This window comes from Methylobacterium sp. CM6257, assembly GCF_054611515.1.
In genome coordinates this window covers 3,017,844-3,073,371 of sequence record NZ_CM137735.1, presented here as the reverse complement: position 1 = coordinate 3,073,371, position 55,528 = coordinate 3,017,844, and the positions used below count along the sequence as shown (strand labels likewise).

The following is a 55,528-nucleotide window of genomic DNA, read 5'->3' as shown; positions in this document are numbered from 1 at the left end:
TCCGGCAACATGCGTTGCGTGACCGTGTTGCGCGTCTTGTTCCAACCCTATCGAGCTACGGCCGAGTTGATGCGCTGGGGCTTTTGAGTGACCGGTTTGCCAGAGATGGACGGCCTGCTCCTCCTGCGTCCCGAAAGACCTCACCGCCGGAACGCCATGAACGGAACGGGGACCAATCCTGCAAGGAGCTTTGTGGTTACGGCCGTGTGTCTACATGCCGAGGATCGGTTATTTGCAGCAGTCACAGAAAATGGAAATCACGACTTGAAATATATGGCAGGACACGCATAACTATTCACGTCATGTTTATCTCAGTCCGCTTTCTGAATCAGAGGGCCGGCCGCCTCGTCGCAGGCCACTAAGCCCCCGAAGCCGGCGAACGCCATGCGTTCAGCCGCTCGGGGCATGTCCCTCGGCCCTCCCGTCCCGTTAGCAAACGAGAGCCGTTCGCCGTGGCGAGAAACCACGGCGCGCGCCGGCGCAGCTGCGGCTTCCCGGCGGCCGCGCACGCGCATGGCCCTCCCGATAGCTCACTGAGAGATCCCACACATGAACGCGCCTGCCGTACACGACCCGACACGGGCTCTTCCCACGCCAGAGCCAAGCTCGGCGACGTCGCCGATGGCCAATAGAGGCTCGCCCTCGGAGCCGCCCAGCATGAAGGATGCGGCTTGGCAGGCGAGACCGTCCGGGTGGAGGCCGGAGACACCGAACATCGACAGGATGGAGTTGCGCCGCGTCGTCATCGAGATCCTGGGCTGAGCGTCGCTCGGCCGTCCTCGCATCAGGGGAGAAAGTTCATTGCGCATCTTGGTGGCTCTCGACTTCACGACGCGTTCGCACAGGGGATTGCGGCGTGCCGGCCTCCTTGCGGGTCCGGTCCGGGGCAACGTCATGCTGATGCACGTCGTCGATGGGCTCGGGGACGGGCAAGTCGCGCAGGATCGCCGCGAAGCCCAGCGCATGATCCTCGAACAGATCGCCGTCGTGCCGGAACTCTTCCGGACCACGTGCGAGCCGATCGTGATCGGCGGACAGGCCCCCGAGGCGATTCTCAATGTCGCGAGCGTCTGGGAGGTCGACCTCGTCGTCGTAGGCTCTCAACCGGTGCTGCAGGGTCGCACCTCGGGAAGGACCGTCAGGAGCCTCATTCGCGAGAGCCCGTGCCCCGTCCTGGTCGTCAGGCAGGCCGCTGAAGGTCCTTACGAGCGGATCCTGGCGCCTGTCGACTTCACCCGCACCTGCACGCAGGCGTTGCGAAGCGCGCAATGGCTTGGGCTGATCAGCGATGCCGAGGTCACGGTCGTCCACGCGTTCGAAGCGCTGGCGAAGACGAAGCTGTCGGCGATCGGAGTGGCCGATAGCCACATCGAGGGATACGTCGAGAACTGGCGCGCGTGGTGCGCCCAGGAACTGGACGACGTCCTGGAGGCCAATGGTTTGACAGGTCGGAATTGGGCGCGGCTGGTCGAGGAAGGGAACCCCCGTGAGGTGATCCACCGCAGCGCGATCCTGACATGCTCGGACCTCCTGCTCATGGGTACGCACGAACGCACGGGCATCGGCAGGATCTTGCGAGGCAGCGTCACCGAGGATCTTCTCTTCGCGCCCGGTCCGGACCTGCTGGTCGTCCCAACGAGCGGTTCGAGATCCGCTCGTCCGGCGTGGCTCTCGGCCCAGGCCGCTCAGAAGCCGGGCGGGCGGCCCATTCCCTGGCTCGCACCCACCTAGACCGCGCCTTTGGCGCGGTCCCATCGCACGTCCTTCAGATCATCCAGAGGTCGGCATGACCCCTTCCCGCATCGGTGTGCCCGTCGTCGTGCAAAGCTCCAGCGTCGCTCTGGGCGACGCATTGCGGCAACGCGCACATAACGGCATCGAACGGATCGCCTCGAAGTATATCGGTCGATTGAACGCAGCGACGATTTACTTCAGCCGTGACGGGAGGGGATACCGCTGCACGGTCAACATCGACATGGGCCCCAGGCGGGTGATCACGGGTGCGTCCCGTGGCACGTCCTGCCGCGACGTCCTCGAACAGGCGCTGCGGAGGGCGGCGACGCGACTGATGCGAGTGAAGCATTCCCTTCGGAGCGACAGTTTTTCCCGGATCGGTCGTCCGCCGGCATTCGCCCAGGCGCCGTTCCGTAACGCGGGCATTCCGCGGCGCGGGCGCCGAGCCGCGAACGCACAGCCCGAACTGGCAGGTCCTCATGGCCTCGAATGGACTGATTAGGGGGCTCGGGGTGGAGCGTCGTCACCAAGCGGGAGACGTCCCGTGAGGATAATCGCGGCGCGGGCCACGGCACTCGTCGTCATGGTGCTCGTCCTGGGTACGGCGCGCATGTTGGATGACGTGGGCATCCCCCGGACGATCTTGGGTTTCCTGGTGGCTGCGATGGCCGCCACGACGGTGCTGCTGCTCGCTCGCCGGTAACCGTCGGCACGGCCCGCCCCCGCATGTTTGAGGCTGGTCCGATCCGAATTCCTCGGCCGATATGGTCCGACATTGGAAAATTCAACGACATGCACAAGTCGGACGCCGAGCAAAGCTATTAATTCCTTATCGAAGCAGTCGTCGATTACGCCATCTACATGCTCGACCTCGATGGGCGGATCACAAGTTGGAATGCCGGCGCCCAGCGTCTGACGGGCTTCGTCGACGAGGAGATTGTTGGAACCCATTTCTCCCGGTTCTACACCGAGGAAGGGCAGCTGACCGGGCTACCGATGCGCGCGCTCGAGGAGGCGTCCCGCAAGGGGCGCTTCGAGCAGGAGGGATGGCGGGTCCGCAAAGGTGGAAGCCGATTCTGGGCGCACGTCATCATCAGCCCCCTGCGCGACGGCAGCGGCACCCAGATCGGGTTTGCCAAGATCACCCGTGACATCACCCGCCAGCGCGCCCTGCTGCTACAGGCCCACAGAATGGAGGCGGTCGGCCAACTGACCGCGGGCTTGGTCCACGATTTCAACAACCTGCTCGCCGTCCTGCTGGCGAGCCTCCATAAGCTCAAGCCAAGCGTGCAGGACGAGCGGAACGCGGTAGCGCTCCTGGACACGGCTGTTCAAGTCGCGCAGCGGGGTGCCGCGCTGACCCGACGCATGCTGAGCTTCGCGCGTCAGCGGGAACATCAGGTGGACTGCATCGATGTCACGGTGCTGATTCACGGACTGATCCCGATGCTCAAGCAAGCGGCTGGGTCATCTGTCCGCGTCGACGCGCAGTTTCCCTCTGCCATCGCACCCGTGCTGGCAGACGCCTCACTTCTTGAGCTTGCGCTCCTCAACCTCGTCGTCAACGCACGCGATGCAATGCCGCCGGTCGGGGGATCGGTAGTCATCTCGGCACGCGAGGAGGAGGCGCATGACTCCGACGCGGCTTTGCCGCCAGGTCCGTATGTCTGCTTGACCGTGACGGACGATGGACTCGGTATGGAGGAGGCAACTCTCGCGCGCGTCATGGAGCCGCTCTTCACCACCAAAACGGAGGGAAAGGGGACTGGCCTAGGTCTGCCGATGATCCGCGATTTTGCCGAGCAATCCGGCGGCCGCGTCGACCTCCGAAGCCGCCTCGGAGGTGGTACCATTGCGGAGATCCGACTTCCCGCCCAGGTCTTGACCTCCCCGGTGCGGAACAGCGCGGGCTACGCTGTTGATCGGAATGGAGGCTAGACGCGGATCTAGCTCGTCAGTCACTGTTGCCGTTCGCAATTGAGCTCCAAGCCCGCACCCCGATACACATCCGTGAACCATGTGCGGAATGGGCAGTACAGCCGCGCGTGTCGAACGGCTGCTTCCAAGCGCCGGACAGGCTGCTCTTCAAGACGAAGTTGAGCCCGAAGAAACCTGTCCGCTCTTCCGGCTGCTCCTCTCCGAAGCGGACCTGCCGCTTTCGGCCAGATCCGGCCGGCAACTTTGCACCCATTACAGCCGAATCGGTCCCACTCGCGCCCCCCCAAAAGCAGACGCGGAGATTTGAGTCGCTCACCGCGTCTCTGCGCTTGCCGAATTTGCGCTCGCCCTAGAGTAGAGCGACCACGGCCCCTCAAGACGAGCGTCGGCGCAGAATGCATCGACCGCCTGGGTTTTCCGCCTCTTCGCGACCGATGACGGATCTGCAATGAGGGAACATGCCCCTGGATCGGATGGCGATTGGATCGTCCCTCACCATATTGAGGGCATGGCTATGCCGCGCGCTGATCGTCGGAGCCTCGCGTGGGCTCGGTCTCGGCCTCGTCGCCCGGTTCCTCGAACGGGGGTGGGACATGACCGCCACCGTGCGCAGACCGTCCGAAGCTTCCGCGGACCTTGGCCATGCAGGCTCCTGCGCATCGAGATCAGGATCGATATCGACGAGGACGGCGCCGTCGCCACCCTGAGAACGTCCCTGGCTGACATACCTGCCTTCGACCTCGCGTTCGTCGTGGCCGGAGTGGCGACAGAGGCCGGCATTCCCGCAGGCCAGATACCCCGTGAGATCGCCGCCGCTGTCCTTCGGACGAATGCTCTGAGCCCGATCCGCTTCGCCGAGGCATCTCACAGGGGCGTTTTCGAGGATGACCTGGCCGTCCCGATGACGTCGAAGCTGAGCTCCGTCTCCCTGGATCGCAGCGGCGGCTGGGGCAGCTATCAGGCGAGCAAGGCCGCCCCGAACACCCTGGCGTGCTCCTTCGCGGGCCAACATTCCGGCGTGAAATGGGGCGTTCTGCTCATGCATCCCGGGAGGAGTCCGGACGGATCTCGGCGCCCCTCTCGCGACGCTCAATGTCGGCACCAGCGCGGGGGGATGGTCGCCGTGATCGAAGCGCATCGCGGCCACCGCGGATGTGCCTTTCTCGATTATACCGGGGCGACAGTGTCTTGGTAGCCGAACAGTGGGCGTTCATGTGACCTCCGCCCTCGTCACCTTCGCTTTCTCTGCCAGGTCGAACTGAGACCACCGTTTCATCGTCTCGCGCTTTGCGTGCATAATGCCGCAGCGCCATACCGATGGCACTGTCCGTGCTTGGCCGCGGCGCGGGGGATCGCTGGGATCGGCATCGCATGGCTGCCACGGATCACGCCGTCGCCTGGACGCAATTGTTCGGAGCGCTCGATCGCGCAGGAGTGGCGCTGCATCTCCAGATCCGCCGGGCGATCGTCGTCGCCATCGAGCGGCGGGTCCTGACGCCGGAGGCGCGGCTGCCGTCCTCCCGCCAGTTGGCGGGCCTGCTCGGCGTGGCGCGCAACACCGTCGTGGCTGCCTATCAGCAGCTGATCGACGAGGGGTTCCTCGTCTCGCATGAGCGCAGCGGTATCTTCCTCGCGCCCGGAACGGAGGCCCGCGAGGAAAGCCCTCCGCGCCCGAAGCCCTCTCTCGACTGGTCGGGGCGCCTCGCCATCCGGCCGTCGCTGCTGCCGCAGATCACGAAACCCCGTGACTGGCTGGACTATCCCTACCCCTTCGTCTTCGGCCAGTTCGACCCTTCCTTGTTCCCGGCCAACGACTGGCGCGAGAGCGTGCGCGCCGCCTCCAGCGTCGCGGAGATCAACGGCTGGGCCGGCGACCTCATCGACGAGGACGATGCCGACCTCGTGGAACAGCTGCGGCTTCAGGTGCTGCCGCGCCGGGGCATCTTCGCGGGGGCCGACGAGGTGATGATCACCATCGGCTCGCAACAGGCACTCTCCCTCCTGACTCGGCTTCTCGTGGGGCACGACACCCCTGCAGGGATCGAGGATCCCTGCTACCCCGACACCCGCAATATGCTCGGGCTTGCGACCTCCGACCTTACCCCGCTCACCGTCGACCGGCACGGGGTGGTGCCGGACGCGGCCTTCACCGGGCGAGACATCGTCTTCGTGACGGTGGGGCACCATTGCCCGACCACGGCGGTGATGCCGCTGGAGCGGCGCCGCGCCCTGCTCGACGCCGCCCAGCGTTACGACGTCCTGCTCGTCGAGGACGATTACGAAGCCGACCTCGCGGTGGAGGGAGAGATCCCCTCGCTCAAGAGCCTCGATGCGGACGGGCGGGTGATCTATGTCGGCAGCTTCTCGAAGGTGCTCGCGCCAGGCCTGCGCATCGGCTACGTCGTCGCGCCCCGCGCGGTGATCGCGGAATTGCGGGTGCTGCGGCGGCTGATGCTGCGCCACCCGCCCTCGAACAACCAGCGCGCCACCGCGATGTTCATCGCCCTGGGGCATTACCGCTCGCATCTGCGCCGCACCGCTGCCGCCCTCGAGGAGCGCGCCGCCTGTATCGGCGGCCTCCTGCCGCGGCTGCTGCCCGGCTGCCGCTGGCGCCGTGACCCCGGCGCGACGAGCTTCTGGATCGAGGGGCCGCCGGGCCTCGACGCGCGGGACCTTACCGAGCGGGCGCGGGAGTGCGGCGTCCTCATCGAGCCGGGCGACATCTTCTTCGCAGATCCTTCGGCTGGGCGCGCCTGTTTCCGGCTCGGCTTCACCTCGATCCGCACCGACCGAATCGAAGCGGGCCTCACGATCCTGTCGGACCTCGTGGGGCCCGCCGTCGCCCGCCTCTCGCGTGACGTGCCCGAGCGCGTCTGAAGGGGAACTGGACGCCTCGATGGCGAGCCTCTGGATCTCACGGAACGCCCGGCCGTCAGCCTAGACCCGTCTGGCCGATGCCTGTGGGCGAGGAACCAGACCGATGACCGAAGCCACCACCGAAGCGGGCCGCCGGGCCTTGCTGGAGCGCCTGTTCGCAGCCTTCAACCGCCACGACGCGGACGGAGTCATGGCCTGCTTCACCCCCGGCGTGGTGTTCGACACCGCCGCCGGGCCGGACCGTCACGGGCGGCGGCTCACCGGCCAGGAGGCCGTCCGCGCAGCCTTCGTCGGCGTCTGGACCGACATGCCGGACGTCGCCTGGACGGTCGCGGATCACACGATCGCCGGGGATCGCGCCACGTCCGAATGGCTGTTCACGGGCACGAGGCCGGATGGCGGGCGAGTTGAAGTCGACGGCGTCGACCTGTTCACCTTCGAAGGCGGCCTGATAGCCCGCAAGAGCGCGTTCCGGAAGGACCGCCCGGTCCAGACGGCCTGAGAGAGGAGAGCGGCCGTGACGCTGATCGCCGATCCGCAGTTGCGCCCGACCGGCGCGCCCTACGATCCGACCTACGATCCCCTCACCCACGCGACGCCGGGCACCGACCGGAACTATGCCCCGACCTATTGGGTCGCGACGGCCGGTCCTCCGCCCGCCGATGACGGCCCGATCACCGGCGACACGGATGCCGACGTGGTCATCGTCGGCTCCGGCTTCACCGGCCTGTCCTGCGCCCTGAGCCTCGCCCGCGACCACAGGATCAAGGCCACGGTGCTGGAGGCCAACCGGGTGGCCTGGGGATGCAGCACCCGCAACGGCGGCCAGGGCCAGACCGCCTCCGGGCGCCTCAGCCGCTCGCAATGGATCGCACGCTACGGGCGCGAGACTGCCCTGAAGCTCCATGCCGAGATCATGGAGGGGTTCGACTACTTCACGGATCTCGTGCGCGAATTCGACCCCGACCCGCAGGCCGGCGGCCACCTCTACGTGGCGCACCGCCCCCGCACCTACGAGAAGCTCGCGGCGGAATCGGCGCTCACCAACGAAGTGTTCGGTTACCGGACGCGGATGATGGGGCCCGACGAGCTGAAGCGCGACTGGCTCGACGAGGCTGGGGCAGTGGGTGCCCTGCACGAGCCCCTGGGTATCGGCATCCATCCGGCGAAATTTGCCTTCGGCTATCTCCGGGCCGCCCGCGCGGCCGGGGCAAAGGTCCATCCGTCGAGCCCGGTGCTCGGGATCGAGCGCGACGGCGCGGGGTTCCGGGTGCGCACGCCCTACGGCACGGTGCGGGCGCGGGCGGTGGCCATCGCCACAGGGGGCTACACCAGCCAGGGCCTGCACCCGCGCCTGCGCAGCCGGATCATGCCGATCCTCTCGAACTCCCTCGTCACCCGACCGCTCACCCCGGAGGAGGTGGCGGCTACGTTCCGCACCACCACCTTCGTCACCGACACCCGCACCCTGCGCTTCTACTATCGCCGCCTCCCGGACGACCGGGTCCAGATCGGTAGCCGCAGCGCGATCACCGGGGCGGACGCCACCCATCCCCGGCACCTGCAATTGCTGATCGACGGCCTGCACGCGAAGTTTCCGGTGCTGGAGGGGATCCGCGTCGATTACTCGTGGTGGGGCTGGGTCGATGTCAGCCACGACATGATGCCCCGGATCGTCCAACCGGAGCCCACTGAACCTCTGTTCTACAGTCTCGGCTACGGCGGCAACGGCGTCTCCTTCTCGGCCCAGGCCGGGCGGCGCCTCGCAGGGCTGGTGGCCGGACGCAAGCCCGCCGACCTGCCGATCTACGGAGGCCCTCTCCCGGGCCATCCCTTCGCCCCCTTCCGTCGGATCGGCCAGCGGATGCTCTACCGCTGGTACCACCACCGCGATGAGGCGGCGTGAGGAGCGCCACCCGTCCCTCACCCCGCCCCCTCCGTCATTGCGAGCGTAGCGAAGCAATCCAGGGATGCGGGCCGTTTCCGAACGTGGCGCTACCTTGGATTGCTTCACTGCGCCCGCGACGACGAATAACGCGGGCTCACGCGGCCTGCGCCGTGTCGAAATCCGGCGGCGTGATCTCTCCCACCCGGTGGCAGGCTACGGCATGGCCTAGGCCGATGGGAAGCAGGGCCGGGTCCTCGGCGCGGCAGCGATCCACCGCGAAGGGGCAACGGCCGGCGAAGCGGCAGCCGGCGGGGGGATCGATGGGGCTCGGCGGCTCGCCACGGACAAGGTAGCGGCTCTTGAGAGCGTCGCGAGCCGGGCCGGCCGGCACGGCGGCTGAGATCAGCGACCAGCTGTAGGGGTGACTCGGGGTGGAGAAGAACGCCGCCGTGGGCGCCTGCTCGACGATCCGGCCGAGATACATCACCGCCACCTCGTCGCAGAGGTGCTGCACCACCCCGAGGTCGTGCGAGATGAAGATGTAGGCGAGACCCCGTTCCGCCTGGAGCCGGTCCAGCAGGTTGAGGATCTGCGCCTGAATCGCGACGTCGAGGGCCGAGACCGCCTCGTCGCAGACGATGATGTCGGGCCGCGTCGCCAGCGCCCGCGCGATACAGAGGCGCTGGCGCTGGCCGCCGGAGAACTGGTGGGGAAACAGGCTCCTCGCCTCCGGCGGCAGGCCGACGCTGGCGAACAGGTCATCGAGGCGAGAGGCTGCCTCCCGACGTGAGAGCCCTTCCAGCAGGCGCAGGGGCTCGGCGACGAGGTCCCCGGCGCTGCGGCGGGGATCGAGGGAGGCGAAGGGGTCCTGGAATACCATCTGGATGTGGCGCCGCGCCTCCCGCAGGCGGGCGCCGCGGACGGCGAGAATGTCCTGCCCGTTCAGCACCACCCGGCCGGATGTGGACGTGACGAGGCGCATCACCCCCTGCGCTGTGGTGGACTTGCCCGAGCCCGACTCGCCGACGATACCGAAGCTCGCGCCCCGTCGCACGGAGAAGCTGACGCCGTCCACGGCATGGACCACGGATCCGCTGCGGCCCGGAAGGGGGAAATAAACCTTGAGATCCTCGACGCGGAGGATCTCGGCTTGAGCCGCCAGCGCGGGGGAATGGGCGTTCATGCGGCTCGGGTCTCCGGGTGCCAGCAGGCGACCGCCCGCGAGGGTCCGTGAGCGGCTAGGGCCGGCTGCGGCCGGTCGAGGCAGGTGGCGTCGGCGCGGTGGCAGCGATCGGCGAAGGCGCAGATCGCCGGGCGCCGTCCCAGCGGAGGGACGAGGCCGGGGATCTCACGCAGGGCCTCCTGCGGGGCCGCCGCAGCGGCACCGAGGCGAAGATGCGGGGTGCAGCCCATCAGCCCCCGCGTGTAGGGGTGCTCGGCCGCCGTCATGACCGCGCGGGTCGCCCCCTGCTCGACGCAGCGCCCGGCATAGAGGACCGCCACCTCGTCGGCGATGTCCGCCACCGCGCCGAGGTCGTGGGTGATGAGCACGATGGCCGTGCCCATCTCGTCCTGAAGCGCCTTCAGGAGGTCGAAGACCTGGGCCTGGACCGTCACGTCGAGCGCCGTGGTCGGCTCGTCGGCGATGAGGAGCTTCGGGCGGCAGGCGAGCGCCATGGCAATCATCACCCGCTGGCGCATGCCGCCGGACAATTCGTGCGGATAGGCGTGCAGGCGCCGCTCAGCCGCCGGGATCTGCACCGCCTTGAGCATCGCCAGCGCCCGGTCGAGGGCATCGCGGCGGCCGAGGCGCTGGTGCAGCTGCAGGGCCTCGCAGATCTGGTCAGCCACCGTGTAGACCGGGTTCAGGGCCGTCATCGGCTCCTGGAAGACCATCGACATCGCGGAGCCCCGCAGCGCCCGCAGGCGGGCGGGCACGGCCTGCGCCACGTCCTCCCCCGCGAGCAGGATGCGCCCGCCCGTCAGCGCGAATCCCTCCGGCAGCAGGCCGAGGATGGCAAGCGCCGTCATGCTCTTGCCGCAGCCGGATTCGCCTACCAGCGCGACGGTCCGCCCCGCCTCCACGGAGAAGCTCAGGCGTTCGAGTACGGGCACGGCGCCGCCGGGCCGGGTCAGGGCGACGGTGAGATCCTCCACCGCGAGGACGGGAGCCGGCTTGCCCATATCCATGGTCAGCTCCGCTTGCGCAGGCGCGGGTTCACCGCGTCGTTGAAGGCATCGCCCACGAGGCTCACGCCCAGGACCGCGAGGAAGATCGCCGCGCCCGGCAGCAGCACCGTCCACCACGCGTCGAGGGCGTAGGCGCGGTTCTGGCCGATCATCAGGCCCCAGCTCATCACGTTGGGATCGCCGAGGCCGAGGAAGCTCAAGGCGCCTTCGAACAGCACGGCCGTGCCGATGGCGAGCGTCGCCGAGACGACGATGGGCGGGGCGGCATTGGGCAGGATCACCCGGCCGATCAGGTAGCCCGGCCCCGCCCCGGCGGCGCGGGCCGCCCTCACGAAGTCGAGGCCGCGCAGGCGCAGGAACTCCGCGCGGGTGAGGCGTGCGGTCGGCGGCCAGGAGACGATCCCGATGGCGACGGTCGTCACCGCGATCTTTTGGCCGAACAAGGTGACGAGCACCATCGCGAAGAGCAGCGTCGGCAGCACCTGAAAGAACTCGGTGAGCTTCATCAGCCCGGCATCGACGGCGCCGCCGAAGAAGCCGGAGAGGGCCCCGAAGGCGACCCCGATCACCACGGTCATCAGCGCCGAGGACAGGCCGACGAGGAGCGTCGCGCGCCCGCCCTGGAGGAGCCCGGCGAGGATGTCCTGCCCGAGATAGTCCGTGCCCAGGATCGGATCGCCCCCCGGAGGCTGGAACGGCGCGCCGACGATCTCGAAGGGATCGACCCCGTAGAGGCTGGGCCCGGCGAGCGCCGCGAAGACCAGGGCGAGGAGGATCGCGAGGCCGACGATCCCGGACGGGTTGCGCAGGAAAAGCCGCAGGGCGGCGAGGCCCGGCGAGGCCGCCTTCCGGGAGACGGGCAGGGCGGCTGGCATGGGGCGGGCCGGCTCCACGGCGAGCGAGGCGCTCATGCGGCCCTCCCGGCGCGAATGCGCGGATCGATCAGGCGGTAGATCAAGTCGGTGACGAGGTTGGCGGCGATCACCAGCATCGCCGAGCAGAACAGGATGCCGAGCAGGGTCGGGTAGTCCCGCCGCAGGATCGATTCGAAGGTGAGCCGCCCGAGGCCAGGCCACGCGAACACCGTCTCCACGAGGATCGCCCCGGCGAAGAGTTGCCCGAACTGAAGCCCTACCATCGTCACGAGGGGGATGAGCGCGTTGCGCAGGGCGTGCTTGCCCATCACCATCCGCTCGGGCAGGCCCTTTGCCCGGGCGGTGCGGATGTAATCCGCCTGCAGCGCGTCGATCATGCTCGTGCGCATCAGGCGGCTGTACTGGGCGACGTAGACGATCCCGAGAGTGAGGGCCGGGAGGACGAGGTGGCGGCCGACATCGAGGATGGCGGCAAGGCCCGTGGCGGGGTTCGCCACGTCGCTCATCCCGGCGACCGGCAGGACCGGCCAGACGGAGGCGAAGAGCACGAGGAGCATCAGCCCGGTCCAGAACACCGGCGCGGCGTTGCCCGCGATGGCCACGAAGGAGACGGCGTGGCTCAACAGGCCGTGGGGTTTTCGCGCGCTGAGGATGCCGAGGCCCGCCCCGACGAGAACGGCGAAGCCGAGGGAGGTCAGGACCAGCAGGGCGGTGGCCGGGAGCCGCCCAAGGATCAGCCGCGAGACCGGCTCGTTGAAATAGAAGGAATAACCGAGGTCGCCCCGCGCCACCCTGCCGACATAGGTCGCGAGCTGTTCTGGGACGCTGCGGTCGAGGCCGTAGCGTGTTCGGACCTCGGCCATAATCTCCGGCGAGGCCCCGCCCATCTCCCCGGCGATGACCTGGGCCGGATCGCCGGGCGCCGCCTGGATCAGCAGGAAGTTCAGCACCACCACCGCAAGCAGCAGGCCGACGACGTTGAGCGAGGTCGCGCCGAGGCGGCGGAGCGCCATCATCGCGAGGCGCCCGCGTCCGCCGCCGTGCCCGCCCAGGCGACCTCATCGAGGGGCGAGAGCGAGCCCCAGATCGACAGGGGCAGCCCCGTGAGGCGCTTGTCGAACACCGCCTTATAGGGGGTCAGGTTGATGTATGCGATCGGCGCCTCGGCGACGACGATCTTCTGGAACTCGCCGTAGAGCGCCTTGCGCTTGGTCGGGTCGGCCTCGATTGCGGCCGCGTTGAGCAGGTCATCGACCTTGGAATTCTTGTACTGCTGCGTATTCGACCAGATCACGCCCTCGCGGATGTCGGTGGAGAGGTAGGTCCGCGCCACACCGATCACCGGGTCACCCCAGTTGAAGACATTGTCCATGGTCAGGTCGAAATCGAAGTTCGAGACGCGCTGCGCCCAGGTCGGGAAGTCCGGGGCGGCGCGGACCTGAAGGGCGATCCCGATGCGCTTCAGGGCCGCGCGCAGGTATTCGGCGACGTTGCGCTGCTGGTCGTTGTCGTTAGGGATGTAATCGATGGTGAGTTGCATCCGCGTGCCGTCGCCGCCCTTCTTCAGGCCGGCCTCGTCCAGCAGCGCATCCGCCTTCGCGACGTCGAGCTTGTAGGCCTGCACTGCGGGCTCGAAGAACGGCGAGCCGGGCACGATGGGACCAGTATCGGGCTTCGCCGCGCCGCCCAGAAGCTTGCCGGTGACAAAGTCGCGGTTGACCGCGTAGGCGATGGCTTGGCGCACCCGCACGTCGTCGAGGGGCTTCTTCCCGCAATTGAAGGCCAGCCAGTTGATCGGGCCGATGCCCTCGAACCCGCGATCGGTGACGGTGAGGTTCGGCGCTTTCGACAGCCGCTCGATGTCCCGCACCGAGGAGAGGAACGGCAGCATGCCGATCTCCCGCCGCTCAGTGGCGATGACGAGGCTGTTCTGGTCCGGGAGGATCCGGTAGACGAGCCGCGCGAGCCGGGGCCGCCCTTCGAGGAAGAACTTGTCGAAGCGTTCGAGCTGGACGGCCTCGCCCTGCTTGTAATCCACGAACTTGAACGGGCCGGAGCCGATAGGCTTGAGGTTGGCCGGGTGGCTCCTGATGTCCTGCCCGTCGCCGTAGATGTGCTTGGGCAGGATCGGCATCAGGCCGGGCGACATGGCGAGCAGCAGCGCTGGGTGCGGGCGCGAGAGCTTGATCACCACGGTGTGGGGGTCGGGGGTCTCCACCGCCGAGACCGGCTCGAGCATGGTCTGGAACGGGTGGTTCGCCTTGATCACACCGATGGAGAAGGCGACGTCCTGTGAGGTCAGCGGCCGGCCGTCGTGGAAGACAGCATTCGTTACGAGTTTGAGCGTGACACTCAGGTTGTCAGGGGCTATCTCCCAGGATTTTGCAAGATACGGCAGTGGGTTCCACTTATCGTCGTAGCGCAGAGGGCTCGCGAAGAGCTGCGTGGAGACCATCCCCGTGGCGATGCCGGATTGCACGGCGCCGTTGAAGTGGCGCGGCACTTGGTTCGTGCCGATCACCAGGGGGGTATCGCCCCCCTCCGCATGCCCTTGCGGTATGCCGAGCAGGGGGACGGCAAGCGCCGAGAGGCCGGTGCCGAGGAGCGTGCGTTTGGTCAGGCGCATCGGTGGACGTCTCCCTGAAGGATGGGCGGCTCGGCCCGAAGCAAGGCGCGATCGAGGATAGAGGCGAAGGCATCCCCGGGGTCGGGATGCCCGGTCGCGATCCCGACGAGTTCGATCCCGCCATTTGACTGCGCCGGCAGCGGCGTGAGGCTCCAGCGGCGTCCGACCATCTGCAGAAGCTGCAACCCCGGCCCGTCGCCGAGGTGGAGGCTGCCCTTCAGCCGCAGGAGCGAAGGGGGGAGGGCGGCCAGCGCACGGGACAAGCTCTCCCGGTCGAAGGCCCCGGCTCGGCGGTAGAGGAAGCGGGCGAAGGCGGTCTCGTGCACGGCCTGCGCGATGGGGAAGCGGGCGCGCGCGGCATCCCGCGACGACACCGTATCAAGGACGAGGACCGCCTCCGGCAGGGCGGCGTCGACCGTCTCCACCACCGACACGCCGGGGCGCAGGGAGGCCAGGACTTCCCGCGCCGAGGACATGGCCGAAGGATCGACGAGATCACACTTGTTCAGCACGAGCAGATCCGCCGCGCGGATCTGGCGGGCGACCGTGTCGCCGAGGCGTGGGTCGGCGGCAAGCGCGGGAAGGCGCTCGGCATCGGCCAGCACGATCACGCCCTGGAGGACGAGGCCAGGCTCCACCAGGGCGATCTCCGCGATAGCGCCGGGATCGCCGACGCCACTCGCCTCGATCACCATGTGGTCGAAGGGCCCCGGCTCGGCGAGCACCCGCATCAGCGTGTCGAGGAAGCCGTCCGCGAGGCTGCAGCAGACGCAGCCGTTCGTGAGCCGCAGGGTCTTCCCGTCATGATCGGCCACGAGGCCCGCATCGACGTTGATGGCGCCGAAATCGTTGACAAGGACGGCGTAACGGCCCCTCGCGCCGGTGAGCAGCCGGTTGAGCAACGTGGTCTTGCCGGCCCCGAGGAAGCCGCCGAGCACGGTCAGCGGGCAGCGCGTGGCCGGGGCGGGCAGCCGGTGCTTCATGCCGGTGGGACCTCAAACACCCGGCCCCCGAGGATCGTGGCGTGGACGGCGATGTCCCGGAGATGTTCCGGCGGCGTCTCCAGGGGATCGGCGTCGAGCACCGCGAAATCCGCGAACTTGCCCGCCTCGATGGAGCCCACCAAGTGGTCCATGCGCAGGGTGTAGGCGGCTCCGAGCGTGACCGCGTGCAGCGCCTGCGGCACGGTCAGCCGTTCCTCCGGCCCGAGTAGGCGGCCCGAGGACGAGAGGCGGTTCACCGCGCACCAGGCGGTGAAGAGCGGCCCCAGCGGCGTGACCGGCGCGTCCGAATGGATCGAGAACGGGATGCCGAGCCGCGCCGCGCTGCCAGCCGCATTGAGCCGGGCCGCCCGTTCCGGCCCCATGGTCAGGTCGTGATGGGCATCGCCCCAATAGTAGAGGTGGTTCGAGAACAGGTTGAGGCACAGGCCGAGCGCCTTGACCCGGCGCAACTGCGCTTCGGTGGCCATCTGGCAGTGCTGGAGGGTGTGGCGGTGGTCCGGGCGCGGATGGGCGATCTGCGCCTTCTCGACGGCGTCGAGGGCCGCATCGGTGGCCTCGTTGCCGTTGGTGTGGATGTGCAGCTGGATGCCGGCTGCGTGGTAGGCCCCCACGATCCGGTCGAGATCCTCGGGCGCCACATACCAGAGGCCGTTCGGGGCGCCGTTGTGGTAGCCCGGTGGCAGAAGCCGGGCGGTGAAGCCCTGGATCGAGCCGTCCACGATGATCTTGACGATCCCGAAGCGCAGCTGATCGGTGTTCGCCTCTCGGAGTCGGGCGATCTTGGCGATCCCCTCCTCTGGCGGGCAGGAGACAGAGGCGAGGGCCGGCACGATCCGTACCGGCAGATCCTCGCCGCAGGCGCTCCGGTAGACCGCAACGGAAGCGTCGGTCAGCTCGTTGTGCAGATCGGCGATGGTGGTGATGCCCTGAAGCTGCGCAGCCGCGCCGAAGCGGGCCACGTCGCCCGCGTCGAGCGCCCCGCTCATCGGATTGTAGCCGAGGCCTCGGAACAGGCGCAGCCGCGCGGCGATGCCTTGCAGCTCGCCCGACGGCGTGCCGTCCGGCAGCTTCGGGACACCGTCGATCATCGTCCCGGCATCGAAGCCCGCCATCTCCAGGAGCAGGCTGTTGACGTTGGTGATGTGCAGGCTGGCGTGGTGGACCATCACCGGCCGCGTGGTCGAGACCCGGTCGAGGTCGTGGCGTGTCAGCCTCGCTCCCCGAAGATGCAGCGGGTCGAACCCCCAGCCGTAGAGCAGCTTGTCCGGATCCGCGATCGCCGCCGAGGCCTCCGCGAGGCGCGCGGTAACGGCCTTAATGGTCCGTAGGCCGAGGACGTGGCGCCCATCCGGGCTGCGCCGGTCGCCCGCGCCGACATAGGTCTGCTGCCACAGCGTGCCTTCCATCACGTGGGCATGGCCCTCGACGAAGCCGGGCAGCATGATCTTGTCGGCGAACCTGCGATCGAGCGTCCCGCCGAGTTCCGCGACCTCTCCGGCATCGCCCACCATGAGCACCCGGCCGCCCCGCACCGCCACGTGAGTGGCGACGGGCCGCGCGGGATTCATCGTGTGGATCCCCCGAACCTCGAAGATCGTGATGTCGGTCGGCATTGCGTTCCCCGTCGGTTCCGCAACGATGCCGGTCGTTCGGTCTCCCCCGCTAGCGCCAGATGCTGGGGATAAGGGGAGCCAGGATCGGGCGGTGGCGCGGGAAGGCCAACGCCAGGCCGCTCAGCGGGCGATGGGTCGTGGATCGGGAGGTCCTGAAACTGAGGCTGCTCCTGTGGGCGTCATCGACGCCGAGCGGCACGAGCTCGACGGGGAACGAGCCGGAAAGCGGCTGGCCACCGTCAGCGATCTTACCGCCGCATCAGCCTTGAAGGTGTGTCTGCTTTTCCGGCAGCCCTCCTTCAAGACAGACCGGCGGCTTTCGGCCAACATCGGTTGCTCGGCTGGGTGGAATGGGACTGCCTGGAACCGGACCTTCCCAGAGCCCGCTTCGGGTTCGGAGTTCGCCACAGCCTCGCGGCTCCGCGCCACAAGGCGATCCTCGTCAGAGATGCCGTGAGGGGTCGAAGCCGCCCGCAGCACGGATATGCGCTGGCGTCGATTTGGAGAGTCCGCACCTTCAGCCTCCTGCTCGCACTGAGGCGCAGAGCGCTCCTGCGCCCCGCCATGGGGGATCCCCGAAGAAGGAGGTGGGGTTTTAGGGAGAGGCGGAGCGCATCACCGCAAGCCTGAACCTGGCTTGTTCAAGGTATCGCTGGAGCGTGCCGACCACCGGCAAAGAAGCGGCGCGCCACCCTACCGGACCGCGAACGCGATGCGACGGGCTCTGTGGGCGGATTGCGCAACGCGAGGGAATGCGGAGTGGGATCATCATGCCTACCGCCCTGACTGACGAAACCATCGAGGTCGTGAAAGCGACGGTGCCGGCTCTTGAAGCGCACGGCCGAGATATCACAGACCGCATGTACGCGCGGCTGTTTCGTACACCGGAGATCCGTGACCTGTTCAACCAGTCACATCACGGCGAAACCGGATCGCAGTCGAGGGCCCTGGCTGCTGCGATCATCGCCTACGCGCGCAACATCGAGAACCTCGGCGTGCTCGCCTCGCGTGTGGAGCGCATCACGCAAAAGCATATCGGTCTGCAGATCCTGCCGCGCCACTATCCCTTCGTGGCCGACGCTTTGCTCGGTGCCATCAAGGATGTGCTCGGCGACGCAGCCACGGACCCGATCCTTGCTGCGTGGGGCGAGGCCTACTGGTTCCTGGCCGATTTGCTGATGGCGCGCGAGGCGGACCTGTATGCCCAAGTTGCTGCTGCACCGGGCGGCTGGAGCGGCTGGCGAGATTTTGTCGTGGCGAGCACGAAGCAGGAAAGCGAAATCATCCGCTCGTTCGTGCTGTTGCCGATGGATGGTGGACCTGTATTGCAGCACCGCCCAGGCCAGTACCTAACGTTCACTCTGAACCTGCCAGACGTCGGTGAGATCAAGCGCAACTACTCGATCTCCTCCGGCCCTGAGGACCGCACCTACCGGATCACGGTCAAGCGCGAGGCGTGGCCTGGACTTCCGCCTGGGATTGCCTCCAACTGGCTGCACGATCAGGCGAGAGACGGCACCGTGCTGAAGGTAGCGCCTCCAGCCGGTGACTTCTACCTGGACGAGAGTGGCATTGGCCCGGTCGTCCTGCTCAGCGGCGGGGTCGGGCTGACTCCGATGGTCAGCATGCTCGAAGCCATCGTACGCTCCGGTAGCGGCCGACCGACCTGGTTCGTGCACGGTGCGGAGAACGGTCGCGTCCATGCCATGCGCGAACATGTACGAGCCCTTGCGGGGGGAGCTCAGGGCGTCACCCTGCGGACCTTTTACAACAAGCCTGAGAGCGCGGACGTACAGGGCCGTGATTGTGATGAGCCGGGGTTCATCACGGCGGACTGGTTGGCACAGAACACCCCTATGAAGGAGGCGGTCTACTACCTCTGCGGGCCCCGGCCGTTCTTGCGGGCACTGGTTGGCAGTTTGGCGCGAACGGGCGTGCCGCTTGGTCGGATCCGCTACGAGTTCTTCGGACCGGCAGATGAACTGTTGGCAGCTTGAGGGCGAGGGATGGGTCCAGTTGGCTCGAGCTATGTGGGCGCCGGTCTCAGGCGCACGTGGGGCGACAGCCGCGATCAGAGATATACGAGCCAACTCTGGACGACACCGCGCGCAGAAAACGGGGATGCCCAGCGTGCCTTATTAATCCAGGAACATCATCGACCAACAATCAGGCCGACACAAAGGACATCGCGCAAGGCGGCATCATTGTTTTCGGCACAATGCGATCCCCATGGGCTGAGTATGAGCTGTCTGTTTAGCGTCGAATTCGGGAGCGATCGCCACTTTTTTCTCCAGTCCGCCCGCTGCCGGCGATGAGCTTGCCCGATGTCCCGTTCCTGGCTGGCCTGGACCCGGCTGCGGCAGCCGCGATCCGCCAGCGCATGGTTCCCGTCGCCGTTCCTGGCGGCCGAGCTCTGTTCGAGGAGGGTGAGGAAGGCGACGCTCTCTACACACTCGTGACCGGGTGTGTCGGTATCTCAACCCGCGATCCGCGCACGGGCGCATTACGGCGGATTGTGCGGCTTCGACCGCCGGACACGGTGGGCGAAATGGCCCTTCTCTCGCCGGCTCCGCGGTCGGCCACCGCGACGGCGTTGCGCGATTCACATCTGCTGCGGCTGACCCGCGAGGCATTCCAAGAGGTCGTCGAGCGCCATCCCGGGATGTTGCTCTACTTCGCTGATCTTCTCGCCAGACGTTTACGCAGGGCTGGACACGGCCGGCCCCGGCGCCCAGCACCCCGAACGATCGCGGTGCTCCCGGTAACACAGGGACAAGCGGCGGTCCCGTTGGCGTACCGGCTTGCTCAGGCTTTCAACGAGACCCTTCCTGGCCGCACTGGCTGCCTCGCGGAGTGGCCACAGGGGGCAGATGAAGTATGGTTCCACGCCTTCGAGATGGCGCACGCGCGCACGATCTTAGTCGCGCCCGAACTGGATGGTCCCTGGTGCCAAGTCTGCCTGCACCATGCCGACCATGTCCTCCTAGTGGCCCAACCAGGCGCGGCGCCTCTACCCGGCGTTGCGGAATGCCTCGCTTCTATCCCGGCGGACTGGATACGGATTGATCTGGTGGTCCGTGAGGAGCCCGGGATTCACCTACCTCGGCTGGTGCACCCCGAACTCCGCGCACTGCCGATCTCCATGCAGATCCACGTCCGCGAGGGCAACGCCGCCGATCATGACCGGCTCGCACGGCTCGCCAGCGGCTTCGCGCGCGGCCTGGTGCTCGGCGGCGGCGGCGCTCGCGGCCTCGCCCATCTCGGGGTGCTCCAGGCCTTGGACGAAGCCGGGCTGACGGTCGATTTCGTCGGCGGCACGAGCATGGGAGCGATCATCGCGGCGAGCTTCGCGACAGGCACGAGCTTGGACCGTATCCGCAGCTGGGCCGCGGAAGACTTCTCCGGCCGGAACCCTCTGAACGATTACACTCTGCCTTACGTCGCTCTTACCCGGGGAGCCAAGGTCGATGCTGCGCTGGCTCGTCGCTTCGGGAATGTGCGCATCGAGCAGCTGTGGCTGCCCTTCTTCTGCGTATCCTCGAACCTCAGCACTGGCGAGGTCATGGTCCATGACAAGGGCAGCCTCGCGGAGGCATTGCGCGCCAGCATCGCGGTTCCCGGCCTCTTGCCACCTGTCAGCACGAACGAGGGCGTTCTGGTCGACGGTGGAATGATGAACAACCTGCCCGCCGACGTGATGGCGGATTTGGAGCGCGGGACCGTCCTCGCCATCGACGTCGGGAGTGACCTCGCATTTCGCGAGACGCCGAGGCGAAGTTGGCGGGGGCACCTGTTACGCAAGTGGCTCGGTATCTCCGAGACGATGCCGGCGATGGCTCCGTTGCTCCTGCGCGCAGCGACTGTCTCCGGCGACGCCCAGACGATGAGAGCCGTCAGCCGGGCCACTGCGGTGCTCAAGCCGCCCCTGGCCGGCATCGACCTGCGGGCGTGGGGGGCCCTCGAGGCGGCCTCTGAACTCGGCTATCACTACGCCCGCAAGGCGATTGCGGAGGGGCGGCTGAGACGATGGTGGGGCGAACCGGAGGGCAGTTCCAGCGTGCCGCCAGGGGGAACTTTGTAGGAACGAAAGCTGCATATCCGCCTTCGGTGAATCCCTGACTGCAGCGCATAGCAGCAGCGCCAAGCCTCGCCCGCATGCCCCGCCGGATCGTGAGCGAACCCGTCGCCTCGCTCCGTCGCAGTCATTGCGGCCGCCTGCTGCACCCGGCTGCCTTCGCCAGCGGTAGTGAATTGGGTGACCATCCCGCGAGGCATGTGGATCGGCGCCGAAAGGGGTCCACCCGCCTGCCAAATCTGGGTGTTGAGGGCGTTCAGGATCATGGTCCGGCATCGGAGCAGAGGCGGCAAATTCGCAGAAGCCCAGTGCGCCGAGAACGGCCTGTCCTGAGTGCCGGGCCACGATGGCAGCGAAGGCGAACTGCCGGATGAACGCTCGGTGGATTGAGGGAAAGCCACGGCAGAAAGTGACGTCTCGCGTCACGCGGCCTCGGGTAGCGCCTCCGTGCTTGGCAAGTCGGGCGCGTAAGCCGGCGCCTTCGGAAACGTGCTCTGGCGCAGACCCGCCAATGCGAGCAGGGCCCCTCTGCGCCCATCGCCTCCGACGGTCTTGCCAAGAAGACTGAGGGCGCTGTCGATCCGTTGCCGTAGCTCCAGAGGCGGCGGAGCCTCCGGAGCGCGATAGTATCGCGACACATCGTCGAGCACCGCATCGACCGCCTCGACGCAGCGAGCAGGCAGAGCGTGCCGAGTTCGACGCAAGGTGACGAGGTTGATACCCGTCCTCAGCTCCGCCAGATTGTCGAGGCGTCGCACGGCACTGCCCGGCGCAGCGGCGACCAAGCGCGGGACGAGCAGGCACAGGCGATCAAGCATCAGGGTTGCAGCGTTGGCACGGTCGCGGCACGGTCGCCACTGCCGCGGTGCTGCGCGACCTCCGCCAGCGCCGCACGTCCAGACTGCAGGAGACGCATCGCGCCCTGCTCGGCACCGACCGAGCGCACGAGCCGCGTCACCAGAGCTGCGACCCAGAGGCCGGCAACGAGCGCGACGGCGGTGTTCGCGAAGGCCGAGAAGTCGTCCGAGTAGCTTCTCTGAAGCGCGAGCAGTAGGGCGCCATTCCTGGCAAGTGCCACGCCCGCGCCTGCGGCCCCGGGCCTGGCCATCATCAGGCCGCAGAGCAGCAGAGGCACGCCGAGAGCGACGGCGAGCGTTTCGAAATCCTGGACGCGTGGCAGAATGCCGAATTGCAAGACGCCCGCACCGACGACTGCGACGATTGACCAGCGGGCTAAGGACAGAATGGCGGGCGCGGGATCGTCCTGCGTGGCGAAGAGGCAGCAGACCATCACGGCCATCAGGGTTGCGGTCGCACCATCCGGCCAAGCCGTCGCAATCCAGACGGTGGCGCAGATCAGAATGGTGAGGAACGCGCCGAGGGCCGAGCGCAGGGCCATGCCATGATCACGATGTCGCGCGACCGCGCTGAACTCACTGCGCCAGGCGAGCGGAATCCGTAAGCGTCCCCCCTGCGCTACGTGAGCACGCAGCAACCGGCAATCGGCTGCGACATCGACGAAGGCGCGCAGGCGCTCAAGCAGGCTTGCGCGGAGGAGATCGTCCCAGCTCGACATTGGACCGAGTGGCCGCTCCGCCCTGGCGATCCGAACGCGCAGCAACTCGGCCTCCTCTGCCAGAGAGCCTTCCGCCACGGACCAAGCCTGAACACGGCGGAGAACATCCTGAAGGTCGGCTGCCAGGGTCCCGCGATGGCGCAAAGTGGAAATCCGATCTGCCAGGGTCGACAGAATCGGCGGCAGCATCAGCATGCGGCCATGCAGGATCCGAACCCATGTAACGGCTCGCTGACCGCCGGCATCGAAAGCGAGATGGGCGGCGAGGGTATCGATCTCCGCCGCGTCCACGGCGAGGCGAAGGCGCTGGGCCCGCACGGCAGGGTCGGCACCAGTCCCGGACAGAACCTCGGCTGTCCAGAGACCTGCCTCCCGCAGCCAAGCGTCGACCCGTGCGGAGACAGCCGGGCCGACCGGCTGCGGCAGGACAATGCTCGATACGAGCGTCGCGCAGACGATACCGAGGGAATTTTCCTCAGCACGGGCCACAGCAGTATCGAAGATCGCGTCCGGCTCAGTCACGCTCGGAAAACCGACAAGTGCGACGGTATAGCCGGCCAGCATGAAGAAGTGCGCGCGCGGCGTCCGGTCGATGGGGGACAGGTAGAGGCACAGCCCGGTCCAGAGCGCGACGGCGAGGACGAGGAGCTCCGGGGCGTCGATGAGGTTCGGCAGGAGGATGATGGCGACTGCCACGCCGACCAGAGTGCCACCGACATGGTAGATCCCCTTCGCGTGGGTCGCACCCGACAGAGGCTGGGTGGTGATGTAGACCGTCGCAAGTGCCCAGTAGGGCCGGGGCAGATCAGCCCATAGCGCGATCAGAAGAGCGAGGAGAGCCGCGCCGCACGTCTTTGTGGCGAAGACCCATTCGCGCCAGCCAGGGATGGGCATGGCAGCTGGTTCGGGACGATGACGGATGATGACGGACGCGCCCTTTGCCGGAGATGCTCGAAGGAGCCTGTGTGCGCAACGCTTGGTGAAAACCGCCGGCGGTCTGAAGAGATAACCAGGACAGCAGCAGCGGGGCCGACACCCCGCTGCGTTTCGTTCAGAGTGCGCCGGGATTACTTGGCCGCTGCCCGCGTTTGCGGAGCCACCCGGCCCGCGCTGTAGCCGGACGTGTAGGTCGCGCGGCCGGCGCTGAGTCCGGCATAGTTCTGATCGGACACCGCAGCGCTGTCCGGGCTCAGGCTGCCGAACAGGCCACCAGGACGTGAAACCGGCACTTCGATGTGGGCGCCCCAGACGTTGATCGCGCGGGTGTCCTGAGCAATCGCGGGCGAGGCCGAAGCGGCAAGGCTGAGAGCCAGCAGGCTTGCAGCGGCAGCGAGGCGGGGGGTCATAATCGTGTCCTTTTGGAGTTCTTGCGCCGGTTGGCGGGCGGTACGCGTCGCGTTGGAAGCAGCGCACAGCCACGCATATCAAATGCATTTGAGTAATGTCTGGCTAGTTTTGACGCTTAGATATGCTTTTTTGCATATCTAAGCGGCCAAGCCGTCTCCGGCGCGTTGGACGCAGGAATTGAAGCGGGCACTGCGTGCGGCACAGGACAAATTGCCAGCTTCTCGCGACAAGGAGCCATCCGGTGTCGGCAATTGATCGCCAAAACGCGAACTCAACGTCGTGTTTTGGTATAAACCGCCGCTGCGCGATCCCGGCGCGTTGAAGCGCTATGACGTCAGAAGATCACAAGCCTGAATCCCCGCCCCGCCGCCGGCAGACCCGAGGCGTGCCGCGTCCCGCGGGCCGTAGCCCCGTCCAAGACCGTAGTGCCGCGACGGTCCGCAAAATCAGCGCCGCCGCAGCCCGCCTCCTCGGGCGCGGCATCCCACCCTCCCGGCTTACAACTGCGCAGATCGCCCGAGAGGCCGGCGTGTCGGTGGGCGCCCTCTATCGCTTCTTTCCCGACAAGGAGACGCTGGTCCTCGCACTGGCTGCGGAGCGCTTCGAGGCATTCGAGGCGGCGCTTCAGCGGGAGATCGAACCCGGACTCCTTACGGCAAACGGGCCGGCCTTGATCGCGCGCCTCGTGAACGCTGCCGCCTGCCTGTTCGCTGCGCATCCGGAGCTTCGCACCATCGTCTACGACGGACCGGAACTCGATTGCGGGAACCTGCCTATGCAGGGGCGGCCCGGCTTTGGTGCAGCCGCACTGCTCCGGCGCCATATGGTTGAGGGGCTCGGCCACAAGGTGACGCCCGACCTCGAACTCCGGCTCCGCGTCGCGGCCGAAGCCGGAGATCGGTTGATCGGCTTTGCCTTCGAGCAGCAGGACCCGCAGCAGCGCGAGGCGATCCTCGACGAAGCGAAGCGCCTCCTGTCCGGCTACCTGTTCGGATAGCAATGGGCCGGCATCGCGCAGCGACCCTAAGGGTCACCGCCTGCGGCCAAGCTGTTCGATGTCTTTCAGAGCGGGTCGGTCGACGTTCCGCGGAGGATCACTTGAGGCGACCGTCAGGGCCGCAACGAAGGTCCGCTTGTCGGGTTTTGATCGCCGGAAGCGGTCGGGCCGCTCTCGGCCAGCTCCCGCCGGCAGCTCTGCGCCCAACTTGGTCGTTGCGATAATCCCATGTGTTCGCCTGACTGGACGTGGCGGTCAGTGCGGCCGGCTCGCGAAAGAGTGTTGGTCTGAGCTGGACCCGCGGAACAACCCAGTACGCCGGGGCTTGTGCGCTTCCTCACAATCGCGCGCTGTAAGGACCGGGAGTTTCCGCTGAGACTTTCCTGCCGTCTGCGCGTTCAAACCACTGTGGGACGCAAGAGCCCGCTGACGGGAGGTTTGACATGGCGGCCAGCGGCAGCGTCGCGCAGGCGCACGCCTTCCCTACACTGTCCGAGTCCGAGCACCGTGCGCAACTGCGCCGCGCCGTCATCGCCGGAACCATCGGCACAACCATCGAGTGGTACGACTTCTTCCTCTACAGTACAGTCACGGGCCTCGTCTTCGCCAAGCTGTACTTTCCCCAATCCGATCGCCTGGTCGGCACGCTTGAGGCGTTCTCCGTTTACGCGCTCGGATTCGTCGCCCGGCCAGTGGGGGCTGCGATCTTCGGCCACTACGGCGACCGGATCGGGCGCAAGTCGGCGCTGATCGCGACGCTCCTCCTGATGGGACTCGCGACCTTCCTCGTGGCTTTCGTGCCGAGCTACCAGTCCATTGGCATCTGGGGCGCGGTCATCCTCACCGTCCTGCGCGTGGTGCAGGGGATCGGCGTCGGCGGCGAATGGGGTGGCTCGGTTCTCTTGGCGATGGAGTGGGCGCGGACCAACGAGCACCGCGGCTTCATCGCGTCCTGGCCGCAGCTGGGCGTGCCCGCTGGCCTGTTTCTGGCAAACCTCGCGGTGCTCGCCTTCAGCGCGATCTCGGGTGACCAGTTTCTGAGCTGGGGCTGGCGTGTGCCGTTTGTCCTCAGCATCCTGCTCGTCGGGCTCGGCCTTTGGATCCGGCTCGGCATTCATGAGACGCCGGCCTTTCGCGCCGTCACGGCAGCTCAGACCGTGGAGCGGGCGCCGGTGATCGAGGTGCTGCGCCAGCACCCACGTGAGGTCGCGCTCACGGCTCTGGCTCGCATGGGCGAGCAGGCGCCCTTCTACATCTTCACGGCCTTCGTCTTCAGCTACGGCGTCGGCGAGCTGAACCTATCGCGGGACCTGTTGATCGGCTCGGTGCTGGCCGCCTCGGCGGTATCGCTCGTCACGATCCCGCTGAGCGGCTGGCTCTCCGATCGGTTCGGCCGGCGACGCGTCTACATGGCCGGCGCTGCGCTCACGGGCGTGTACGGGGTGGTCTACTTCGCGCTGCTCGACACCCAGGTTCCAGCCCTGATCGTGCTGGCGATCATCCTCTCGCTGGTCCCGCACGACGTGATGTATGGGCCGCAGGCCGCAATGATCGCCGAGTGCTTCCCCGGGCGGCTGCGCTACAGTGGCGCTTCGCTCGGCTACCAGCTCGCCTCGATCCTGGCGGGCGGCCCGGCCCCGCTGATCGCCACCGCGCTGATCGCGCAGACCCATTCCGGCTACGCCATCTCTGGGTTCATCGCGGTCTGCGCCGTGATCAGCCTCGGCGCGACGGCCCTGCTGCGCGACTACACCAACCGCGATCTGGACCCTAGCTGAACCCGGTCCGGCGCGACCATCCCTCAACGCGTTCATCGCGGAGGACGGCAGCCGGGCCGGCACTCGGTTTCGAGAGCGGAAGGGAGGGAATACCACCAGGCCCGTCTCCCTCCTGCGTACTCCTGCGGGCGTAACATTACGGAGTGCAAGCTCATGAAATTGCTACGTTATGGCCCGATCGGCCGCGAGAAGCCGGGCCTCTTGGACGCGGACGGCGCCATCCGAGATCTATCGGGCACGGTCGCTGACCTGGATGGCGCCGCTCTCTCACCTGCCACGCTGAAGCGAATTGCCGCCCTGGATCCGCAAACGTTGCCCATCGTCCCCGGCACGCCACGCTACGGTGTACCCGTTGCCAGAGTGGGCAAGTTCGTCGCTATCGGCCTCAACTTCACCGATCACGCCAAGGAGGCCGGAATGGCAATTCCGACCGAGCCAGTCGTGTTCATGAAGGCGGTCTCCTGTCTTGTCGGACCCAACGACGACGTGGTCCGCCCTAAGCGCTCGACCAAGATGGACTGGGAGGTCGAGCTAGGCATCGTGATCGGCACCAAGGCCCAATACGTGCCGGTCGAACGGGCGCTGGAGCACGTTGCCGGATACTGTGTCGTCAACGACGTATCAGAGCGCAACTTTCAACTTGAGCGCGGCGGTCAGTGGGACAAAGGCAAAAGCTTCGACACCTTCGGTCCGGTCGGTCCGTATCTCGTTACCGCTGATGAGGTCGGCGACGTCCACGCGCTCGGCATGTGGCTCGACGTGAACGGCGAACGCATGCAGACGGGCAACACCTGCACGATGATCTTCCGTTGTGACGAGATCGTCAGCTACCTCAGTGAAATTATGACGCTGATGCCTGGTGACGTGATCTGCACCGGAACTCCGCCCGGGGTCGGTATGGGCATGAAACCGCCGCGCTATCTTCAGGTCGGGGACGTGATGACGCTGGGCATCGAGAAGCTGGGTGAGCAGCGGCAGAAGGTGTTGAACTTCCCGGAGAACGCGCCATGAACCGGCTCGATCTTGAGGGTAGGCGAGCGGTGGTCACGGGGGCCGGAACAGGTCTCGGCCTCGCCATCGCCGGACGCCTGACCGCCTCCGGCGCCCGAGTGGCGCTTTGGGACAGGGACGCTGCCAGCCTGGGTCGCGCTGCCGCGATGCTCGGCTCGGCGGCCCAGGCAGTGACCGTCGACGTCTCCAGCGCGGGTGCGATCGCCGACGGCTTGGCACAGACCCTGTCCGGACTCGGCGGCATTGACGTGCTGGTGAATAACGCCGGCATCTCCGGGCCCAACACGACATTGTGGGAGTACCCAGTCGAGGATTGGCGGCGGGTGCTCGACATCAATCTGAGCGGCGTTTTCCTGTGCTGTCGGGCGGTCGTTCCGCATATGATCGCGAGCGGCTATGGCCGAATTGTCAATGTCGCCTCAGTCGCCGGCAAGGAGGGCAATCCGAATGCAGCAGCCTACAGCGCGAGCAAGGCGGGGGTCATCGCGCTGACCAAGTCGCTCGGCAAGGAACTCGCGCGCACTGGGGTGGTCGTGAACTGCGTGACGCCGGCCGCGGTGAGGACGGCGATCTTCGACCAGATGAGTGAGGAGCACGTGCGCTTCATGCTCTCGAAGATTCCGATGGGGCGCTTTGGCCAGGCCGAGGAGGTGGCGGCACTCGTGGGGTGGCTGTGTACGGCGGAGTGCTCGTTCTCCACCGGCGCCGTGTTCGACCTCTCCGGCGGGCGCGCAACCTACTAAGCGCGGATCCGCGCAACGGCTATCGGCCTCAGGTCGCAAGCGGGCGCGTAAGCTTGCGCCGAACGCGGAACGCTGACGTCGATTGCGAGCGGAGCTGAGAGATCATCTCGAGCGCGCCGGCGCAAATCCACTCCGCCCGCTCCTGCGAGGTCTCCTCCAGCAGCCCGCCTTGTCGCGGTCAGACCCTTCCATCGAGGCCCCAGCCGTAGAGAACTCGTCTTGCCTCGCCGCCCTGGTCGGTTGTGGAGCCCGACGCCCACCCGCGCGGCCGAGACGCTGTGCGATCGCCAGGCTACGATCGGATCCCGTCTGCGCGGGTTGTCGAGTCAGGATTGCAAGTCGAAATGCATGTGAATGCCGGATCATTCACAGTCGAGACAGCAAAGCCGCGGCCCTTGTTACGTCTCGCGATTGGCAGATGGCCGCAGATCAGTGCGGACACTTCGCGGCCGTCCAATTCTGGCGTCGGCGCCGTGATGCAGACCCTCAGCGTCATCTGGTCTGGACCAGTCAGACCGGGGCAAGACGGGTGCGTGGTCGACGGCAGTGGATCAGCCACAGCACGATAGCCACGTTGAGCGCGTTCCACGCCAACCCGTTGGCGAATGCCGCATGGTAGGAGCCGGTGGCGTCGAAGATCACCCCTGTGAGCCAGCCGCCGAGCGCCATGCCGGCCAGCGTCGCCATCAGCACCGCACCGATCCGCGCGCCGGCCTCCTCGGCCGGGAGGTACTCGCGCACGATGATCGCGTAAGCGGGAACGATGCCGCCCTGGAACAGGCCGAACAGAGCCGAGATCACGTAGAGCGAGGTCAGGTCGTCGAAGGCGAGATAGAGCGCGAGCGCCACCGCCTGAAGCAGCGCTCCGGCCAGCAACGTCGCGAGGCCGCCGATCCGGTCGGCGACAAAGCCCGAGGCGACCCGGCTGACGATCCCGAAGCCGAGCATCAGCGACAGCATCTGCGCACCCCGGGCGACGCCGTAGCCGAGGTCGCTGCAGTAGGCCACGATGTGGACCTGCGGCATTGCCATCGCCACGCAGCATGCGATCCCGGCCACAACCAGGAGCCCTTGGATCGCCGCGGGCGACAGCGCCATCGCGGCTTGTGGACCGACCGTGCTCGTCTCCGGTGCCCGCGGTGCCCGGCCGCGCATCAGCAGCGCGAGCGGCAACATGGCAATGAGGCAGAACAGACCGATGCCTCCCTGCGTCGCGCGCCAGCCGTAAGCGTGGACCGCGTGCTCCACGACCGGCGGCCAGAGCGTGCCTGCGAGGTAGTTGCCGGACGCACACAACGCCACGGCGAGGCCGCGCCGGCGCCAGAACCAGCGCGACACGTCGGCCATCAGCGGCCCAAAGGCGACCGAGCTGCCGAGCGCGCCGACGAGCACGCCATGCACGAGAGCGAACTGCCAGAGGCTCGTCGAGAGGGCGCTCAGCCCGTAGCCGAGGGCTAAGCAGAGCGTGCCGAGGATCAGCGGGGGCACGATCCCGATACGGTCTGCGAGCCGTCCCATCAGGAGGCCGCCGACCGCGAAGCCGAGCATGGTGAGGGTGTAGGGCAGTGCGGCCGCCGCCCGGTCGATCCCAAACTCGGACTGGACCGCCGGCAGCACCACGACGACCGACCACATGCCGACACCGCCGACCGTGCCGAGCGCGATCGCGGCGGCGAGCCGACGCCACGCGAGGCCTGAGTCAATCGCCTCATCCTCGGCTGTTCCTGAGTGCATCTCCCCCCCGTCGGCGCGGCGTGATCCACGCAACGATTCCGCTGTCGTTGGTGTCTCGCCTCAGGCAATCGATCAACTGCCGGGTGCGGTCCAGCAATGCGGGGAACCGGCGGCCGCGGATGAGCAAGTCGCGCCGCCTCACCGCCCGCTGAGGAGATCGCTGCGAAACGAGGCATCTAGTCGCCGCATAAAATGCTCGGCGCAGCACATATGCTCGTGCATCACGCGACCAACCGCCTCGCCATCCTCCGCCCGGAAGGCGGAGGCGAGCCGGCGATGACTGTCCAGGTTATGAGCTCCGAAGGCGGCGTACTCCGTCGCGCTCCCGCCCTGGAACTCGACGAGGTCGCGCAGTAGGCTATTGATGAAGCGGCACATGAATGCGAGCAGCGCGTTGTCGCTCGCATCGCAGAGCAGGTCGTGGAAGGTCAGTTCGAGGTCGCGGCCGCGCGTATGCTCGCCGGCCGCGAAGGCGACCTCACAGGCCGCGATGTTCTCGTCCAGTCCATCCAGCGCGTCGCCGTCGAGCCTACCCACCACCTCGGCGCCCAGGGCGACCTCAAGGCCGCGACGCACGGCGTAGACCTGAGCAAAGTCGAGCCGGCGGAAATGCAGGAAGCGGCGCAGCTGCTGCGCGGCGGCGTCGATCGAGACTGGCCGGATCTCGGCGCCACCACTCGGACCTGGGCGCATTGTCACCAATCCCTGCACCTCCAGGGCCTTCAGCGCCTCCCGGATCGTACCCTTAGAGCAGCCGTAATGCTGCATGAGGGTCTGCTCGTTCGGCAGCCTCTGGCCAGGCTCCATGCGCTCCCGAGCGATGCGGCCGCAGAGATCGTCGGCGATCTGGTCCGACAACTTGATCCGCCGTATGGGTGTCGGAGCCCCCCCCGCATGCTCCGTGGTCTTCAGGCGGTCCACGTAACCTCCTGGTCGATCGGATAGATCGGGCGGGCGAGCTTGGCGAAGGGGAACTTGCGGTAATCTGAGCTTGTCACCCCGGCGCTGGCGCATTCGACGACGGCGCGGGCGATTGGCTCGAAGACCGGGCGGCAGTACATGCGCGACTTGAGAATCAGGAAGCGCGCCTCGCGCGTATCGATCCCGACCCCCGTGAAGATCGCGAGGTCCCAGGGCTCGTGCGGCTCCTCAGACACCAGGACGCGCGTCCGGCCGGTATCGAGCACGGCGGCGCGGCCCATGGAGAAGCGCTGCCCCGTATAGGTCGGGCCGGTAACGACGTAGCCGCCGTCGCCGAGCGCCGCGACCCGGCCGGTCAGCGCGAGCGGCGCCCGGCGGGGGAAGCCCGGGAGAGCCACTTTGTTGCCGAGCCGGATCTCCGTGGCGGCACCGATCCCGGCCGCGAACAGGACGGCCACGCATTCGGGATCGCAGATCGGCCCGACAACGACCCCGTCGAGGCCCTCCACTAGGCAGGCGGTGAGCACATCCATCACGTCGCAGGTGCCCCCCGACATGCAGTTATCGCCGTGGTCGAGGAGCAGGACCGGCCCGATTCCCGGCCGTTCGGCGGCTGCACGCGCCACGGCGATGGTATCAACGAGGGGGGCCTCGTCGTAGACGAATTCCGCCCGCCGCGCCCAGAGCGCGGCACCGAGCTCCGTCGCGGCTTCCCGCGCCAGCGCCGCGCTCTCTGCCACCACGACGAAGGACGCGCCGGCCTCGGGCAGATCTGCGAGGCCGAACCCGCCGAACAGCGTGGCGGCGAGGAGGCCGGGCCGGGCCTCCATCGCCCGTGATGCCTCGACTAGGTCGGCCATCGCTCCCGGCACGCGGGTGTCCATCCGCAACGTGTGGGCGAGCTGGGGCGGGTGGCACCAGGCTTGGTGCGGGCGCATGCCCTCATCGAGCATGCGCCCGACGAGGCGGGCGACATGCGCGCCCGTGTCGACCATGTCCACGTGCGGGTAGGTCTTGAAGCCGACAATGACATCAGCTGCCTCGACCATGCGAGCGGTGACGTTGGCGTGAAGATCGAGGGCGACGCCGAGGGGCACATCGGGTGCGATTGCGCGAATCCGGGCGAGGAGCTCGCCCTCGCCGTCATCGTGACTCTCGGTCACCATCGCGCCGTGCAGGTCGAGGAGGATTGCCTCGCAGCCCTCCGACACGGCAGCCAGGATGGCGGCGGCAAGCGCCTCGAAGGCCGCGTCCGCCACGGGCCCGCTTGGGTTGGCATGGGCCATGACCGGTACGGCGATCTCGGCGCCGCGTGCCTGCGCGAAGGCCAGGAAGGCACCGAGCGCCGTTGCGCTGCCAGTACCGGCCTCGCGCGCGGCATCACCCCAGAGGGGCCGGAACGCTGCAATCGGAGTGGCGAGGGGCGAGAAGGTGTTCGTCTCGTGGTTGAGGCGAGCGGTCACGATACGCATGGCGGCCCTCGGAGAATGCCGGATGGGAAGGGTGCCTAATGGGCCTTCACGCCAAGGAAGCGATCGCGCGCCGCCTCGTCCCGCGCGAAGTCCGCCGCGCTGGCGTGATAGACGATGCGGCCGAGCTCAAGGATGTAGTGCCGGTCTGCGAGGCTGGTGCAGACCGCGAGGTTCTGCTCGACGAGCAGGATCGGCACCCCAGCGTCGCGGATGAGGCGGATCTGCGCAACGATTTCCTCGACGATGACAGGGGCGAGCCCCTCGACCGGCTCATCGAGCATCAGGAGCTTCGGGCCGTTGAGCAGGGCGCGGGCGATCGAGAGCATCTGTTGCTCGCCGCCGGAGAGCTGGGCGCCGCCGTTGCGCCGTCGTTCCTCCAAGCGCGGGAAGATCCGGTAGATGTCGCGGATCGACCAAGGTGCACCCTTGCGGACGGCAATTCGCAGATTCTCCTCGACGGTGAGCAGGCCGAAGATGCCGCGGTCCTCTGGTACGAGGCACAGGCCCGCTCGGGCGACGCGATGGGGGGTCCAGCCGGCGAGATCGTTGCCGCCGAACGTCACCCGGCCGCTGCGTGGCGGCAGCAGGCCGCTGATGCTGCGCAACGTCGTGGTCTTGCCCGCACCGTTTCGGCCGAGCAAGCAGACGATCTCGCTCGGCCGCACCTCAAGGCTCACGCCTTGGAGAATATGGCTTTTGCCATAGTAGCCGTGGACGTCGTCGAGTCGCAGCGCCGCGCCCGCGCTCATCGGAGGTCTCCCGTGATCATGTTGCCGAGATAGGCTCGGCGCACCTCCGGATCGTCGCGCACCTCTGCCGGCCGTCCCTCGACCAGGACCTGGCCAGCGCGCATCACGGTGACCGTGTCGCTGATGTTCATCACGATGCCCATGTTGTGCTCGATGAACAGGACCGTGTGATCGCGGCCAAGATCTCGAATGAGGTCGGTCATCGCGCCAATGTCGTCTGTGCCCATCCCGGAGGTGGGCTCGTCGAGAAGGATGACCCGGGGCCGGGCCGCCATGGCCATGCCGACTTCCAGCCGGCGCTGCTGCCCGTGCGAGAGTTCGCCGGCCGCACGTTCGGCGGCACCCGCGAGATCGAGCCGCCGCAGAAGCGCGTCCACGGTATCCTGGGTCGCGTCGCGCTCCGGCACGCGACGCCAGGGTGCTAGGGCCGACCAGGGCGTGCGCCCCTGCGCGGCGAGGCGCAGGTTCTCACGCACGCTCAAGCTTGCGAACAGGCTCGTAACCTGGAACGAGCGGGCGAGGCCGAGCCGCACCCGGTCATCGTCGCGGGTGCGGGTGATGTCCCGGCCGCTGAGGCTGATCCGCCCGGTCGCGGCACGGATGCGGCCGGTCAGAGCGTGGAACAAGGTTGTCTTGCCCGCGCCATTCGGTCCGATGATCGCGTGGACACTGTTTTCGCGCACCCGCAGGGAGACGTCCTTGAGGGCGATGAAGCCGCCGTAGCGGACGCCGAGACCCTCGGTAGCGAGAACGGGTTCGGGACTTGATGCCGGCGTGCTCACGGGCGGCGCTCCTCCGGCACGGTTCTATCCGAGATGGATGCGGTCTCCGTGCGGGTTCCCCGCGCGAAGAGGATGGCTGCCCGCTCGATTAGGCCCCAAAGACCGCGCTGCATGAACAAGGCGATGGCGACAAGCAGAGCGCCGAGGAGCAGGAGCCAGCGCGGCCAGATCGCCGAGAGGAGATCGCCGGCGACGAGGTAGAATGCTGCCCCGAGCACCGAGGCGAACAGGTTTGCACTGCCGCCGATGATCGTCATGATCAGCAGCGTCTCGCTGGCGTGATACTCGATATTGGAAAGAGGGGCGACGCCGATCAGCATCGCGTGCAACGCCCCTGCCAGCGCCGTGACGGCCCCCGAGATCGCGAAGGCCGCGACCTTGAAGGCGCGCACCGGGAAACCGATGGCGCTCGCCCGGGCCTCGTTGTCGCGGATCGCCAGCAAGGTGCGGCCGAAAGTCGAGAGCGCCACGCGCTGGAGAGCGGCGAAGAGCGCGAGGAAGAGCACGGCTACGAAGCCGTAATACGCCCAGGGATCCGCGAGCGCCCGAGTCCCGATTTGTGGGCGTGGCACATTGAGCAGGCCGTTGTCGCCCCCGGTCAGGTTGCTGAACGTGTAAGCCAAGAAATAGAACAGTTGCGAGAAGGCGAGCGTCAGCATCACGAAATAGACGCCCTGCCGCCGGATCGAGAGCCAACCGACTGCGGTCGCGGCCGAGGCGCCGACGAGGGCGACGGCCGGCAGCATTGCCGCGGCCGGCCAGTCGGCGCGCAGGAGGAGCAAGCCGGCTGCGTAGCTGCCCAGTCCAAAAAAAATGCCTTGGCCGAAGGACAGCAGCCCCGTGTAGCCGAGAAGCAGGTTGCAGGCCGCCGCGGCCAGTCCGTAGATCAAGATCTCGCTGGCGAGCGTGCCCGAACGCAGAAGGAGCGGCAGGGCAAGGACAGTTGCCGCGGCGAGACCGAAATGGACGAGGGGACGTTCGAGGAGGCGGGTCATCGCGGGGCCCCTCACGCTCGACCGAACAGGCCGCGCGGCATCATGACGATGACCGCGGCCATGCCGAGATAGATCACCAGCCTTGCGCCTTCCGGCCAGAGCGTCGCCATCAGGCTCTGTGCGATACCGACCGCGAGCCCCGCCGCCAGAGCCCCGGCGTAGCTACCCATGCCCCCGATCACCACGACCACGAAGGCGACGCTCAACGCCTCGACGCTCATGAACGGGTCGACGCCGCGGATCGGCGCGGCGAGTGCCCCAGCGAGGCCTGCGAGTCCGGCACCGAGCCCGAACACCGCCGTGTTGATGCGCCGCGTGTCATAGCCGAGGAGTGCCATGTTCTCGGGCGACTCGGACCCGGCCCGCACGATCGCCCCAAGCCGTGTGCCCTCGAGTAGCCACCAAAGGCCGGCGGCGAGCACCGCCGTGAGCGCGATCACGAAGAGCCGGTATTCCGGGTAGATGAAGTCGCCGAGGATCAGGACGCCGGATAGGCTGTCGGGCGGCGCGAGATTGCCGCCGATCGGCCCCCAAACGATGATCACAACCTCCTGCACGACCAGCGCGAGGCCGACGGTGGCGAGGATGTGGAAGGTGTGCGCCTGGGCGTAGATCCGACGCAGCAGCACCGCCTCGGTCAGAGCGGCAAGTGCTCCGACACCCAGGCAGGCCAGCGGCAGGGCGAGCCAGAAGCTCACCCCCCTGTCGACCATCTCGTAGGCGAAGTACGCCCCGAGCATGTAGAAGGCCCCGTGCGCGAAGTTCACGAACTGCAAAAGGCCGAAGATGACGCTCAATCCCACCGCCAGCAGGAAATAGAGCATCCCCAGGCCGATGCCGTTGAGGATCTGAAACAGGTAGGTCACGCGAGCCTCTGTGCAGATGCGACCAAGACGCCGGGCGTGCGGCTCAGGTCATCTTGCAGCCCGCAGCCTCCGGCGAGAGGAACGACTTCCCGGAGCTGACGATATCGACGAAATCGTCCTTATCAGCCATCGAGGATTTGGGTTTGCCTTTCAGCAGGTAGTAGTTCTTGATGACCTGATGATCGGCGGCACGGATTTCCTCCTCGCCCGTGAGGCCCGCATAGGTCAGGCCCTCGAGCACCTTGGTCACGGCCGGTCCGTCGGTGGAACCGGCCTTGGCGGCCGCGTCGAGCAGAAGCTTCGTCAGAAGATAGGAGCCCGCAAAGGAGTAGTTCGGGCTGAATTTGCGCGTCTCGCGCACTTTGGCGACGAGGGCCTTGTTCAGCGGCGAGTCGATGCCGTGCCAGTACTGCGCGCCGAAGTAGATGCCGTCACACAAGTCGGGACCCAGCGCCTCGAACTGCTCAAGGCCAGAAGCCCAAGCGAGTACGATGGTCATGCGCTTCTTGAGCCCGAAGCTTACCGCCTGCCGCAGTGTGTCGGAGGATTGCGCACCGAAGCTCAGGATCAGCAACACGTCGGGCTTGGCTGCGATGGCATTCGTCAGGTAGCCACTGAACTCCTTCTCGGCGAGTGAGTGATAGCTGTTGCCGACATGCTCAACACCCTTCTCTTGGAAGACTGCCTTGGCAGCGCTGAGCAGCCCTTCACCGAAGACGTATTGCGGCGTGATCGTGTACCAGCGCTTCGCCTGCGGCATTTTCTCGATCAAGGGGCGTACGGTCTGAGCGATCGCTCCGTGGGTAGGCACGCTCCAGCGGAAGGTGCCGTGGTTACACTCTTTACCGGTGATCTCGTCGGCACCCGCGGTGGTGAAGAACACGCCACCGCCGTTGCTCACCTCCTTGCCCATGACGAGTGCTTCAGAGGACAGGATCCCACCGGCAAAGAGCCGCGTGCCCTCGGCCATGGCCTCCTGAACCCTGCGCGCCGCGGTGGCGGGTTTGCCCTCCGTATCGAGATCGCGGGCGATGGCCTTCCGGCCCAGCACCGTGCCGGCCTCCTCGGCCGCGAAGGTCGCTCCGAGCGCCGCAAACTTCCCGTTCGCCGCGAAGGCACCTGACATCGGCAGGGGTGCGCCGACCACCAGTTGACCATCCACTGCAGCAGCACCGCGAAGCAGCGGCGGCGCACTGAGCGCTGCGGCGGCGAGAGCGGTCTGCGTCAGGAATGCACGACGGGTGAGCATGGCGGCCTCCGCAACAGTGACGGTTAGGGAATCATCCGAACTATACGCATCAATTGTCCCGCGGAGATACAGAGCCAGCGAGAAAAAGCCGGCCTCTCTGTCATTACACCCCTCGCCACGATGCTCGCGGCAACCGGACCTCCGCTTCAATTCGCGGCGTGGCTCGGGCATGAAGCGATCACGTGCCGCGCGAGGGCGGGTCGCAAACCCGGACGCAAGCCGCGGAAGGGCTTCTGCCATCCCGCTTTCATGCTTTGTCCGCGTCGGAAAATCCGAAGCAGTAGGCCAGCAATTGGTTCTGCGCGCGGGCCAGGCGCCTGAGAACTTGAAGACCTTGCGCAGCCACAGCATCGCCTCGAAGCCGCAGATCGTGTGGCGGGCCGTATGGAAGGTCCGGAAGCCGCCGACGCGAGGCATCGCTCGTTTGACCCGGAAGCGGCCCCTCTCGATCCCCTGCTGCAGATGCTTGGTCAGGTGGTGCACCGGCGTGCGCGGCAGCAGGCCCGCACCCATGGCGAAAAAAGCCCCGCGTCAATGTGGCTTCAATTTGAGAATGGCTGGCGAGAACGATGAAATGGCCGACGGCCATCCAGTCTCGTCCAGCGCTGGCCAGCCTGTCGGACGGGACACAAACTGGACACCACCTCCAGCCATTCGCGCTAAGTGCTTGATTTTGCTGGCGCGCCCTACGGGAATCGAACCCGTGTTTTCGCCGTGAAAGGGCGACAACTGACACGCTCTGGTACGCGCTGACGAGAGATAAAATCGTTATGAGACAGTGGGATACGCACTGACGTAGCGCGTGACTCTCAGGTTGTCGCAGCGAATTTCCACACGTATACTCCCCAAATTCTTCCCAGAAAAGCGGGGCAGGGCAGGGGGCATGGCTCGGACGGTTCGTGATGCGAAGCTAGAGTCCCGGACGGCGCGGCTCGCACTGCCCGTTAGGACCGAACCGCATTGGAAAGCGCTCGATGGCGGTCTTGCCCTCGGCTACCGGAGAAACAAGCGCGGCGGCGCATGGCTTGCGAGGCGTTGGGACGCCGAGAAGGCCGGATACAGAGAGGCGGCGATCGGCAAGGCCGACGATGTTCAGGATGCCGATGGTCAAACCGCTTTCTCGTTCAGTCAGGCTCAGGCCGCGGCGCGTGAATGGTGGCGCCGGGAAGAGCGCGTCGCCGTCGGGCTCGAAGCCGTTGCGGCTGGCCCCTACACCGTCGAAGCGGCCTTGCGAGACTACTTCGCTGCTCGGGAGCGGAAGGGCTCAAAGGGGGTCTACAGCGACCGCCGATATGCCGACACGCGCATTGTGCCCGACCTAGGCGGCGTCGAGGTCGGAAAGCTGACGACGGTTCGCATCCGACGCTGGCACGAAGGATTAGCCGTAAAGCCTAAGCTCGTGCGGGCGCGAGCAGGGGCCGAGACCCGTCGGTCAATCGACCTCGATCGCGACGACCCCGAAGCTGTTCGCGCTCGCCGCGCGTCCGCAAACCGGATTCTCACGATCCTGAAGGCGGCTCTCAATCACGCCTATCACGAGAACCATGTTGCGAGCGACGAGGCATGGCGCAAAGCCAAGCCCTTCCGTGAAGTCGACTCTGCCATCGTTCGCTACCTGACCGGGCCGGAGCAAAAGCGGCTCGTGAACGCCTGCGAGCCCGACTTTCGGCAACTCGTGCAAGCCGCGCTTCTTACGGGATGCCGCTACGGGGAGTTGATCGCCATGCGAGTCGGTGACTTCAATCCCGACGCAGGGACGCTCGCGGTCCGAAAGTCGAAGTCGGGGAGGGCGCGACACGTCGTGCTTACCATCGAGGGGCAACGGCTCTTCGAAGGGCTTGTAGCTGGCAGGATCGCGCGCGACGGCCTTTTCGTTCGCAGTGACGGCAAACCCTGGGGCGCCTCCCATCAGCAACGCCCGCTCGAAGCGGCCTCGGTCCGCGCTCATGTCGAACCCGCCGCGACGTTTCATATCCTGCGCCACACGTATGCCAGCACGGCCGTGATGCGCGGCATCTCACTCGAGGTCATCGCCGAGCAGTTAGGGCACGCGGACACGCGCGTGACGAAGAAGCATTACGCCCATCTCGCCCCGAGCTACGTCGCGCAAGCGATTCGCGCCAGCTTCGGCGACCTGGGGCTCGTCGGGGAAAATGCCGTGGTCTCGATCAGTCGCTAAGCAAATAACATGACCGACTTAATCGGTCATGTGCCCCAAACCGCCGATTAAATCGGTCATGTCATCAGATATCAGAGATTTTTTATTTCAGTTATCCCCAAAACCTCTTGAGTGTGCGCCCGAGTGTCATCTACGGCTCAGAGCGACCCGCAGCGGCGCAACGAGGCTCAATATGGTCCGCACCGAAGATCGAATGGCCAGTAATTTTTCTGAACTCGAAAATTTCACGATCGACGAGTTCAGCGCATGGGCCCGAATTAGCCGGGCCACCACTTACCGCGCGATCAAAGATCGCTCGCTCGTCGCCTACAAGGTCCGAGGCCGCACTATCATCCGCCGGTCAGATGCAGAAAAGTTCACCGCCCGCGCGCGGATGAACTAGCGCTCACCTTCCAAACCAATCCAGGCAGATCGCCACGCCGGGCAAATGCCCGGCGAGCGGCGGCGCATGTCCAAAGGGGCTGAATATGATCGAGCATGATCACGCTGCCGAACTTGCCGAAACTATCGAGCAGGCCGGATACGGCACCGAGGCCGACGGCCTTCATCTCGGGCCAACCGACCTCACGCTCGTCGCGAAGGCGCTTCGCGCCCTGGCGGCGCTTGCTGCCGCGGTCGCGCTTCCCGCCGAGCCTGAAATCGCCTGAAGAGCAAGCTCCACCTTCGAGACGGAATCCTAAAATAAAAGCCGGACGGCCCCTCCGTCCGGCCTTTGTTTATTTCGTGCCCCGAAAAGTAATTCTTGCCCCATTGACGCAAATATCTCTGATCGTGTGAACTAACTCGATCAACCCCGAACGAATGAGGTTCGAATGACTGTACTGCGCATCAAAGATCTCGTGAACCGGGGGCCCTTCGGCAGAACGAAGCTCTTCGCCGACATTGCGGCAGGACGGCTCGTCGCTCGCAAGATCGGCCGCTCGACGGTCGTCCACGAGAGCGACTGGCGCGCATATCTTGAGGGCACGCCGCGGGCTGCAAAAGCATAGCGATCGGCAAAAAGCCCCGACGTTGGCGCGTCAGGGCTTTCCGAATGGGTCTTAGATTAGCTTCAGGTGATAAAATGGGTATCAAGTTTCTGGCGAGGCCGCAAGGTCTTTGGGTAATTACCGACGAGGATTTTGACCATAAAGATTGCCCCCATAAACGGCCCGAGATCCGTCCGCATGAATCCGACGACGCAAAGATTTTCGACGAAGATCCTCTCAAGGCGTACATCATACGTGAATGGCGCCACATCGATGCGCAAAGTCCGCACGAATATGCGGATCTTCTAGAATTTCATTGTTTGACGATCGTCTTTCGGTCCGGATGGCGTGTGCGCGTCATCGCTCTTTACACCGATGCGAGCGTTCATGTCCCGTCCGATCTTGCTTACTTCGAAGCCGAAGACCTAATCGCCAAGCGCGACCCTCGGATCGGTCCGTTTTGGAATCTGCCGAAGGCCGAGATTTTGCCCGAGGTCCGCTTGATGGGTCTTCCCCCTAAGGTGGCGCTTCAGCGTCAGAAGGCCCGACTCTCTCGGCTTATGGCCGCCGAGGCCAAAGCCGTAACCGGCTACCCCGCGGCGCTCTGAGAGCCGTCATGCCCCCCGAGCCTCCGCGCTCCGGTGTAGACCGGCTGACTGCGCTCGAAGTCCGCCTTCGCATGCGCGAGAACGGCTGGCCGTCGATTCCGATCACGCCGCATGACGGCAAGCACAAGGCCGACGGGAAGCGCCCCGCGATCACACGTTGGGAGCGCCTTGCCGTCTTCGCCGAGGACATGCCCCTTCCGCTTTGGCGTGAGGTCGAGTCGTTGGCGCGCCGGTATCCCGACGCGCAAGGGACGGGCGTACCCTGCGGGTCTGTCATCGGCATCGATATCGACGTGTCGGACTCGGCGCTCGTCGAAGAAATTCAGGGCATGGCCTTCTCGGTCTTCGGGCCGACGCCGTTCATTCGCGAGGGCCGGGCTCCCCGTCGCCTTCTCGTCTATCGTGCGGCCGAGGCTATGCCGAAGTCAGCGCACAAGGCGTTGAACGGGGCGGGCGACGGGATCGACATTCAGGCTGTCGGCTCGCAGTTCGTCGCCTTCGGCATTCACCGGAGCACTTGGCGCCCGTACCGCTGGATCGGCGCAGAAAGCCCGCTGACGGCCTCGCCTGACGAAGCGCCCGAGATCACGGCCGAGCAAGTCGCGGCCTTCCTGAGCCTTGTAAATGGCGTCCTGCCCCTTTCCGCATCCGGCTCAGGTCGCAAGCGCACCGGGGGCGGCGGATCAGCCGAGGTCGTGCGGGACGCCGAAGGCTTTGTCGTCGACGGTCGCGAGACGCATCTTACGAACTTGGTGTGGCGTGCCGCGTGCGGGTTCGCCGAGCGGGGCGATCCGCCGACCGTCGAAGCTCTGACCGATGCCGCTTGGGCCAACTTCCTGACGACCGCACGGCCCATCGTCGGGGGCCGTGAGTGGACGAAGGCAGAAGCCGAGGCGAAGGCCCGTGCCACTCTCGATCGCGTGAAGCGCGGTCTCGCCAAGCTGCCGCCTAAGCGCGAGACCGTCGCGCCGACCTATCACGATGCCGCTCGCCCGCTCGCCGAGGCCGGGGCTGCTGTCCGTGCCGGTGTCGACGAGTTCTTCGAACGCTACGCCCCCGAGTACCGGAACGCTCTCGCGATCTTCAATGGCGGCGGCGCGCTCCTTCAGCCGATGCCGCGGGGGCGGATCTTCAGGATCGAGGCCGGGGTCGGTAAGACCGATGCCGCCGTTACTGCCGCCGCCCGCGCGATCCGCGCCGGCCTGAACGTGGTCTTTGCGGTGCCGCGTGTTGACCTCGGCGATGAACTTGCGGCCCGGCTCGCGCGGCAAGGTATCACTGCTGACGTATGGCGCGGCCGGGAACGGCCCGATCCCGAGACGCCGGGGCACTCGATGTGCCTCAACCCTGAGGCCGTCGCCGATGCTCGTCAGGCCGGGGCGTGGAGCATCGCCGAGACCGTGTGCGAGCAGCACGACACGAAAGCCCGGCGCTTCGTGCGCTGTCCGCACTTCGAGACCTGCGGGTATATGCGCCAGCGCGAGGCGACGCCTCAGGCCTGGATCGTGACTCATGCGATGCTCTTCCTGCCGCTTCCCGCGGCGCTCGGGCGGGTCGACGCGCTCGTGATCGACGAGGCGTTCGCCTCGGGCGGCATTCCTCAGAAGCCCGTCCCGCGCGCCCTCGACGAAATCGAGAGTGCGGGCCTTCTCGCCGGGGCTGAGAACGCCTCGAAGATGACGGTTTGGCGGGAGGCGCTGATCCGCGGGGCGCGGGCCTCGGAAGACGGGCCGCTGTCTCGTGCGGCTTTGGTGGCGGCTGGCCTGACCGCTGACGATGCCGCATCGGCTCGCGACTTCGAGCGGGCTCGATATGTCGATCCGGGCATCACTCCCCTGATGGAGCCTCGGGAGCGCAAACGCCGAGCCGACGAGACCGGGGCAGGCAACAGGCTTGCGCGCGACCTCGTCGCCTTGTGGGACGAAGTCGCCGCATTCCTCGACGGCGGAACGCCGAGGAGCGGTCGCATGCGGCTCACCCGCGAACCTGAGTCCGGCGCTCGGATGATCGAACTCCGGCCGCTCACGACCGTGCATATTTCCTGGCGGGCGCCGACCCTGATCCTCGATGCGACGGCGCCTCCGCCGAGCGTGATCGAGCCGGTGCTTGGCCTCGAAGTGGACGAGGTCGCGTCGATTGCCGCCGAGTGGAGCCCCCACCGGTTCGTGCGTCAGATCGTCGGCGCGCCCGTCTCGTCGACGAAGCTCGGGCTGACCGGGAAGGGCGAGGGCAACACGCGCACTTTTGACGACCTTCGCCGCCTGATCGTGCTTCGGGCCGCCTTGGCCTATCCCCGGCAGGTCGCGGTCATTGCTCAGGCGGCGGTCGAAGAACGCCTCGTCGGGTTGGGTCTGCCGGCAAACGTCGTGACCGGCCACTTCAACGGCCTCTCGGGTCGGAATGACATGGAGAAGGTCGCCGGCATGATCGTGATCGGGCAGGCAATGCCGCCCATCTTCTCCATGGAGGCCGACGCGGGCACGCTGACCGGCGCTCCCGTCGAGGTTGCCGAGGCTGTGCTTAAGCCCGGCGAGCGCCGCTGGTATCCCCGCGTTCCCGGCGCAGTCAGGCTCAGAGACGGATCGAACTATCCGATCGAGCATTACCGACACCCCGACCCGGTCGTCGAGGCGTTGCGCTGGCAGATTTGCGAGGGGCAGTTGATTCAGGCGATCGGGCGGCTTCGCCCGTTGCGCCGCGGCCCCGGCGACGCGTTCTTCCTCGATCTCGTAACGGACGTGCCTCTGCCGATCACGGTCGACCGCGTCGAGGAATGGAACGCCGTCCGCCTCGGGGCGTGGGCCGACATGGCGGCTGAAGGCGTTATCCTGACTGCCGCGTCCGATATTCAGGCAGCGTTCCCCGACCTCGCGCCGAGCCCGAAAGCGGCTCAAAATATGTCGGAAGCCGTGAGGCTCACCCTTAGGTCTAATATGGACTCTTATATAGACCTTGGGGTGAGCGTCAGCCTTATCGAGGCAAAGCGCGCGGGCCGCTTCGCGCCGACTGAGATCGCCGTCCTGCCGAATGGGCCGAAGGGTCCGAACGTCCTGAAGCGCTGGCTCGGGGAACGCGGGCTCGGACCGATCGACCGGATCACTGTGAAGCGAGCCGGAAAGACGTGGGCGCGGCCATCCTTTGAGCGGGTCGGGCGTCTTATCGGCAAGCGGATGCATGATTGGGCCAGCATGATTGCTGCGGCGAGCGCGGGCGAAAGCGAAGTCGATAGACCCGCGCCCGAAGCATGACCGAGCGCACCGAAACGTGTCGCTATGTGCATGGGTCCCTTTAGACCCCGCCCCCATGCGGGTGACGCACGATCGCCCCTTCCCGCTTGGTACGAGATTTTTTTATCGGATTTCTGATTCCGCAGGGCCGCCCTTGGCCTCGTCATCGGCCTCTGAGTCTATGTCATACATAGACCTAATCATATCAAGCATCATCTCAAGATAATCCACCCGGTCTTTGTACAGTTTGACTTTAAGCGGCGTTTTCTGATCCATATACTTTGAATGCAGCAGTGGAGTATAAGTTATAAAATGCTCTTCTTCCGCAACTGATTGATGAAACAAATCCTGCGCTTTTTCATATGCGTCATGCTGGCCGTCCCATGTCATGATGGATGTATTGGCTAGAGTCTTCCTCAATTTTGTTTCGAGATTATCAAGTTTTCCCATAAGCATATCCAGCTGAGGAATTGGTATCCCCGTCTCTGTGACCCTATTTGGAAAGTCGCTTGGCCCAAAATCAAGAATAGCACGCTCGATTCCGCGTATGAGTCTCAGTGTTAGGCTCAATTTTTCGATCGAAGTGCCTGGATCCCAGCCCTCTCGGATATTCGCGTGACCTAAAACTTCAACTCCGATCTCATGGACTAGCGTGTTTCTAAATCGGAACAGGTCTTCGAGTTCTTCAAATTGGCTCTCGACAAGCGCGGCCTCGCCCAGAGCATCTCTTACAACAGATTTATATGGATCGCCGGCAATGCCGATTTCCGAAAATATTCTGACGAAATGCGCCATGTATGTTTGGAAACTTCCAATGTTCGTGGCCGCGCCGATTAGCTGAGCTACTGTCGCATTTTGAGCGATCATTTGAGGGACTATCTTATCATTGACCTTGCCTTGAATATCCGTCGATTTGAGCGCCGAAGGCTTGTATGTGAATAGATCAACCAGTCTCGACCGTACATGCCATTCAAGACACGTCACGCAACCGACAGCATAATATGAGCAAAGCTCGGTCCCGATCCAAGGAAACCATCGTTCTTCTTCCGGCTCAAATTTTTCAAACATACCCTTGATTTTATTGGCGTCTTCTATGAGGGACTCCAATCGATATATTGACGAATACGCATTGAAAAAATCCATCGTTGGATTTCCATGCCGCTTAGCAAAGGCGACAAAAGCGTGCATTTCTTCTTTCGAGCTCATTATGACCCTCCGTCACTGCGCTACCCGATCATACTCCTCTTCTCGACGGCGATCATCAAAATCGCAACATGCCTTCTACCTTCAGCCGCTCCATCACGCCGCGAAAGCGCCGCCCCTCGACGGTCACGATTCCCGAGCGAGGCGGCCCTCATGTGAAGCTCGTCTTCGCTGAGATGCGCCGCCAAGGACAGACCTATGATGCCGTCGAGGCCGGCTCGGGGGTGAATCGCCCGACGATCAAGGCGTGGCGTCACAAGAACCGCCCGAATCTGGACTCGATCGAAGCCGTTCTCGGACATCTGAACTTCGAGTTCGTCCCCATCCCGACCGCACGCGCCCTGCCGCCGGAGATCGTCGAGGCTCTTCGACCCATCGCCGAACGGCTTGATCTCGCCATGCCCGACGCGATCCGACTGACCGCCGAGGTTGCCTACCGCGGGCACCACATGAAGGCGCTCAGGCAGTCGGGCGAGAGTCCTTCCATTTCTGGCGCCGCCGAATAGCGACGCGATCAGCCCCGCGCTGCGGGCGTGGGGCCGGCATACTCCAATCCTTCCTCGGCGACTTGGCGGGCGACTTCGGTCGCCCGCCTTTTTTCGTTTGGGGCGATTCAAACAGCCCCGACAAGCGCGGTTAAGCGGGGTCTAATCGAGCCTGTCGCTAATAACAGCCACAAAGGTTCGAAATGACCGAAGTCAGTTCTAAAGATTTTTGCACGCGCGCCGAAGTCGCCGAACTGCTCGGCGTCAGCGTCGTAACGCTGCGCGAGATGGAGCGGAAGGGCGAAGGCCCCGCCGTAGTGCGCTTTTCTCCCCGGAAGGCGCTTTACTCGAACATCGAACTCGTGAAGTACCTCAAGGCGCGCACCGTCGGGGGTGTCGCATGAGCATCCTCGACAAGATCTTCCCGCGCCGGGGGCGCTCGGCCGCCCCGCTCACCTCGGCCGAGATCGCCGCGGAGATCGAGCGCCGCACGACGGCGCGTGCCGCGGCTCAGGCTCGGATCGACGCCGCCGCGTTGAAGCACAGCACGGCCCTCACTGACCTCGACGAAAAGGGCATGGCCGAAGCCGATACCGAGACGCTGGCCGCGGAACGGTCCGTGATGGTCGCCGAACATGCGATCCGCGAGCTTCGGAAGGCCCATGCCGAGGCTCTTCAGGTCGAGCGGCGAGAGGCGTTCCGCGCCGACGTGGTCGCGGCGACCCGTCAGGGCGAAGCCGTCCGGTTGCGCCTCGAAGCGGAGTACGATGTGGCTGCCGCGGCCCTCGCGTCGATCCTGGCAGACCTCAGGGATTATTATGACTCCGCAGCGGCGCTGAGGGATCGCGCTCGCGAACTCGGCGAGACGATCAACCTACCGGCTCCGCAGGGCTTTCGCGCCGCGCCGCGCCGCTGGCGCGCGTCTTGGCCGAACGCCGAGGGAACGCACCTTGGCCGGGTGGTTGGCCCCCTTGAAGATGCGCCCCGCGGCTCGATCCGTTGGGTGAGCGGTGAGCCTGTCCCCGCACGCGACGGCGTAACTGTCGAACCGCGGCCTGTTGAGGGGCCGGAGTCGATCCTCGACGTGATCCGGCAATTGCCGGCCCTTCGCCACGGCGAAGCCAGTCACTGGCCTCGGCACGTCCTTGCCGAGAAGGCCGAACCTCGCGGCTATGTCGATCGCACTCGGCCTCGGAAGTACGAGCCCGTTCCGGCGCTCGTGCCGTCGCCGCATGACGATCCGCGGCGCGAGGGCGAACGGTAGTCGGCGCGCTTCATAACCCCGCGCCATTCGGTGGTGTTGGCGCGGGTTCGAAGTCGAGGAAAGCGTGAGATGTTCGAAAGCGAGATCAGGATCGAGGTTGAGCGGCGCCTTCAGAAGGCGTGCGACGACCGCGCGTTAGCTGGCCTTCCGCCGCCTGTGAGCATCGATGCGCTTCGGGCGATCGTGCGGAGCGACCTTCTTCGGGAGGTCGAGGCGGCACAGGCCTTTTCCAGGGCCGCCGTGGTGAAGCCGGCCCCTCCGCCTCTCAAGTCCGCGCCGAGCGTACCGAAAGTTCTTGCCGCCTCGCTTCTCAAGCCCGAGGCCGCGCCTAAGCTCTCGGCCACGGAACGACTCGCGCAGTTGGCCGGCAAGATGGACCTGCGAGAACCAGTCTTCCCCTCACTTCGCGGCCCCGCGAAGAAGTCAGGCTCCGTCGTCGACCATGATGAGTTGGCCGTACGCGCGATCCTCGAAGCCGGGCGCGCAGCGCGGGGCCGGTAGGCTCTCGCGTCTGATGCGTTTTCCGTCATTTAGAAGGCCGTGGGGTGGCTTCGCGCGAGGTCCGAGAGCCCTTTGTCGCTCTCGGGACCGTCGGAGCCTCACGGGCCGTCCTGGCGGCCATGGGCGCCGGCCTGCTCTCGGTCGGCCGTTCCGTGCTCATGTTCCCGATCGCGGCCCTTCGGGCGATCCCCGCGGCCCTGATGCTGCTCGTCTCGAATCCGATCGGGATCGCGGTCGCGGCCGTCGTGACCGCCCTCACGGCGCTCGGCGTGTGGATCGCGAACAGCTCGTCGGGGATCGCAACGTTCTTCACGTCATTCGCCGACAGCTTCATGAAGGCGCTAGGCCCTGGCGTGGCCTCGGCCGTGACCTCAATCGTCTCGGCGCTGCAGTCCGTCTATTCGTGGGTCATGAAGGTTCTCGGTCCGATCGACGAGGGCGGCGAGAAGTGGAAGTCTTGGGGCGAGGGCGCCGGTCAGGCGGCGGCGGTCGTCAACGCGATCTCGGCGCTCCCCGGTCAGGTTGCGGCGCTCGGGGCGTAACTGTTCGCGGCCGGCAAATCGGCCATGCAGTCGCTTTGGGCCGGGACGAAGTCGGTCGTCGCGGCGCCGTTCAGGACGATCGACGGCGAGATCCGTAGCGGGATTGGCGGCGCCCCGTCGCTCCCCCGCGGTCCGGTCGCCTCGCCCCCGGCAAATCAGGTCCCGGCGGGCAAGGCTCGCGCCCTCGGCGGCCCGGTCTGCTCTGGCGTGCCGTACCTCGTCGGCGAGCGCGGCCCCGAGATCTTCGTTCCGAACGGCTAGGGGCGCGTCGAGACGAACCGGACAAACGGCTCGCCTCGATCGGCTCGGCCGATGGCGCCCCCTCTATGCGCTCCCCGTCGGCTTCTCAGGTCGTGGCGGCTGGCGCCGGCACGGCGGGCGGGAACGTCACGCACGTCTCGCGCGGCGACTTTAACGTTCAGCTTCACATCCAAGCGGCCGGGATACGGCGTCGCGACACTCAATCAGACCTAATAAGATTAAATTCCAGAAAAAATGCTTTAGAATCAGGAACTTAGCTAATCAACTCGGCCGCAATCGAACTATAGCCTCGCGCCGTCTCGGGCCGAGACGGCGCGAGGCTATAGTGCAATTCGAGGAAAGTCAACCTATGCTCTGGATCGCTATTGGGCCCAGGGCGTGCAACTAGTTGCAAAAATAAAAGCCCCGCCGAAGCGGGGCTTGCTTCTAAGTTCAAGCCAGCGCGGCTCACGCGTCAACCAAGGCCTCGCGCTCCAGCCGACGCTTGATCATGTCGTTGATCTGACGATTGGAGTCGATGATGCGAACGCGCCTCTTGATCTCGCCGAAGGATATCGTCTCGAGCAAGGGTACAAGAGCAGCATTAACGAATGAGGACGTGACGTTTGTCACCCCCTCGAACGAGACCGTGATCACCTCGGCTCGATTAAGGGCAGCGAGCAGACGTGCCAAAACGGCCTCACCCTGACCGTTTGTGTCGGCGGCGGGGGTGGCATCAAGGATGCGCACTACCATTCCAGGGCCTCTCTCGTGTCTTCTATTTCTTCGATCGTATCGGTTTTGAGCCGAATGTCGATGGTGGTTCCAGGGCAAAACCCGCGGCTTGTCAACACCGTAGATCGAATCCCAGTTCCAGGATCATCGAACCGTACGACCGTGTGTGACGAGTAGATAGTTACCGTGCCCTTATTATGCGACGCGACTGTTCGAAGCAGGAAATCCAAGCCCGCTCCCCGATTGCGTGGGGTGCTCTGCGAGGTGAAACCCTCTTCAACGGCCTTCACAACGGCCTCCTCATCGGTCAGGCCAGGCATGACACGGCGGATTGATGCCGGTATTCCGAGCCCGAAGTCGGCTACAGCAATGTGAATGCAGTTCTCATTCGGGAAGTGCTGAACGAATATACTCCCGATTTCAAGCTTTGCATGATCAGCGATGTTGTTGAATACTTCTGAAATACACGTCTGGAAGCTAACCAGCGAAGCTGTGGTGATGCCAAGTCTCGCCGCAAGCCACGGTATGAGATCAAGGCGCAGCCATCCGTGCACTTCATCGCGCAGTACGAAGCGCAGAGGCTTGGTTGTGGCCCGAGGGGCCGCAGCGGCATTGAGCTTTGCACCTGCGTGCTGCTCGAAAAACAGGGAGTCGTCGAGATAGCGAAGAGCCTCAGCACCGCCACTCAGGTTCGAGAAGTTGACCTTGCACCCGTTTGCGTCGAGCCAATGGACCAAGTTGCTCAGAAATGTCACGCCAACGGGCCGCACGAAACTGAGCTTCGCAAAGTCGAAGGACAGGCAGTCCGGCAGACCGTCAGGTGAGGAGGCAACGAGCCTTTCGAGGACGGTCGACAGGTTCGTTCCGTCGAGGCGCCGGGGCAACTCGACTATTGGGCAGGAATTTGGGGCAGTCGACGCAAGGGCAGGCATCTACGGATTGCATCTCTCAGATCGAGTTTACGCCGAGCCGCAGCGGGAACAGCCACACCGGAGCCCGCCGAAGCGGATTCTCCCCAGAAACTCCCCACAAAAATAAAAAGCCCCGCTTTGGCGGGGCTAAGTGCTTGAAAACCCTGGCGCGCCCTACGGGAATCGAACCCGTGTTTTCGCCGTGAAAGGGCGACGTCCTGGACCGCTAGACGAAGGGCGCTCGGCTGGGCCGGGGTTCTATAGTCGGACCCGGAGCGGCCGGCAACCGTCGAAGCGCCGCGGGATCCAGGTTTGACCGCGAGCCGGGTTGCGGCGATGGAGGGACATGCCACAGCCCCCTCCTCGCATGACGCTCGTCCTCGGCGGAGCGCGGTCCGGCAAGAGCGCCTACGCGGAGGGTCTGATCGAATCCTGTCCCGGCCCGTGGCTCTATCTGGCCACTGCCCAGGCCTTCGACGACGAGATGGTCGCGCGCATCGCCCAGCACCGCGCCCGGCGGGCCGGAGCGTGGCGCACCCGGGACGTGCCGCTCGCCCTGCCGGAGGCGGTCGCCGCGTCCGAAGGGCCCGTTCTGGTCGATTGCCTGACGCTCTGGCTCACCAACCTGATCCTGGCGGAGGCCGACGTGGTGGACGCTGCGGAGCGGCTGCGCGCCGCCTGCGCCCGCGCGCCGGGACCGCTGGTCCTGGTCGGCAACGAGGTCGGGTTCGGGATCGTCCCCGACAACGCCCTCGCCCGCCGATTCCGCGACGAAGCCGGCCGTCTGCACCAGCAGCTCGCGGCCCAGGCCGACCGGGTCGTGCTCACCGTGGCGGGCCTGCCGCTGACCGTGAAACCCGGAGCCTCCGCATGAGCGACGACGCGACGCGCCACCGCGAGAAAATGGAGAAGCGCAAGGCCGTGCAGGACGCCGAGGTGGCGGCCAAGACCATCGAGAAGGGCCTGCTCCTCGTCCATACCGGGTCCGGCAAGGGCAAGAGCACGGCCGCCCTCGGCCTGATGCTGCGGGCGCTCGGCCGCGGCTGGCGGGTCGGCATGGTGCAGTTCATCAAGGGCGGCTGGGACACGGGCGAGCGCCATGCGGTGGCGGCCTTCGGCGACCGGGTCGCGTGGCACACTCTCGGGGAGGGGTTCACCTGGGAGACGCAGGACAAGGCCCGGGACATCGCCGCCTGCCGCCACGCCTGGGACGTCGCCGAAGGCCTGATGGCCGATCCCACGATCCGCCTGCTGGTCCTCGACGAGCTGAACATCGCGCTCCGCTACGACTACCTCGACCTCGACGCGGTGCTGGCGGCGCTCACGCGTCGCCGGCCGGACCTGCACGTCGTCGTCACGGGCCGCAACGCCAAGCCGGCGCTGATCGAGGCCGCCGACCTCGTGACCGAGATGGGCAGCGTCAAGCACCACTTCTCCGCCGGCGTGAAGGCGCAGGAAGGAATCGAGTTCTGAGCCCGCCGCGCGAGAAGGCCTTCAGGAAGGCCCTGATGATCCAGGGCACCGGCTCCGATGTCGGCAAGTCGCTGATCGTGGCGGGGCTCGCGCGCGCCTTCACGAACCGGGGCCTGCGGGTGCGGCCGTTCAAGCCGCAGAACATGTCGAACAACGCCGCCGTGACGCAGGACGGCGGCGAGATCGGCCGCGCGCAGGCGCTTCAGGCCCGCGCCGCCCGGGTGGCGCCCACGGTCCACATGAACCCGGTGCTTCTGAAGCCGCAGAGCGAGGTCGGGTCCCAGGTGGTGGTGCAGGGCCGGATGGTCGCCACCGTGAAGGCGCGCGACTACCAGGCCTGGAAGCCCCGGCTCATGCCCGCCGTCCTGGAGAGCTTTTCCCGCCTCGCGGAGGAAGCCGATCTGGTCCTCGTCGAGGGCGCGGGCTCGGCCTCCGAGGTGAACCTGCGCGCGGGCGACATCGCCAATATGGGCTTCGCCCGGGCCACCGACACGCCGGTGGTGCTGGTGGGCGACATCGACCGGGGCGGGGTGATCGCGAGTCTCGTCGGCACCAAAGCGGTGATCGACCCGGAGGATGCCGCCCTGATCGCCGGCTTCATCGTCAACCGGTTCCGCGGGGATCCGAGCCTGTTCGCCGACGGCATGCGGATGATCGCCGAGCGGACCGGCTGGGCGGCTCTGGGCCTCGTGCCGCACTTTCCGGAAGCCGCGCGCCTGCCGGCGGAGGACGTGCTGGGGCTCGCGGGCTCAGGACCGCGCGGGGCGGAGGCCGTCACGGTGGCGGTGCCGGTTCTGCCGCGCATCGCCAATTTCGACGATCTCGATCCGCTGCGGGCGGAGCCGGGCGTGTCGGTGGTGCTGGTCCGGCCCGGGATGCCGATTCCTGCCGAGGCCGCCCTCGTGCTGCTGCCGGGCTCCAAGACCACCATCGACGACCTCGACCGGTTCCGCACCGAGGGCTGGGACATCGACCTGCACGCCCACGTCCGGCGGGGTGGCCGGGTGCTCGGCCTGTGCGGCGGCTACCAGATGCTGGGCAGGAGCCTCGCGGATCCGCACGGGATCGAGGGCACACCCTGCACGGTGCCGGGCCTCGGGCTCCTCGACGTCGACACCGTGATGACGCCTCAGAAGCGCCTCGCCGCGGTCAGCGGCACGAGCCTGCCCGATGCCGTGCCGTTTTCCGGCTACGAGATGCATATCGGCGCGACGGAGGGTCCCGACGCGGCCCGGCCGCTGCTGCGATTCGCCGACGGGCGCACCGACGGGGCGGTCTCGGCGGACGGGCGGGTGGCCGGGACCTACGTCCACGGCCTGTTCGCCCACGATGCCCAGCGGGCGGCGTGGCTCGCGCGGCTCGGGACCGTCTCCGAGGGCGGGGGCTACGAAGCCGGGGTCGAGGCGGCCCTCGACGGCCTCGCGCGACACATTGCGGCCCATGTCGACTGCGAGCGCCTCCTGGCGCTTGCCCGGTAGGGGCCATCCCAGCCACAGGCTAACTCATGTGATTCGGCAGGCCCTCGCCACGAAGGGCCGTCGGCCTACGCGAGGAACGCCGGATGCCCACGCACGCCCCAGTCGGCGCGGATCTCGCCGCGAGCACCGTCCGCACCGTGACCCTGCGGCTGATGCCGCTGCTCGGCCTGCTCTACCTGATCGCCTATATCGACCGGCAGAACGTCTCCTACGCCAAGCTGGAGATGGTCGGCAGTCTCGGCCTGAGCGAGACCGCCTACGGGCTCGGGGCCTCGCTGTTCTTCCTCGGCTACTTCCTGTTCGAGGTGCCGGCCAACGTCTTCCTGGAGCGGGTCGGCGCGCGGATCTGGTTCGCCCGGATCATGATCACCTGGGGGATCGTCACGGTCCTGCTCGGCTTCACCCAGGGCACGGCGATGTTCTACGTGCTGCGCTTCCTGCTCGGCGCCGCGGAGGCCGGCTTCTTCCCCGGCGTGCTGTTCGCGCTGACCCTGTGGTTCCCGCAGGCGCACCGGGCGCGGATGATCGGCTGGTTCATGATCGCGAGCGCGATCGCCAACGCGGTCGGCGCCGCCGTGGGCGGGGCGCTGCTCGGCCTCGATGGGCTCCTGGGTCTCCAGGGCTGGCAATGGGTGTTCCTGGCCACCGGCGCGCCGGCGATCCTCATGGCCGCGGTGGTGCTGCTCGTCCTGCCGGACGGGCCCGAGACCGCGCCCTGGCTGTCGCAGGCCCAGCGCGACTGGCTCGCCCGCGCGCTCCGCACCGAGCGCGAGGATGGCGGTCACGTCGATCACGGCAACCCGTTCGCGGCGCTCCTCGACCGGCGGGTGCTCATGCTCGCCGGGGTCTACGTCTCCCTGCCGCTCGCCGCCTACGGCCTGGGCTACTGGCTGCCCACCGTGGTCAAGGGCTTCGGCGTCTCGAACCTGACCAACGGGTTCCTCAACATCATCCCCTGGATGGCGACGGCCTTCGCCCTGTGGTGGGTCCCGCGCCACGCCGCCCGCACGGGCGCGCAGGGCGACGCCTTGACCTGGCACGTGGTCGGGCCGGCGCTGGTCGGGGCGGCCGGGCTCGCGCTCAGCGTCATCCTGCCGGGCAACGCGGTGAAATTCGCCTGCCTGTGCGTGGCGGCCGCCGGGACCTTCGCGGCTCAGCCGGTCTTCTGGTCGATGCCCGGGACCTTCCTGCGCGGCGCCTCGGCGGCGGCCGGGATCGCGGCGATCAACTCGGTGGGCAATCTCGGCGGCTTCGTTGCGCAGAACGCGGTGCCGTTCATCCGCGACCAGACCAAGAGCGATCTCGTGCCGATGCTGTTCCTGGCCGCGTGCCTCGCCGTGGGGGCCGGCCTCATGTTCGTGGTGCTTTCCGCCCTGCGCCGGGACGCGGCCCGGCGGGCGATGCCGACCGCGGCGCGGCCGGCCTGAACCTGCGGCAGATCCCTGCGTTATGGTTCCTCATGCCGGGAAATCCGGCAATATGATGCAGACCCGTATCCCGCGGGCCTGGACCAAGGAGGGCACCGCGATGAGTCAGGGATTCCCGCTTCTGATCCTCGCCTTCGGGACGCTCGGCGGCATCTGGTTCCTGGCCGCGGCGGCCCGGAAACAGGTCGCCGACTTGAAGGGCGATCCGGCCCGCTCGAATCTGATTCACCACCACGGCGGCGCGCCGCGGCCGAACATGCCGGGCACCGAGCACTGACGTCTCAGCCGGCGGCGATCCGCCGGCAATGGTCGAGGGCGGCACTGATCAGGTTGTCGCTGGCCTCGGGCGTGCGGAACGCGGAATGCGCCGAGAGGGTGACGTTGGGCAGGTCGGCCAGGGGATGATCGGCCGGCAGCGGCTCGACCGTGAACACGTCGAGCCCGGCACCCGCGATCCGTCCGGCGCGGAGCGCCCCCACCAGGGCGGCCTCGTCGATCACCGCCCCCCGGGCGGTGTTGATCAGGAGGGCACCCGGCTTCATCGCGGCGATGCGGGCGGCCGACAGGAAGCCGCGGGTCTCGTCGGTCAGGAGTAGGTGGAGCGAGACCACGTCGCTCTCGGCGAGCAGCTGCGCGAGCGGGACGAAGGCGACGTCCGGATGGGCCTTTGGGGTCCGGTTCCAGGCGAGCACCCGCATGCCGACGCCCCGGCAGAGCCGTGCCATCTCGGCCGCGATCCCGCCGAATCCGACGAGGCCCACCGTCTTGCCGGTGAGCTGGATCGCCTCCCGGCGCGGCCAGGAGCCCGCGCGCATGCCCCGGTCCATCTCGGCCAGGCCCCGGGCGGCGGCCCACATCAGCGCGAAGGCGCATTCGGCGACCGCCGTGTCGCCGTAGCCCTTGATAGTGTGGACCGCGACGCCGAGCGCGTCCCGGAGCGCCTCCGGGTCCATGTAGCTGCGGGCGCCGGTGCCGAGGAACACCACGTGCTTCAGGCCCGCGCAGGCCCGGGCCACGTCGAGGGGGAGGGCGGTGTGGTCGATGACGGCGATCTCGGCCCCGGCGAGGATCCCCGGCAGGTCCGCCGTGGCGATGCCGGGATCCGCGTGGATCGCGAAGGGCGGGTCGTCCGGCCGCAGGAGCCGCCGGGCCACCGCCGCCAGCGTTTCGTTGGCATCCACGAACACCGCGCGCATCGGATTCTCCCTACCCCGTCCTGTCACGATGCGTCCGGAGCGCGCAGCGTG

Annotated in this window: 53 protein-coding genes, 2 tRNA genes and 1 pseudogene (1 of these 56 running past the window's edge); 31 read left to right on the top strand and 25 right to left on the bottom strand. The window is 66.6% G+C overall.

All coding sequences use genetic code 11. The annotated features are described in order from the left end of the window. The 8 genes from ACYCO6_RS14980 to ACYCO6_RS14945 all read left to right on the top strand — a co-directional run. Positions 1 to 87, top strand: partial view of a GreA/GreB family elongation factor gene (locus tag ACYCO6_RS14980; RefSeq protein WP_459772570.1) — the final stretch only. 363 nt of this gene lie to the left of the window's left edge; only the last 87 of its 450 coding nucleotides appear in the window; its start codon lies beyond the left edge, outside the window; its stop codon occupies positions 85 to 87. Positions 88 to 801: 714 nt separating this feature from the next. Continuing rightward, positions 802 to 1,731 (top strand): universal stress protein, encoded by a 930-nt coding sequence (locus ACYCO6_RS14975; protein ID WP_459772568.1) that lies wholly within the window; start codon positions 802 to 804, stop codon positions 1,729 to 1,731. Between the two features lie 55 nt (positions 1,732 to 1,786). Beyond that, positions 1,787 to 2,236, top strand: coding sequence for an HPF/RaiA family ribosome-associated protein (locus tag ACYCO6_RS14970; protein ID WP_459772567.1), 450 nt, complete (start codon positions 1,787 to 1,789; stop codon positions 2,234 to 2,236). A gap of 42 nt (positions 2,237 to 2,278) precedes the next feature. Further along, on the top strand, positions 2,279 to 2,437 hold the full coding sequence (locus ACYCO6_RS14965) for a hypothetical protein (protein WP_459772566.1): 159 nt from the start codon (positions 2,279 to 2,281) through the stop codon (positions 2,435 to 2,437). Positions 2,438 to 2,595: 158 nt separating this feature from the next. Continuing rightward, the gene (locus ACYCO6_RS14960; RefSeq protein ID WP_459772565.1) at positions 2,596 to 3,672 is read left to right on the top strand and encodes a two-component system sensor histidine kinase NtrB; all 1,077 of its coding nucleotides are present in this window, start codon (positions 2,596 to 2,598) and stop codon (positions 3,670 to 3,672) included. Positions 3,673 to 5,043: 1,371 nt separating this feature from the next. Continuing rightward, complete coding sequence (locus ACYCO6_RS14955; protein ID WP_459772563.1) at positions 5,044 to 6,549, top strand: aminotransferase-like domain-containing protein; 1,506 nt, start codon at positions 5,044 to 5,046, stop codon at positions 6,547 to 6,549. A 103-nt stretch (positions 6,550 to 6,652) separates the two neighbouring features. Next, positions 6,653 to 7,051 carry a nuclear transport factor 2 family protein gene (locus ACYCO6_RS14950; protein ID WP_459772561.1) on the top strand — a complete coding sequence of 133 codons (399 nt, stop codon included), beginning with the start codon at positions 6,653 to 6,655 and terminating at the stop codon, positions 7,049 to 7,051. Positions 7,052 to 7,075: 24 nt separating this feature from the next. Then, the gene (locus ACYCO6_RS14945; protein WP_459773576.1) at positions 7,076 to 8,455 is read left to right on the top strand and encodes an NAD(P)/FAD-dependent oxidoreductase; all 1,380 of its coding nucleotides are present in this window, start codon (positions 7,076 to 7,078) and stop codon (positions 8,453 to 8,455) included. Between the two features lie 136 nt (positions 8,456 to 8,591). Here the strand turns inward: ACYCO6_RS14945 and ACYCO6_RS14940 are convergent, their stop codons facing one another. The 7 genes from ACYCO6_RS14940 to ACYCO6_RS14910 are packed head-to-tail and all read right to left on the bottom strand — an operon-like array spanning position 8,592 to position 16,745. Further along, positions 8,592 to 9,620 carry an ABC transporter ATP-binding protein gene (locus ACYCO6_RS14940; protein WP_459772560.1) on the bottom strand — a complete coding sequence of 343 codons (1,029 nt, stop codon included), beginning with the start codon at positions 9,618 to 9,620 and terminating at the stop codon, positions 8,592 to 8,594. Then, positions 9,617 to 10,627 (bottom strand): ABC transporter ATP-binding protein, encoded by a 1,011-nt coding sequence (locus ACYCO6_RS14935; protein WP_459772558.1) that lies wholly within the window; start codon positions 10,625 to 10,627, stop codon positions 9,617 to 9,619. The genes ACYCO6_RS14940 and ACYCO6_RS14935 overlap by 4 nt, the downstream gene beginning before the upstream one ends. Positions 10,628 to 10,629: 2 nt before the next feature. Next, positions 10,630 to 11,538 (bottom strand): ABC transporter permease, encoded by a 909-nt coding sequence (locus tag ACYCO6_RS14930; RefSeq protein ID WP_459772556.1) that lies wholly within the window; start codon positions 11,536 to 11,538, stop codon positions 10,630 to 10,632. Further along, positions 11,535 to 12,518 carry an ABC transporter permease gene (locus ACYCO6_RS14925; RefSeq protein WP_459772554.1) on the bottom strand — a complete coding sequence of 328 codons (984 nt, stop codon included), beginning with the start codon at positions 12,516 to 12,518 and terminating at the stop codon, positions 11,535 to 11,537. The genes ACYCO6_RS14930 and ACYCO6_RS14925 overlap by 4 nt, the downstream gene beginning before the upstream one ends. Further along, positions 12,515 to 14,128, bottom strand: coding sequence for an ABC transporter substrate-binding protein (locus tag ACYCO6_RS14920; RefSeq protein WP_459772553.1), 1,614 nt, complete (start codon positions 14,126 to 14,128; stop codon positions 12,515 to 12,517). Before ACYCO6_RS14920 ends, ACYCO6_RS14925 begins: the two co-directional genes overlap by 4 nt. Continuing rightward, positions 14,119 to 15,111 (bottom strand): CobW family GTP-binding protein, encoded by a 993-nt coding sequence (locus ACYCO6_RS14915; RefSeq protein WP_459772551.1) that lies wholly within the window; start codon positions 15,109 to 15,111, stop codon positions 14,119 to 14,121. Before ACYCO6_RS14915 ends, ACYCO6_RS14920 begins: the two co-directional genes overlap by 10 nt. Then, positions 15,108 to 16,745, bottom strand: a complete 1,638-nt coding sequence (locus ACYCO6_RS14910) for an amidohydrolase (RefSeq protein ID WP_459772550.1) — start codon at positions 16,743 to 16,745, stop codon at positions 15,108 to 15,110. The genes ACYCO6_RS14915 and ACYCO6_RS14910 overlap by 4 nt, the downstream gene beginning before the upstream one ends. Before the next feature lie 770 nt (positions 16,746 to 17,515). On the opposite strand from ACYCO6_RS14910, the gene hmpA reads away from it, so the two are divergent. After that, entirely contained in the window at positions 17,516 to 18,742 is a 1,227-nt protein-coding gene (gene hmpA, locus ACYCO6_RS14905; RefSeq protein WP_459772549.1) for an NO-inducible flavohemoprotein, read from the top strand. Positions 18,743 to 19,056: 314 nt separating this feature from the next. Continuing rightward, positions 19,057 to 20,826 (top strand): patatin-like phospholipase family protein, encoded by a 1,770-nt coding sequence (locus tag ACYCO6_RS14900; RefSeq protein WP_459772548.1) that lies wholly within the window; start codon positions 19,057 to 19,059, stop codon positions 20,824 to 20,826. A gap of 416 nt (positions 20,827 to 21,242) precedes the next feature. On the opposite strand, the gene ACYCO6_RS14895 is transcribed toward ACYCO6_RS14900, so the two are convergent. The 3 genes from ACYCO6_RS14895 to ACYCO6_RS14885 all read right to left on the bottom strand — a co-directional run bounded on the left by ACYCO6_RS14895 (position 21,243) and on the right by ACYCO6_RS14885 (position 23,742). Then, a complete protein-coding gene (locus ACYCO6_RS14895) occupies positions 21,243 to 21,638 on the bottom strand; it encodes an FUSC family protein (RefSeq protein WP_459772546.1) in 396 nt (131 codons plus the stop codon). Next, positions 21,638 to 23,290, bottom strand: coding sequence for an FUSC family protein (locus ACYCO6_RS14890; RefSeq protein WP_459772544.1), 1,653 nt, complete (start codon positions 23,288 to 23,290; stop codon positions 21,638 to 21,640). Before ACYCO6_RS14890 ends, ACYCO6_RS14895 begins: the two co-directional genes overlap by 1 nt. Before the next feature lie 173 nt (positions 23,291 to 23,463). Next, complete coding sequence (locus ACYCO6_RS14885; protein ID WP_459772543.1) at positions 23,464 to 23,742, bottom strand: hypothetical protein; 279 nt, start codon at positions 23,740 to 23,742, stop codon at positions 23,464 to 23,466. Between the two features lie 329 nt (positions 23,743 to 24,071). On the opposite strand from ACYCO6_RS14885, the gene ACYCO6_RS14880 reads away from it, so the two are divergent. The 4 genes from ACYCO6_RS14880 (at position 24,072) to ACYCO6_RS14865 (ending at position 28,272) form a co-directional block, all read left to right on the top strand. Continuing rightward, positions 24,072 to 24,740, top strand: a complete 669-nt coding sequence (locus ACYCO6_RS14880) for a TetR family transcriptional regulator (protein WP_459772541.1) — start codon at positions 24,072 to 24,074, stop codon at positions 24,738 to 24,740. Between the two features lie 443 nt (positions 24,741 to 25,183). Then, on the top strand, positions 25,184 to 26,518 hold the full coding sequence (locus ACYCO6_RS14875) for an MFS transporter (RefSeq protein ID WP_459772540.1): 1,335 nt from the start codon (positions 25,184 to 25,186) through the stop codon (positions 26,516 to 26,518). A gap of 153 nt (positions 26,519 to 26,671) precedes the next feature. After that, positions 26,672 to 27,529: a fumarylacetoacetate hydrolase family protein gene (locus ACYCO6_RS14870; RefSeq protein WP_459772538.1), complete on the top strand. Its 858-nt coding sequence runs from the start codon at positions 26,672 to 26,674 to the stop codon at positions 27,527 to 27,529. Then, positions 27,526 to 28,272, top strand: a complete 747-nt coding sequence (locus ACYCO6_RS14865; RefSeq protein ID WP_459772536.1) for an SDR family NAD(P)-dependent oxidoreductase — start codon at positions 27,526 to 27,528, stop codon at positions 28,270 to 28,272. The genes ACYCO6_RS14870 and ACYCO6_RS14865 overlap by 4 nt, the downstream gene beginning before the upstream one ends. 510 nt (positions 28,273 to 28,782) lie before the next feature. Here ACYCO6_RS14865 and ACYCO6_RS14860 read toward each other — a convergent pair. From ACYCO6_RS14860 to ACYCO6_RS14815, 10 genes and pseudogenes are all read right to left on the bottom strand, one after another. After that, on the bottom strand, positions 28,783 to 30,006 hold the full coding sequence (locus tag ACYCO6_RS14860) for an MFS transporter (RefSeq protein ID WP_459772534.1): 1,224 nt from the start codon (positions 30,004 to 30,006) through the stop codon (positions 28,783 to 28,785). A gap of 138 nt (positions 30,007 to 30,144) precedes the next feature. Then, the gene (locus ACYCO6_RS14855; protein WP_459772532.1) at positions 30,145 to 30,927 is read right to left on the bottom strand and encodes a FadR/GntR family transcriptional regulator; all 783 of its coding nucleotides are present in this window, start codon (positions 30,925 to 30,927) and stop codon (positions 30,145 to 30,147) included. Beyond that, a complete protein-coding gene (locus ACYCO6_RS14850; protein ID WP_459772530.1) occupies positions 30,915 to 32,399 on the bottom strand; it encodes a M81 family metallopeptidase in 1,485 nt (494 codons plus the stop codon). The genes ACYCO6_RS14855 and ACYCO6_RS14850 overlap by 13 nt, the downstream gene beginning before the upstream one ends. A gap of 35 nt (positions 32,400 to 32,434) precedes the next feature. Continuing rightward, complete coding sequence (locus ACYCO6_RS14845; RefSeq protein ID WP_459772528.1) at positions 32,435 to 33,148, bottom strand: ABC transporter ATP-binding protein; 714 nt, start codon at positions 33,146 to 33,148, stop codon at positions 32,435 to 32,437. Beyond that, on the bottom strand, positions 33,145 to 33,930 hold the full coding sequence (locus ACYCO6_RS14840) for an ABC transporter ATP-binding protein (RefSeq protein ID WP_459772526.1): 786 nt from the start codon (positions 33,928 to 33,930) through the stop codon (positions 33,145 to 33,147). Before ACYCO6_RS14840 ends, ACYCO6_RS14845 begins: the two co-directional genes overlap by 4 nt. After that, positions 33,927 to 34,925 carry a branched-chain amino acid ABC transporter permease gene (locus tag ACYCO6_RS14835; RefSeq protein ID WP_459772524.1) on the bottom strand — a complete coding sequence of 333 codons (999 nt, stop codon included), beginning with the start codon at positions 34,923 to 34,925 and terminating at the stop codon, positions 33,927 to 33,929. The genes ACYCO6_RS14840 and ACYCO6_RS14835 overlap by 4 nt, the downstream gene beginning before the upstream one ends. An 11-nt stretch (positions 34,926 to 34,936) precedes the next feature. Continuing rightward, entirely contained in the window at positions 34,937 to 35,791 is an 855-nt protein-coding gene (locus ACYCO6_RS14830; protein ID WP_459772523.1) for a branched-chain amino acid ABC transporter permease, read from the bottom strand. A 43-nt stretch (positions 35,792 to 35,834) separates the two neighbouring features. Next, entirely contained in the window at positions 35,835 to 37,040 is a 1,206-nt protein-coding gene (locus ACYCO6_RS14825; protein WP_459772522.1) for an ABC transporter substrate-binding protein, read from the bottom strand. Positions 37,041 to 37,287: 247 nt separating this feature from the next. Further along, positions 37,288 to 37,544 (bottom strand): annotated as a pseudogene (locus ACYCO6_RS14820) (DDE-type integrase/transposase/recombinase); the annotation flags it as partial. Positions 37,545 to 37,717: 173 nt separating this feature from the next. Then, positions 37,718 to 37,788: transfer RNA gene (locus tag ACYCO6_RS14815), tRNA-Ser, on the bottom strand. 135 nt (positions 37,789 to 37,923) lie between these two features. Here ACYCO6_RS14815 and ACYCO6_RS14810 point away from each other — a divergent pair. From ACYCO6_RS14810 to ACYCO6_RS14785, 6 genes are all read left to right on the top strand, one after another. Next, positions 37,924 to 39,219 (top strand): tyrosine-type recombinase/integrase, encoded by a 1,296-nt coding sequence (locus ACYCO6_RS14810; protein ID WP_459772521.1) that lies wholly within the window; start codon positions 37,924 to 37,926, stop codon positions 39,217 to 39,219. Positions 39,220 to 39,391: 172 nt separating this feature from the next. Beyond that, positions 39,392 to 39,601, top strand: coding sequence for a helix-turn-helix domain-containing protein (locus ACYCO6_RS14805; RefSeq protein WP_459772519.1), 210 nt, complete (start codon positions 39,392 to 39,394; stop codon positions 39,599 to 39,601). 85 nt (positions 39,602 to 39,686) lie between these two features. After that, the gene (locus ACYCO6_RS14800; protein WP_459772518.1) at positions 39,687 to 39,866 is read left to right on the top strand and encodes a hypothetical protein; all 180 of its coding nucleotides are present in this window, start codon (positions 39,687 to 39,689) and stop codon (positions 39,864 to 39,866) included. 165 nt (positions 39,867 to 40,031) lie between these two features. Next, the gene (locus ACYCO6_RS14795) at positions 40,032 to 40,208 is read left to right on the top strand and encodes a hypothetical protein (RefSeq protein WP_459772517.1); all 177 of its coding nucleotides are present in this window, start codon (positions 40,032 to 40,034) and stop codon (positions 40,206 to 40,208) included. Positions 40,209 to 40,282: 74 nt separating this feature from the next. After that, positions 40,283 to 40,795 (top strand): hypothetical protein, encoded by a 513-nt coding sequence (locus ACYCO6_RS14790; RefSeq protein ID WP_459772515.1) that lies wholly within the window; start codon positions 40,283 to 40,285, stop codon positions 40,793 to 40,795. A gap of 71 nt (positions 40,796 to 40,866) precedes the next feature. Continuing rightward, complete coding sequence (locus ACYCO6_RS14785) at positions 40,867 to 44,043, top strand: bifunctional DNA primase/polymerase (RefSeq protein ID WP_459772514.1); 3,177 nt, start codon at positions 40,867 to 40,869, stop codon at positions 44,041 to 44,043. 102 nt (positions 44,044 to 44,145) lie between these two features. Here ACYCO6_RS14785 and ACYCO6_RS14780 read toward each other — a convergent pair whose 3' ends face one another. Beyond that, positions 44,146 to 45,228 carry a hypothetical protein gene (locus ACYCO6_RS14780; protein WP_459772512.1) on the bottom strand — a complete coding sequence of 361 codons (1,083 nt, stop codon included), beginning with the start codon at positions 45,226 to 45,228 and terminating at the stop codon, positions 44,146 to 44,148. Positions 45,229 to 45,380: 152 nt separating this feature from the next. Between ACYCO6_RS14780 and ACYCO6_RS14775 the strand changes: the two genes are divergently transcribed. From ACYCO6_RS14775 to ACYCO6_RS14750, 6 genes are all read left to right on the top strand, one after another. Next, a complete protein-coding gene (locus tag ACYCO6_RS14775; RefSeq protein WP_459772511.1) occupies positions 45,381 to 45,731 on the top strand; it encodes a hypothetical protein in 351 nt (116 codons plus the stop codon). Positions 45,732 to 45,913: 182 nt separating this feature from the next. Beyond that, positions 45,914 to 46,114 carry a helix-turn-helix transcriptional regulator gene (locus tag ACYCO6_RS14770; RefSeq protein ID WP_459772510.1) on the top strand — a complete coding sequence of 67 codons (201 nt, stop codon included), beginning with the start codon at positions 45,914 to 45,916 and terminating at the stop codon, positions 46,112 to 46,114. A gap of 173 nt (positions 46,115 to 46,287) precedes the next feature. Continuing rightward, positions 46,288 to 46,974, top strand: a complete 687-nt coding sequence (locus ACYCO6_RS14765; RefSeq protein ID WP_459772509.1) for a hypothetical protein — start codon at positions 46,288 to 46,290, stop codon at positions 46,972 to 46,974. Positions 46,975 to 47,043: 69 nt separating this feature from the next. Next, positions 47,044 to 47,475, top strand: a complete 432-nt coding sequence (locus ACYCO6_RS14760; protein WP_459772508.1) for a hypothetical protein — start codon at positions 47,044 to 47,046, stop codon at positions 47,473 to 47,475. Between the two features lie 44 nt (positions 47,476 to 47,519). Beyond that, complete coding sequence (locus tag ACYCO6_RS14755; protein ID WP_459772507.1) at positions 47,520 to 48,017, top strand: hypothetical protein; 498 nt, start codon at positions 47,520 to 47,522, stop codon at positions 48,015 to 48,017. A 24-nt stretch (positions 48,018 to 48,041) separates the two neighbouring features. After that, the gene (locus ACYCO6_RS14750; RefSeq protein ID WP_459772505.1) at positions 48,042 to 48,278 is read left to right on the top strand and encodes a hypothetical protein; all 237 of its coding nucleotides are present in this window, start codon (positions 48,042 to 48,044) and stop codon (positions 48,276 to 48,278) included. A 447-nt stretch (positions 48,279 to 48,725) separates the two neighbouring features. On the opposite strand, the gene ACYCO6_RS14745 is transcribed toward ACYCO6_RS14750, so the two are convergent. From ACYCO6_RS14745 to ACYCO6_RS14735, 3 genes are all read right to left on the bottom strand, one after another. Further along, on the bottom strand, positions 48,726 to 49,013 hold the full coding sequence (locus ACYCO6_RS14745; protein WP_459772503.1) for an STAS-like domain-containing protein: 288 nt from the start codon (positions 49,011 to 49,013) through the stop codon (positions 48,726 to 48,728). Continuing rightward, complete coding sequence (locus ACYCO6_RS14740; RefSeq protein WP_459772502.1) at positions 49,007 to 49,876, bottom strand: ATP-binding protein; 870 nt, start codon at positions 49,874 to 49,876, stop codon at positions 49,007 to 49,009. Before ACYCO6_RS14740 ends, ACYCO6_RS14745 begins: the two co-directional genes overlap by 7 nt. A 192-nt stretch (positions 49,877 to 50,068) precedes the next feature. Further along, positions 50,069 to 50,144, bottom strand: a tRNA-Glu gene (locus ACYCO6_RS14735). 105 nt (positions 50,145 to 50,249) lie between these two features. Here ACYCO6_RS14735 and cobU point away from each other — a divergent pair. From cobU to ACYCO6_RS14710, 5 genes are all read left to right on the top strand, one after another. Further along, positions 50,250 to 50,777 (top strand): bifunctional adenosylcobinamide kinase/adenosylcobinamide-phosphate guanylyltransferase, encoded by a 528-nt coding sequence (gene cobU, locus ACYCO6_RS14730; protein ID WP_459772500.1) that lies wholly within the window; start codon positions 50,250 to 50,252, stop codon positions 50,775 to 50,777. After that, entirely contained in the window at positions 50,774 to 51,376 is a 603-nt protein-coding gene (cobO, locus tag ACYCO6_RS14725) for a cob(I)yrinic acid a,c-diamide adenosyltransferase (protein WP_459772499.1), read from the top strand. Before cobU ends, cobO begins: the two co-directional genes overlap by 4 nt. A 35-nt stretch (positions 51,377 to 51,411) precedes the next feature. Beyond that, complete coding sequence (locus tag ACYCO6_RS14720) at positions 51,412 to 52,854, top strand: cobyric acid synthase (RefSeq protein WP_459772497.1); 1,443 nt, start codon at positions 51,412 to 51,414, stop codon at positions 52,852 to 52,854. Positions 52,855 to 52,937: 83 nt separating this feature from the next. Continuing rightward, a complete protein-coding gene (locus tag ACYCO6_RS14715; RefSeq protein WP_459772496.1) occupies positions 52,938 to 54,281 on the top strand; it encodes an MFS transporter in 1,344 nt (447 codons plus the stop codon). Positions 54,282 to 54,333: 52 nt separating this feature from the next. Next, on the top strand, positions 54,334 to 54,558 hold the full coding sequence (locus ACYCO6_RS14710; protein ID WP_459772495.1) for a hypothetical protein: 225 nt from the start codon (positions 54,334 to 54,336) through the stop codon (positions 54,556 to 54,558). Positions 54,559 to 54,562: 4 nt separating this feature from the next. Here the strand turns inward: ACYCO6_RS14710 and ACYCO6_RS14705 are convergent, their stop codons facing one another. Next, positions 54,563 to 55,477: an NAD(P)-dependent oxidoreductase gene (locus tag ACYCO6_RS14705; protein WP_459772493.1), complete on the bottom strand. Its 915-nt coding sequence runs from the start codon at positions 55,475 to 55,477 to the stop codon at positions 54,563 to 54,565. Between the last annotated feature and the right edge of the window lie 51 nt (positions 55,478 to 55,528).

Bases quoted from the DNA above. Each gene is read 5' to 3' on its own strand.
- ACYCO6_RS14970 (WP_459772567.1), top strand. From the start codon at position 1,787: ATGACCCCTTCCCGCATCGGTGTGCCCGTCGTCGTGCAAAGCTCCAGC.
- ACYCO6_RS14960 (WP_459772565.1), top strand. From the start codon at position 2,596: ATGCTCGACCTCGATGGGCGGATCACAAGTTGGAATGCCGGCGCCCAG.
- ACYCO6_RS14955 (WP_459772563.1), top strand. From the start codon at position 5,044: ATGGCTGCCACGGATCACGCCGTCGCCTGGACGCAATTGTTCGGAGCG.
- ACYCO6_RS14950 (WP_459772561.1), top strand. From the start codon at position 6,653: ATGACCGAAGCCACCACCGAAGCGGGCCGCCGGGCCTTGCTGGAGCGC.
- ACYCO6_RS14940 (WP_459772560.1), bottom strand. From the start codon at position 9,620: ATGAACGCCCATTCCCCCGCGCTGGCGGCTCAAGCCGAGATCCTCCGC.
- ACYCO6_RS14935 (WP_459772558.1), bottom strand. From the start codon at position 10,627: ATGGATATGGGCAAGCCGGCTCCCGTCCTCGCGGTGGAGGATCTCACC.
- ACYCO6_RS14930 (WP_459772556.1), bottom strand. From the start codon at position 11,538: ATGAGCGCCTCGCTCGCCGTGGAGCCGGCCCGCCCCATGCCAGCCGCC.
- ACYCO6_RS14925 (WP_459772554.1), bottom strand. From the start codon at position 12,518: ATGATGGCGCTCCGCCGCCTCGGCGCGACCTCGCTCAACGTCGTCGGC.
- ACYCO6_RS14920 (WP_459772553.1), bottom strand. From the start codon at position 14,128: ATGCGCCTGACCAAACGCACGCTCCTCGGCACCGGCCTCTCGGCGCTT.
- ACYCO6_RS14915 (WP_459772551.1), bottom strand. From the start codon at position 15,111: ATGAAGCACCGGCTGCCCGCCCCGGCCACGCGCTGCCCGCTGACCGTG.
- ACYCO6_RS14910 (WP_459772550.1), bottom strand. From the start codon at position 16,745: ATGCCGACCGACATCACGATCTTCGAGGTTCGGGGGATCCACACGATG.
- hmpA (WP_459772549.1), top strand. From the start codon at position 17,516: ATGCCTACCGCCCTGACTGACGAAACCATCGAGGTCGTGAAAGCGACG.
- ACYCO6_RS14900 (WP_459772548.1), top strand. From the start codon at position 19,057: ATGAGCTTGCCCGATGTCCCGTTCCTGGCTGGCCTGGACCCGGCTGCG.
- ACYCO6_RS14895 (WP_459772546.1), bottom strand. From the start codon at position 21,638: ATGCTTGATCGCCTGTGCCTGCTCGTCCCGCGCTTGGTCGCCGCTGCG.
- ACYCO6_RS14890 (WP_459772544.1), bottom strand. From the start codon at position 23,290: ATGCCCATCCCTGGCTGGCGCGAATGGGTCTTCGCCACAAAGACGTGC.
- ACYCO6_RS14885 (WP_459772543.1), bottom strand. From the start codon at position 23,742: ATGACCCCCCGCCTCGCTGCCGCTGCAAGCCTGCTGGCTCTCAGCCTT.
- ACYCO6_RS14880 (WP_459772541.1), top strand. From the start codon at position 24,072: ATGACGTCAGAAGATCACAAGCCTGAATCCCCGCCCCGCCGCCGGCAG.
- ACYCO6_RS14875 (WP_459772540.1), top strand. From the start codon at position 25,184: ATGGCGGCCAGCGGCAGCGTCGCGCAGGCGCACGCCTTCCCTACACTG.
- ACYCO6_RS14870 (WP_459772538.1), top strand. From the start codon at position 26,672: ATGAAATTGCTACGTTATGGCCCGATCGGCCGCGAGAAGCCGGGCCTC.
- ACYCO6_RS14865 (WP_459772536.1), top strand. From the start codon at position 27,526: ATGAACCGGCTCGATCTTGAGGGTAGGCGAGCGGTGGTCACGGGGGCC.
- ACYCO6_RS14860 (WP_459772534.1), bottom strand. From the start codon at position 30,006: ATGCACTCAGGAACAGCCGAGGATGAGGCGATTGACTCAGGCCTCGCG.
- ACYCO6_RS14850 (WP_459772530.1), bottom strand. From the start codon at position 32,399: ATGCGTATCGTGACCGCTCGCCTCAACCACGAGACGAACACCTTCTCG.
- ACYCO6_RS14845 (WP_459772528.1), bottom strand. From the start codon at position 33,148: ATGAGCGCGGGCGCGGCGCTGCGACTCGACGACGTCCACGGCTACTAT.
- ACYCO6_RS14835 (WP_459772524.1), bottom strand. From the start codon at position 34,925: ATGACCCGCCTCCTCGAACGTCCCCTCGTCCATTTCGGTCTCGCCGCG.
- ACYCO6_RS14825 (WP_459772522.1), bottom strand. From the start codon at position 37,040: ATGCTCACCCGTCGTGCATTCCTGACGCAGACCGCTCTCGCCGCCGCA.
- ACYCO6_RS14810 (WP_459772521.1), top strand. From the start codon at position 37,924: ATGGCTCGGACGGTTCGTGATGCGAAGCTAGAGTCCCGGACGGCGCGG.
- ACYCO6_RS14805 (WP_459772519.1), top strand. From the start codon at position 39,392: ATGGTCCGCACCGAAGATCGAATGGCCAGTAATTTTTCTGAACTCGAA.
- ACYCO6_RS14800 (WP_459772518.1), top strand. From the start codon at position 39,687: ATGATCGAGCATGATCACGCTGCCGAACTTGCCGAAACTATCGAGCAG.
- ACYCO6_RS14795 (WP_459772517.1), top strand. From the start codon at position 40,032: ATGACTGTACTGCGCATCAAAGATCTCGTGAACCGGGGGCCCTTCGGC.
- ACYCO6_RS14790 (WP_459772515.1), top strand. From the start codon at position 40,283: ATGGGTATCAAGTTTCTGGCGAGGCCGCAAGGTCTTTGGGTAATTACC.
- ACYCO6_RS14785 (WP_459772514.1), top strand. From the start codon at position 40,867: ATGCGCGAGAACGGCTGGCCGTCGATTCCGATCACGCCGCATGACGGC.
- ACYCO6_RS14780 (WP_459772512.1), bottom strand. From the start codon at position 45,228: ATGAGCTCGAAAGAAGAAATGCACGCTTTTGTCGCCTTTGCTAAGCGG.
- ACYCO6_RS14770 (WP_459772510.1), top strand. From the start codon at position 45,914: ATGACCGAAGTCAGTTCTAAAGATTTTTGCACGCGCGCCGAAGTCGCC.
- ACYCO6_RS14765 (WP_459772509.1), top strand. From the start codon at position 46,288: ATGGCCGAAGCCGATACCGAGACGCTGGCCGCGGAACGGTCCGTGATG.
- ACYCO6_RS14760 (WP_459772508.1), top strand. From the start codon at position 47,044: ATGTTCGAAAGCGAGATCAGGATCGAGGTTGAGCGGCGCCTTCAGAAG.
- ACYCO6_RS14750 (WP_459772505.1), top strand. From the start codon at position 48,042: ATGCAGTCGCTTTGGGCCGGGACGAAGTCGGTCGTCGCGGCGCCGTTC.
- ACYCO6_RS14745 (WP_459772503.1), bottom strand. From the start codon at position 49,013: ATGGTAGTGCGCATCCTTGATGCCACCCCCGCCGCCGACACAAACGGT.
- cobU (WP_459772500.1), top strand. From the start codon at position 50,250: ATGCCACAGCCCCCTCCTCGCATGACGCTCGTCCTCGGCGGAGCGCGG.
- cobO (WP_459772499.1), top strand. From the start codon at position 50,774: ATGAGCGACGACGCGACGCGCCACCGCGAGAAAATGGAGAAGCGCAAG.
- ACYCO6_RS14720 (WP_459772497.1), top strand. From the start codon at position 51,412: ATGATCCAGGGCACCGGCTCCGATGTCGGCAAGTCGCTGATCGTGGCG.
- ACYCO6_RS14715 (WP_459772496.1), top strand. From the start codon at position 52,938: ATGCCCACGCACGCCCCAGTCGGCGCGGATCTCGCCGCGAGCACCGTC.
- ACYCO6_RS14710 (WP_459772495.1), top strand. From the start codon at position 54,334: ATGATGCAGACCCGTATCCCGCGGGCCTGGACCAAGGAGGGCACCGCG.
- ACYCO6_RS14705 (WP_459772493.1), bottom strand. From the start codon at position 55,477: ATGCGCGCGGTGTTCGTGGATGCCAACGAAACGCTGGCGGCGGTGGCC.